42 protein-coding genes (2 of these 42 cut by a window edge) are annotated in these 57,671 nt (G+C 36.3%); 30 read left to right on the forward strand and 12 right to left on the reverse strand.

The window, feature by feature from the left end; all coding sequences use genetic code 11:
• From rplA to GV828_RS04345, 10 genes are all read left to right on the forward strand, one after another.
• A protein-coding gene (gene rplA / locus GV828_RS04300) for a 50S ribosomal protein L1 (RefSeq protein WP_166536247.1) crosses the window boundary here: on the forward strand, positions 1–165 show its 3' portion. It extends 525 nt beyond the left edge of the window; the window shows 165 of its 690 coding nt (coding positions 526–690); its start codon lies off the left edge, out of view; its stop codon occupies positions 163–165.
• 22 nt (positions 166–187) lie between these two features.
• On the forward strand, positions 188–688 hold the full coding sequence (rplJ, locus tag GV828_RS04305; RefSeq protein WP_166536248.1) for a 50S ribosomal protein L10: 501 nt from the start codon (positions 188–190) through the stop codon (positions 686–688).
• A 56-nt stretch (positions 689–744) separates the two neighbouring features.
• Positions 745–1,116 carry a 50S ribosomal protein L7/L12 gene (rplL, locus tag GV828_RS04310; protein ID WP_166536249.1) on the forward strand — a complete coding sequence of 124 codons (372 nt, stop codon included), beginning with the start codon at positions 745–747 and terminating at the stop codon, positions 1,114–1,116.
• 258 nt (positions 1,117–1,374) lie between these two features.
• A complete protein-coding gene (gene rpoB / locus GV828_RS04315; protein ID WP_166536250.1) occupies positions 1,375–5,187 on the forward strand; it encodes a DNA-directed RNA polymerase subunit beta in 3,813 nt (1,270 codons plus the stop codon).
• Positions 5,188–5,287: 100 nt separating this feature from the next.
• Positions 5,288–9,589: a DNA-directed RNA polymerase subunit beta' gene (gene rpoC / locus GV828_RS04320; protein WP_166536251.1), complete on the forward strand. Its 4,302-nt coding sequence runs from the start codon at positions 5,288–5,290 to the stop codon at positions 9,587–9,589.
• Positions 9,590–9,592: 3 nt separating this feature from the next.
• Positions 9,593–9,904: a DUF3467 domain-containing protein gene (locus tag GV828_RS04325; protein WP_166536252.1), complete on the forward strand. Its 312-nt coding sequence runs from the start codon at positions 9,593–9,595 to the stop codon at positions 9,902–9,904.
• Positions 9,905–10,095: 191 nt separating this feature from the next.
• Entirely contained in the window at positions 10,096–13,320 is a 3,225-nt protein-coding gene (locus GV828_RS04330) for a lamin tail domain-containing protein (protein ID WP_166536253.1), read from the forward strand.
• Between the two features lie 11 nt (positions 13,321–13,331).
• Positions 13,332–13,547, forward strand: coding sequence for a hypothetical protein (locus GV828_RS04335; RefSeq protein WP_166536254.1), 216 nt, complete (start codon positions 13,332–13,334; stop codon positions 13,545–13,547).
• Between the two features lie 292 nt (positions 13,548–13,839).
• Positions 13,840–17,643 (forward strand): T9SS sorting signal type C domain-containing protein, encoded by a 3,804-nt coding sequence (locus tag GV828_RS04340; RefSeq protein ID WP_166536255.1) that lies wholly within the window; start codon positions 13,840–13,842, stop codon positions 17,641–17,643.
• Between the two features lie 10 nt (positions 17,644–17,653).
• Entirely contained in the window at positions 17,654–17,863 is a 210-nt protein-coding gene (locus GV828_RS04345) for a hypothetical protein (RefSeq protein ID WP_166536256.1), read from the forward strand.
• Between the two features lie 99 nt (positions 17,864–17,962).
• Here GV828_RS04345 and GV828_RS04350 read toward each other — a convergent pair whose 3' ends face one another.
• The gene (locus tag GV828_RS04350; RefSeq protein WP_166536257.1) at positions 17,963–19,552 is read right to left on the reverse strand and encodes a peptide chain release factor 3; all 1,590 of its coding nucleotides are present in this window, start codon (positions 19,550–19,552) and stop codon (positions 17,963–17,965) included.
• A gap of 249 nt (positions 19,553–19,801) precedes the next feature.
• On the opposite strand from GV828_RS04350, the gene GV828_RS04355 reads away from it, so the two are divergent.
• The 12 genes from GV828_RS04355 to GV828_RS04410 all read left to right on the forward strand — a co-directional run bounded on the left by GV828_RS04355 (position 19,802) and on the right by GV828_RS04410 (position 34,502).
• Positions 19,802–21,769 (forward strand): peptidylprolyl isomerase, encoded by a 1,968-nt coding sequence (locus tag GV828_RS04355; RefSeq protein ID WP_166536258.1) that lies wholly within the window; start codon positions 19,802–19,804, stop codon positions 21,767–21,769.
• 49 nt (positions 21,770–21,818) lie between these two features.
• Positions 21,819–23,231, forward strand: a complete 1,413-nt coding sequence (locus tag GV828_RS04360; RefSeq protein WP_235935412.1) for a peptidylprolyl isomerase — start codon at positions 21,819–21,821, stop codon at positions 23,229–23,231.
• 197 nt (positions 23,232–23,428) lie between these two features.
• Complete coding sequence (locus tag GV828_RS04365; RefSeq protein ID WP_166536260.1) at positions 23,429–24,382, forward strand: AAA family ATPase; 954 nt, start codon at positions 23,429–23,431, stop codon at positions 24,380–24,382.
• 337 nt (positions 24,383–24,719) lie between these two features.
• Complete coding sequence (locus GV828_RS04370) at positions 24,720–26,987, forward strand: aconitate hydratase (protein WP_166536261.1); 2,268 nt, start codon at positions 24,720–24,722, stop codon at positions 26,985–26,987.
• A 166-nt stretch (positions 26,988–27,153) separates the two neighbouring features.
• Complete coding sequence (locus tag GV828_RS04375) at positions 27,154–27,813, forward strand: TetR family transcriptional regulator C-terminal domain-containing protein (RefSeq protein ID WP_166536262.1); 660 nt, start codon at positions 27,154–27,156, stop codon at positions 27,811–27,813.
• 1 nt (position 27,814) lies between these two features.
• Entirely contained in the window at positions 27,815–29,131 is a 1,317-nt protein-coding gene (locus GV828_RS04380) for an ABC1 kinase family protein (protein WP_166536263.1), read from the forward strand.
• Between the two features lie 365 nt (positions 29,132–29,496).
• Positions 29,497–29,652, forward strand: a complete 156-nt coding sequence (locus GV828_RS04385; protein ID WP_166536264.1) for a DUF2256 domain-containing protein — start codon at positions 29,497–29,499, stop codon at positions 29,650–29,652.
• Positions 29,604–30,902: a DASH family cryptochrome gene (locus GV828_RS04390; protein WP_166536265.1), complete on the forward strand. Its 1,299-nt coding sequence runs from the start codon at positions 29,604–29,606 to the stop codon at positions 30,900–30,902. Before GV828_RS04385 ends, GV828_RS04390 begins: the two co-directional genes overlap by 49 nt.
• Positions 30,887–32,365 (forward strand): cryptochrome/photolyase family protein, encoded by a 1,479-nt coding sequence (locus GV828_RS04395; RefSeq protein WP_166536266.1) that lies wholly within the window; start codon positions 30,887–30,889, stop codon positions 32,363–32,365. Before GV828_RS04390 ends, GV828_RS04395 begins: the two co-directional genes overlap by 16 nt.
• Before the next feature lie 185 nt (positions 32,366–32,550).
• The gene (locus tag GV828_RS04400; RefSeq protein ID WP_166536267.1) at positions 32,551–32,832 is read left to right on the forward strand and encodes a TIGR03643 family protein; all 282 of its coding nucleotides are present in this window, start codon (positions 32,551–32,553) and stop codon (positions 32,830–32,832) included.
• Positions 32,833–33,033: 201 nt separating this feature from the next.
• Complete coding sequence (locus GV828_RS04405; protein ID WP_166536268.1) at positions 33,034–33,732, forward strand: SDR family NAD(P)-dependent oxidoreductase; 699 nt, start codon at positions 33,034–33,036, stop codon at positions 33,730–33,732.
• A gap of 125 nt (positions 33,733–33,857) precedes the next feature.
• Positions 33,858–34,502 carry a MarR family winged helix-turn-helix transcriptional regulator gene (locus GV828_RS04410; RefSeq protein ID WP_166536269.1) on the forward strand — a complete coding sequence of 215 codons (645 nt, stop codon included), beginning with the start codon at positions 33,858–33,860 and terminating at the stop codon, positions 34,500–34,502.
• Positions 34,503–34,671: 169 nt separating this feature from the next.
• Here the strand turns inward: GV828_RS04410 and GV828_RS04415 are convergent, their stop codons facing one another.
• The gene (locus tag GV828_RS04415) at positions 34,672–36,120 is read right to left on the reverse strand and encodes a glyceraldehyde-3-phosphate dehydrogenase (protein WP_166536270.1); all 1,449 of its coding nucleotides are present in this window, start codon (positions 36,118–36,120) and stop codon (positions 34,672–34,674) included.
• Positions 36,121–36,274: 154 nt separating this feature from the next.
• Positions 36,275–37,669 carry a S1C family serine protease gene (locus GV828_RS04420; RefSeq protein ID WP_166536271.1) on the reverse strand — a complete coding sequence of 465 codons (1,395 nt, stop codon included), beginning with the start codon at positions 37,667–37,669 and terminating at the stop codon, positions 36,275–36,277.
• 306 nt (positions 37,670–37,975) lie between these two features.
• Between GV828_RS04420 and dapF the strand changes: the two genes are divergently transcribed.
• From dapF to GV828_RS04445, 5 genes are all read left to right on the forward strand, one after another.
• Positions 37,976–38,758, forward strand: coding sequence for a diaminopimelate epimerase (dapF, locus tag GV828_RS04425; RefSeq protein ID WP_166536272.1), 783 nt, complete (start codon positions 37,976–37,978; stop codon positions 38,756–38,758).
• Positions 38,759–38,977: 219 nt separating this feature from the next.
• On the forward strand, positions 38,978–39,514 hold the full coding sequence (locus GV828_RS04430) for a GNAT family N-acetyltransferase (protein WP_166536273.1): 537 nt from the start codon (positions 38,978–38,980) through the stop codon (positions 39,512–39,514).
• Positions 39,511–40,551 carry an endolytic transglycosylase MltG gene (gene mltG / locus GV828_RS04435; protein ID WP_166536274.1) on the forward strand — a complete coding sequence of 347 codons (1,041 nt, stop codon included), beginning with the start codon at positions 39,511–39,513 and terminating at the stop codon, positions 40,549–40,551. The genes GV828_RS04430 and mltG overlap by 4 nt, the downstream gene beginning before the upstream one ends.
• A gap of 37 nt (positions 40,552–40,588) precedes the next feature.
• Positions 40,589–41,464: a DUF2279 domain-containing protein gene (locus tag GV828_RS04440; RefSeq protein WP_166536275.1), complete on the forward strand. Its 876-nt coding sequence runs from the start codon at positions 40,589–40,591 to the stop codon at positions 41,462–41,464.
• A gap of 98 nt (positions 41,465–41,562) precedes the next feature.
• Positions 41,563–42,204 (forward strand): peptidoglycan-binding protein LysM, encoded by a 642-nt coding sequence (locus GV828_RS04445; RefSeq protein ID WP_166536276.1) that lies wholly within the window; start codon positions 41,563–41,565, stop codon positions 42,202–42,204.
• Positions 42,205–42,272: 68 nt separating this feature from the next.
• On the opposite strand, the gene GV828_RS04450 is transcribed toward GV828_RS04445, so the two are convergent.
• The 4 genes from GV828_RS04450 to dnaA all read right to left on the reverse strand — a co-directional run bounded on the left by GV828_RS04450 (position 42,273) and on the right by dnaA (position 46,051).
• Positions 42,273–43,223 (reverse strand): mechanosensitive ion channel family protein, encoded by a 951-nt coding sequence (locus GV828_RS04450; protein ID WP_235935413.1) that lies wholly within the window; start codon positions 43,221–43,223, stop codon positions 42,273–42,275.
• 59 nt (positions 43,224–43,282) lie between these two features.
• Positions 43,283–44,026 carry an SAM-dependent methyltransferase gene (locus GV828_RS04455; RefSeq protein ID WP_166536277.1) on the reverse strand — a complete coding sequence of 248 codons (744 nt, stop codon included), beginning with the start codon at positions 44,024–44,026 and terminating at the stop codon, positions 43,283–43,285.
• Positions 44,027–44,101: 75 nt separating this feature from the next.
• Positions 44,102–44,572 (reverse strand): low molecular weight protein-tyrosine-phosphatase, encoded by a 471-nt coding sequence (locus GV828_RS04460; protein WP_166536278.1) that lies wholly within the window; start codon positions 44,570–44,572, stop codon positions 44,102–44,104.
• A gap of 51 nt (positions 44,573–44,623) precedes the next feature.
• Positions 44,624–46,051, reverse strand: coding sequence for a chromosomal replication initiator protein DnaA (gene dnaA / locus GV828_RS04465; RefSeq protein WP_166536279.1), 1,428 nt, complete (start codon positions 46,049–46,051; stop codon positions 44,624–44,626).
• Between the two features lie 190 nt (positions 46,052–46,241).
• Between dnaA and GV828_RS04470 the strand changes: the two genes are divergently transcribed.
• Entirely contained in the window at positions 46,242–46,652 is a 411-nt protein-coding gene (locus tag GV828_RS04470; protein ID WP_166536280.1) for an acyl-CoA thioesterase, read from the forward strand.
• 16 nt (positions 46,653–46,668) lie between these two features.
• Here the strand turns inward: GV828_RS04470 and GV828_RS04475 are convergent, their stop codons facing one another.
• Genes GV828_RS04475 through ribD form a run of 3 tightly spaced genes read right to left on the reverse strand, consistent with a single transcriptional unit; the run spans position 46,669 to position 48,924 of the window.
• A complete protein-coding gene (locus GV828_RS04475) occupies positions 46,669–47,277 on the reverse strand; it encodes an IMPACT family protein (RefSeq protein ID WP_166536281.1) in 609 nt (202 codons plus the stop codon).
• A 2-nt stretch (positions 47,278–47,279) separates the two neighbouring features.
• Positions 47,280–47,888, reverse strand: a complete 609-nt coding sequence (locus GV828_RS04480; RefSeq protein WP_166536282.1) for an HAD family hydrolase — start codon at positions 47,886–47,888, stop codon at positions 47,280–47,282.
• Complete coding sequence (ribD, locus tag GV828_RS04485) at positions 47,866–48,924, reverse strand: bifunctional diaminohydroxyphosphoribosylaminopyrimidine deaminase/5-amino-6-(5-phosphoribosylamino)uracil reductase RibD (RefSeq protein ID WP_166536283.1); 1,059 nt, start codon at positions 48,922–48,924, stop codon at positions 47,866–47,868. The genes GV828_RS04480 and ribD overlap by 23 nt, the downstream gene beginning before the upstream one ends.
• A gap of 80 nt (positions 48,925–49,004) precedes the next feature.
• Between ribD and prmC the strand changes: the two genes are divergently transcribed.
• The gene (prmC, locus tag GV828_RS04490) at positions 49,005–49,856 is read left to right on the forward strand and encodes a peptide chain release factor N(5)-glutamine methyltransferase (RefSeq protein ID WP_166536284.1); all 852 of its coding nucleotides are present in this window, start codon (positions 49,005–49,007) and stop codon (positions 49,854–49,856) included.
• Positions 49,857–49,926: 70 nt separating this feature from the next.
• Here the strand turns inward: prmC and GV828_RS04495 are convergent, their stop codons facing one another.
• Entirely contained in the window at positions 49,927–51,168 is a 1,242-nt protein-coding gene (locus tag GV828_RS04495; protein WP_166536285.1) for an ABC transporter permease, read from the reverse strand.
• 479 nt (positions 51,169–51,647) lie between these two features.
• Here GV828_RS04495 and hisS point away from each other — a divergent pair, with 479 nt between their 5' ends.
• Entirely contained in the window at positions 51,648–53,021 is a 1,374-nt protein-coding gene (hisS, locus tag GV828_RS04500) for a histidine--tRNA ligase (protein WP_166536286.1), read from the forward strand.
• 88 nt (positions 53,022–53,109) lie between these two features.
• Here hisS and GV828_RS04505 read toward each other — a convergent pair whose 3' ends face one another.
• Positions 53,110–57,671, reverse strand: partial view of a LamG-like jellyroll fold domain-containing protein gene (locus tag GV828_RS04505; protein WP_166536287.1) — the 3' portion only. 463 nt of this gene lie beyond the right edge of the window; only the last 4,562 of its 5,025 coding nucleotides appear in the window; the start codon falls outside the window, past its right edge; the stop codon is at positions 53,110–53,112.

The raw sequence follows: 57,671 nt of genomic DNA on the forward strand, positions 1-57,671 counted from the left end.
GGAAGAGTTTCTTTTGAAGCAAACAAAATTTCAGAAAATGCACACGAAATTATTCAAACATTAATCAAAATGAAACCAACTGCAGCGAAAGGTACTTACATCAAAAGTATCCACATCTCATCAACAATGAGTCCTGCTATCGCCTTAGATCCTAAAGCGGTATAATTGGTAGTTAAAAATTTTTAGTATGACTAGAGAAGAAAAATCAATCGCGATTGAAGATTTAACTGCACAGTTAGCTGGTACTAATATTGTTTATGTAGCAGATATTTCTGGCTTAAATGCAGAAACTACTTCAAACCTTCGTAGAGCTTGTTTCAAAGCCGGAATTAAATTAGAAGTTGTAAAAAATACTTTGCTTGGAAAAGCAATGGAAGCCTCAAGCAATAACTATGGCGAATTGCCAGAAGTGTTGAAAGGAAACACCTCTATTTTAATTGCTGACGTTGCGAACGCGCCTGCAAAAATTATCAAAGAATTCCGTAAAAAATCTGATAAACCAGTTTTTAAAGGAGCTTATATCAATGAAGAAATTTACATCGGTGATAACCTTCTTGATTCATTAGCTTCTCTTAAATCTAAAGAAGAGGTTATCGGAGAAATTATCGGATTACTTCAGTCTCCTGCACAAAGAGTTATATCAGCTCTTAAAAACCAATTCAAAGACGAAGAAGGAGCAGAGGCTTAATTAAGTACGCACAAATTACAATTATATTTAAAAAAAATCTTTAAACGATAGAAAAAATGGCAGATTTGAAACAATTCGCAGAACAATTAGTTAACTTAACAGTAAAAGAAGTTAACGATTTAGCAACAATTTTAAAAGACGAGTACGGTATCGAACCAGCTGCAGCTGCAGTTGTAGTTTCTGGTGGTGGTGATGCTGGTGCTGCTGCTGAAGAGCAATCAGAATTTACAGTAGTATTGAAAGATGCTGGTGCTTCTAAATTAGCAGTAGTAAAAGCTGTTAAAGAATTAACAGGACTTGGTCTAAAAGAAGCTAAAGACATCGTTGACGGTGCTCCATCTAACATCAAAGAAGGTGTTTCTAAAGATGAGGCTGAAGGTCTTAAGAAAGCTTTGGAAGAAGCTGGAGCTGTTGTTGAGCTTAAATAAGTTTACCAGTTTACAAGAACTAGGTTTAGGCCTTGGATATTCCATCCAAAGGCCTAAACCATTTTTCGTATAATAAAATTATAGATGATTTTATTATAAAATAAGTTTAAAATACGAAAAAGTTTTTAATCAATACGAAGACAAAAAGTGATCCTATAGGCCATTTTTCAAGATGTATCGATTATAAAAAGGAAGTATTCATTAAACAGTGCTTGACACAAAATAACTACTTTTTTTTAATCAAAATTTTGTCCATTGATGATAACAAATCAGACTGAAAGATTGAATTTCGCCTCGACAAAAAATATCCCTCAATATCCAGATTTTCTTGATATTCAGGTGAAATCGTTCAAAGATTTTTTCCAATTGGAAACCAAATCAGACGAAAGAGGCAATGAAGGATTGTATAACACCTTCATGGAAAATTTTCCAATTACAGATACCAGAAATCAATTTGTATTGGAGTTCCTGGATTACTTCGTTGATCCGCCACGTTATACCATCCAAGAATGTATTGAGAGAGGACTAACTTACAGCGTGCCACTTAAAGCACGTTTAAAATTATATTGTACCGATCCTGAACACGAAGATTTCGAAACTATCGTTCAGGACGTATATTTGGGAACAATTCCTTACATGACGCCAAGCGGAACATTTGTAATCAATGGAGCAGAACGCGTTGTCGTTTCTCAACTTCACAGATCACCAGGTGTTTTCTTCGGACAATCTTTCCATGCTAATGGAACTAAACTTTATTCTGCACGTGTAATTCCTTTTAAAGGTTCGTGGATCGAATTCGCTACAGACATCAACAATGTCATGTATGCTTATATCGATAGAAAGAAAAAATTACCAGTAACCACACTTTTCCGTGCTATTGGTTTTGAAAGAGATAAAGACATCCTTGAGATTTTTGACCTTGCTGAAGAAATTAAAGTGTCAAAAACAGGATTGAAAAAATACATCGGAAGAAAACTTGCAGCTCGTGTATTGAACACTTGGCACGAAGATTTCGTAGATGAGGATACTGGAGAAGTAGTATCAATCGAGCGTAACGAAATTATTCTCGATCGTGATACCATTATCGATAAAGATAATGTAGAAGAAATAATTGAGGCGAATGTAAAAACAATTCTTTTACATAAAGAGGATAACAATCAAGCGGATTACGCCATTATCCACAACACGCTTCAAAAAGATCCAACCAACTCTGAAAAAGAAGCCGTTGAGCACATCTACCGTCAGTTGCGTAATGCAGAACCGCCTGATGAAGAAACCGCTCGTGGCATTATCGATAAATTATTCTTCTCAGACCAACGTTACAATTTAGGTGAAGTAGGTCGTTACAGAATGAACAAAAAATTAAGTCTTGATATTCCTATGGACAAACAAGTTTTGACCAAAGAAGATATCATCACTATCGTAAAATACCTAATCGAATTGATCAACTCTAAAGCAGAGATTGATGATATCGATCACTTGTCAAATCGTCGTGTAAGAACAGTTGGAGAACAACTTTCGGCACAATTTGGAGTTGGTTTGGCTCGTATGGCAAGAACCATCCGTGAGAGAATGAATGTTAGAGATAACGAGGTTTTTACACCAATTGATTTGATTAATGCCAAAACATTATCATCTGTAATCAATTCATTCTTCGGAACAAACCAGCTTTCTCAATTTATGGATCAAACCAATCCATTGGCAGAAATTACGCATAAACGTAGATTATCTGCTCTTGGACCAGGTGGTCTTTCTCGTGAAAGAGCAGGTTTCGAGGTTCGTGACGTTCACTATACACATTACGGTCGTTTATGTCCAATTGAAACTCCCGAAGGTCCAAACATTGGTTTGATTTCATCACTTGGAGTTTATGCCAAGGTAAACGGAATGGGATTCATCGAAACACCTTATAGAAAAGTGGTGGATGGTAAAGTTGATTTAACATCAGAACCAATTTATTTAAGTGCTGAAGAAGAAGAAGGCAAAATGATTGCTCAGGCAAATATTGAAATGTCTGATGAAGGACAAATTACCGCAGAAAGAGTTATTGCTCGTGAAGAAGGTGATTTCCCGGTTGTAGAACCAAACGTAGTTCATTACACAGACGTTGCACCAAACCAAATTGCCTCCATTTCAGCTTCATTAATTCCATTCTTGGAGCATGATGATGCGAACCGTGCTTTGATGGGATCAAACATGATGCGTCAGGCGGTACCTTTGTTAAGACCAGAAGCACCAATCGTGGGTACTGGTTTAGAAAGACAAGTAGCGTCTGATTCCAGAGTTTTAATCAATGCGGAAGGAAACGGAACTGTAGAATATGTTGATGCCAACATCATCACCATTAAATACGACAGAACTGAAGAAGAAAGAATGGTAAGTTTTGATTCTGATGAAAAAACTTATAATTTAATCAAATTCAGAAAAACCAACCAAAGTACCTCAATCAACCTGAAGCCAATTGTTAGAAAAGGCGACAGAGTGGTAAAAGGTCAAGTTTTATCTGAAGGTTATGCTACGCAAAACGGAGAATTAGCATTAGGAAGAAACCTTAAAGTTGCATTCATGCCATGGAAAGGTTACAACTTCGAGGATGCAATTGTAATTTCTGAAAAAGTAGTTCGCGATGACATCTTTACCTCAATTCACGTAGATGATTATTCTTTAGAAGTAAGAGATACTAAATTAGGTAACGAAGAGTTAACTAACGATATCCCTAACGTTTCTGAAGAAGCTACAAAAGATTTAGATGAAAACGGAATGATCAGAATTGGTGCCGAAGTAAAACCTGGCGACATTTTGATTGGAAAAATTACACCAAAAGGAGAATCAGACCCAACGCCAGAAGAAAAACTTTTAAGAGCAATCTTCGGTGACAAAGCAGGAGATGTAAAAGATGCTTCATTAAAAGCATCACCTTCATTACACGGTGTAGTTTTAGACAAAAAATTATTCGCAAGAGCCGTAAAAGATAAACGCAAGAGAGGCAAAGACAAAGACGATTTGGCTGCACTCGAAATGGAATTTGAAACTAAATTTGTGGAATTAAAAGACAAATTAGTTGACAAACTTTTCAATATCGTAAACGGAAAAACTTCACAAGGAGTAATGAATGATTTGGGTGAAGAGGTATTGCCAAAAGGTAAAAAATACACCCAAAAAATGCTAAACGCTGTTGAAGATTTTGCACATTTAAGCAAAGGCCAATGGGTTGCCGATGATGAAACCAACAAATTAGTTAACGATTTGATTCACAATTATAAAATCAAATTAAACGATTTGCAAGGTGCCTTGAGAAGAGAAAAATTCACCATTACCGTTGGAGACGAACTTCCAGCCGGAATTTTAAAATTGGCTAAAGTTTACATCGCTAAAAAACGTAAACTTAAAGTGGGTGATAAAATGGCGGGACGTCACGGAAACAAAGGTATTGTGGCAAGAATCGTCCGTCACGAAGACATGCCGTTTTTAGAAGACGGAACTCCGGTTGACATCGTCTTGAATCCACTTGGGGTACCTTCTCGTATGAACATCGGTCAGATTTATGAAACCGTTCTTGGATGGGCTGGTCAAAAATTAGGCAAAAAATTCGCAACGCCAATTTTCGACGGTGCTTCATTAGATCAAATCAATGACTTAACGGACGAAGCTGGAATTCCAAGATTTGGACATACATACTTATACGATGGAGGAACTGGAGAAAGATTCCACCAACCTGCAACCGTAGGAGTAATTTACATGCTGAAATTAGGTCACATGGTTGACGATAAAATGCACGCACGTTCAATAGGTCCTTACTCATTGATCACGCAACAACCTCTGGGAGGTAAAGCACAATTTGGAGGTCAGCGTTTTGGAGAGATGGAGGTTTGGGCTCTCGAAGCTTACGGAGCATCAAGTACACTACGCGAAATTTTGACTGTTAAATCCGATGACGTAATTGGTAGAGCCAAAACTTACGAATCAATCGTAAAAGGTGAAACCATGCCAGAACCAGGACTTCCTGAATCATTCAACGTATTGATGCACGAACTCAAAGGTCTTGGATTAGACATCAGATTAGAAGAATAAAATAGTTGATCGGTTTTTGGTTGATTGTTTCATTGAAAATTTTTTTCACAAAAACAATTAACCAATAGCCAACAACCACAGACTTTAAAAGTTTACGACTATGATGAACAGAAATAAAGATAAAAACCAAACTAAAAGGTTTAACAAAATTTCAATTGGTCTTGCTTCGCCAGAATCTATTCTTGCAGAATCAAGAGGTGAGGTGCTAAAGCCCGAAACCATCAATTACAGAACACACAAGCCAGAACGCGACGGTCTTTTCTGCGAAAGAATTTTCGGTCCAGTAAAAGATTTCGAGTGCGCTTGTGGAAAATATAAAAGAATTCGCTACAAAGGAATCGTTTGTGACCGTTGTGGTGTAGAAGTAACCGAAAAGAAAGTACGTCGTGATAGAGTAGGACACATCAACCTTGTTGTGCCAATCGCTCACATCTGGTATTTCCGTTCGTTACCTAACAAAATTGGTTATATCCTTGGACTTCCGTCTAAAAAATTGGATATGATTATTTACTACGAAAGATACGTGGTAATCCAAGCAGGTATTGCAAAAGGACCTGATGGAGATGCACTAAACCGTCTTGACTTTTTAACCGAAGAAGAATATCTAAACATTTTAGATACCCTTCCGATGGAAAATCAATATCTAGATGACACAGATCCAAATAAATTCATCGCCAAAATGGGAGCTGAATGTATAATGGATTTATTAGCAAGAATCGACCTTGACGAACTTTCTTACGAATTAAGACACGCAGCAAACAACGAAACTTCTAAACAACGTAAAACTGAAGCTTTAAAAAGACTTCAAGTTGTAGAATCTTTCCGTGAGTCTAACGAAAATCGTGAAAACCGTCCGGAGTGGATGATTATGAAAGTAGTTCCGGTAATTCCGCCAGAATTGCGTCCGTTGGTACCACTTGATGGAGGTCGTTTTGCAACATCAGATTTGAATGATTTGTACCGAAGAGTAATCATCCGTAACAATCGTTTGAAAAGATTGATGGAAATCAAAGCGCCAGAAGTAATCTTACGTAACGAAAAACGTATGTTGCAAGAATCAGTAGATTCATTGTTTGACAACACTAGAAAAGCTTCGGCAGTAAAAACTGAATCTAATCGTCCGTTAAAATCACTTTCTGATTCATTAAAAGGAAAACAAGGACGTTTCCGTCAAAACCTTTTGGGTAAACGTGTGGATTATTCTGCTCGTTCGGTAATTGTCGTTGGGCCAGAATTGAAATTATTTGAATGTGGTTTGCCAAAAGACATGGCGGCAGAACTTTACAAACCTTTCGTTATCAGAAAATTAATCGAAAGAGGAATTGTGAAAACAGTGAAGTCTGCGAAAAAAATTATTGATAAAAAAGAACCAGTAGTTTGGGATATTCTTGAAAACGTTATTAAAGGACATCCAGTATTGCTAAACCGTGCTCCAACTTTGCACCGTTTGGGAATTCAGGCATTCCAGCCAAAATTAATTGAAGGAAAAGCAATCCAGCTTCACCCATTAGTTTGTACGGCATTTAATGCGGATTTCGATGGTGACCAGATGGCGGTGCATTTACCTCTTGGACCAGAAGCTATTTTGGAAGCACAATTATTGATGTTGGCTTCTCATAATATTTTAAATCCTGCTAATGGAGCTCCAATTACTGTACCTTCTCAGGACATGGTTTTGGGTCTTTATTACATGACAAAAGAGCGTATTTCTACAGAAGATCACAAAATTTTAGGTCAAGATTTGACTTTCTATTCTGCTGAAGAAGTAAACATTGCCCTCAATGAAGGTAGAGTAGAATTGAATGCTCGTGTGAAAATTAGAGCAAAAGATTTCAACGAAAACGGAGAATTGGTTTACAAAATTATCCAAACTACAGCCGGACGTGTACTTTTCAACGAAGTAGTACCTCAAGCTGCTGGATACATTAACCAGGTATTGACTAAAAAATCGTTGAGAGACATTATCGGTCATATTTTAAGTGTTACAGATGTTCCAACAACAGCTGCTTTCCTTGACAATATGAAAGATATGGGATACAAATTTGCCTTCCGTGGTGGATTGTCATTCTCATTAGGAGATATTAGAATTCCAGAACAAAAAACAACCTTAATTGCAGATGCAAGAGAGCAAGTGGAAGGAATTACCATGAACTATAACATGGGACTTATTACTAACAACGAACGTTACAACCAGGTAATTGACATCTGGACTTCTGCTAATGCACAATTAACAGAGTTAGCAATGAAAAATATTAGAGAAGACCAACAAGGTTTCAACTCTGTATATATGATGCTTGATTCTGGAGCCCGTGGATCGAAAGAGCAGATTCGTCAGTTAACCGGAATGCGTGGTTTGATGGCGAAGCCGAAAAAATCAACCGCAGGTGGTGGTGAAATTATCGAAAACCCAATTTTATCTAACTTCAAAGAAGGACTTTCAATCTTAGAATATTTCATCTCAACTCACGGTGCTCGTAAAGGTCTTGCGGATACGGCTTTGAAAACTGCCGATGCAGGATATTTAACAAGAAGACTACACGACGTTTCTCAAGACGTTATCGTAAATACCGTAGATTGCGGAACTTTACGTGGTGTTGAAGTAACAGCTTTGAAGAAAAACGAAGAAGTTGTGGAAACTTTAGGAGAAAGAATTTTAGGTCGTGTGGCGTTGCAAGACGTTATCAATCCGTTAACCAGCGAAGTACTTGTATCAGGTGGTGATCAAATTACCGAAGCTATCGTAAAATTAATCGATGAATCTCCTATCGAAAAAGTAGAAGTTCGTTCGCCATTAACTTGTGAAGCAGAAAAAGGAATTTGTGCTAAATGTTATGGAAGAAACTTGGCAACCGGAAGAATGACTCAAAAAGGGGAAGCAGTTGGAGTAATCGCTGCTCAATCAATTGGAGAGCCAGGAACTCAGTTAACACTTCGTACCTTCCACGTTGGAGGGGTTGCAGGAGGTTTGTCTGAAGAGTCAAGCATCACTACAAAATTCAGCGGTCGTTTAGAAATTGAAGATTTAAAAACTGTTAAAGGTGAAGACCTTGACGGAAATACTACTGATATTGTAATTTCTCGTTCAACAGAATTGAAATTAGTTGATGTTAAAACCGGAATTGTGTTAAATACACATAATATTCCTTACGGTTCAAGCATTTTCGTAAAAGATGGCGATGTAGTTGAAAGAGGAACCACTATCTGTAAATGGGATCCATATAATGGAGTAATTATTTCAGAATTTACAGGAAAAGTTGCTTATGAAGATTTAGAACAAGGACAAACTTTCCAAGTTGAAATCGATGAGCAAACAGGTTTCCAAGAAAAAGTAATTTCTGAAGGAAGAAATAAAAAATTAATCCCTACATTATTGATCTACGGAAAAGATGATGAGTTGATTAGATCATATAACTTACCGGTAGGAGCTCACTTGATGGTAGAAAACGGAGAAAAAATTAAAGCGGGTAAAGTTTTAGTAAAAATTCCGCGTCGTTCATCTAAAGCTGGAGATATTACCGGAGGTCTTCCAAGAATTACTGAGCTTCTCGAAGCACGTAATCCTTCAAATCCGGCAGTTGTTTCGGAAATTGACGGAGTGGTGTCTTTTGGAAAAATTAAACGTGGTAACCGTGAAATCATCATTGAGTCTAAATTTGGCGAAATCAAGAAATATCTTGTAAAATTATCAAGCCAAATCTTAGTTCAAGAAAATGACTTCGTGAAAGCAGGTATGCCATTGTCTGACGGAGCAATCACGCCAGATGATATCTTGAGAATCCAAGGACCATCAGCTGTTCAACAGTATTTGGTTAACGAAATTCAAGAAGTTTACCGTTTGCAAGGTGTAAAAATCAACGACAAGCATTTTGAAGTTGTAATTCGCCAAATGATGCGTAAAGTTCAAGTTCAAGATCCGGGAGATACTTTGTTCTTAGAAGATCAATTGATTCACACAAAAGATTTCATTTACGAAAACGATAAGTTATACGGAATGAAAGTGGTAGAAGATGCTGGAGATTCAGATAATTTGAAACCAGGTCAAATCATCACGCCACGTCAGTTGAGAGATGAAAATTCATTGTTGAAACGAAGTGACAAAAACCAAGTAGTAGCAAGAGATGTAGTTACCGCAACTGCTACTCCAATCTTACAAGGTATTACAAGAGCCTCGTTACAAACTAAATCGTTTATTTCTGCAGCATCGTTCCAGGAAACAACGAAAGTATTAAACGAAGCTGCTGTTGCAGGAAAAGTGGATGCACTTGAAGGATTGAAAGAAAACGTAATCGTAGGACATAGAATTCCGGCAGGAACTGGTATGAGAGAATACGACAACGTAATTGTAGGTTCAAAAGATGAATACCACGAATTATTATCAACAAAAGAAGAATATAATTTTTAAACCATGAGCGATCAAAAACAACAACAAGGGCAAATCAATATAGAATTAGATGAAAAAACAGCCGAAGGAATTTATTCTAATTTGGCAATCATCAATCATTCTGCGTCAGAATTTGTAGTAGATTTTGTAACGATAATGCCAGGAATTCCAAAGGCAAAAGTAAAATCTCGAATTGTGCTAACCCCACAACATGCCAAACGTTTGTTGAAAGCCATGGCCGATAATATTCACAGATTTGAAGCTTCCCACGGCGAAATTAAAGAAACGGAGCAACCGCCACTTCCTCTTAATTTTGGTCCCGCTGGACAAGCTTAATTTACCAAAAACCTCTCGAGCAATTGAGAGGTTTTTTTTTGAGAAAAATTTAAGAAAAATCAATTTTTGTTAAATATTATGTCAGTTAAATGCAATTAAAATTCTTTTTCTTAACTTATTCATAATGTATAGATTGGTGATTTAGTAAAAGTTGCCTTATCTTTGCGATAACAACATTTTAAAAAATTAATATGAAACAAAAATTACAAATTAACGTAGGTCAAATGTTACTCACGTTAGCATTTGGACTTTTTTTTAACTTGTCTTGGGGGCAAGTTAATATTATTCCTGTGAGAACTGAAGTCTCTAATTTTGGAGATTGGACAGATTCTAACGTTGGAGGAACATCTTATTTACAATTGTTAAGATCAGATTCATTTACAATTACTCCTGCAATGAATTTTGATAATTATACGGATGAAACATTAACTTTTACCGCAAGAACATTTGGTGGATCAACTGCTGCGGAAATTATTTTAACGGTTTCTATTTCTACGGATAATGGTGGAAATTGGACAGTTTTAGGTACAAGAACTCCTAGTAGTTCTTCACTTAATGCAGTAACACCATTCGATCTAAGTTCTTATAATGGTACTCAGGTTAAAGTAAGGTTTTCGGTTGGAGGAACTAATAATGGTATTGGAGTAGGAATCGATGACATCACATTCAGAGGTGTTGAAGCGGTGACTACAGATCCCAACATCACCACAAATCCATCATCGCTTACATTTACTTCAACTAATATTTCTTCGGTTTCAGTTGCACAAACCATTACTGTGAATGGAGCAAATCTTACAGGAAACATTACAGTAAATGCACCGGCAAATTTCCAAGTAAGTTTGAATGGAACAGATTGGTCTAACGAAGTTATCTTAACAAATTCGGGTGAAATCACGGATCAAACCGTATCAGTGCGTTTTGCGCCGGTTGTAGCTGGAAATTTATCTGGAGATATTTCTTTTTCTGGCGGAGGATTGACTAGTCCGGTAACCGTTGCCGTTGAAGGTGTTGTTGTAATTCCGGCACCAGTAGCTCAAAATGCGACCAATATCACTACAAATTCTTTCACCGCAAATTGGAACGCTGTTCCAGGAGCAGAATCTTATATTATCGATGTGTATTCTCGTGAAGATGGGGCTTCGGCTACAGATTTATTTATTTCAGAATATATTGAAGGAACTTCAAATAATAAATACATTGAAATTTATAACGGAACTGGTCAGCCAGTTGATTTGTCTGACTATGAAATTCGTTTGTTTGCAAATGGTGCTGCATCACCTGGAAATGTTGAAGCGTTAACTGGTACGATAGATAATGGAGAAGTAATTGTTTTTAGAAACAGTAGCGCAAACCTTTCTGGGACAACATCATTTCCGGTAAGTACTACTACAAACTTTAATGGTGACGACGCCATTGCACTTTACAAAAATTCAACTTCGAGTTATGTAGATATTTTTGGAGTAATTGGAAACGACCCGGGATCAAGATGGACAGCGGGTTCGATTTCAACTGTTGATCAAACATTGGTAAGAAAATCTTCTGTGTTAGCTGGTATTACAACAAATCCGTCAGGAACAGGAGAAAGTGCATTTACCACACTTGGAACAGAATGGGATAGTTATGCAACTGATGTTGTAAGTGATTTAGGCTCTCACACCTTCGACGGTGGTTCTGCTACAGTTTATTATATCCAAAATCAAAATGTTGGAAATGTATTAACGTATGAAGTAACTGGAATTCAACCAAACACTAATTATTTTTACGTAGTAAGAGCGGTTGTGGGAGGAGAAACTTCTGCAATCTCTAATGAAGTTGAAGTAGAAGGAATTATCGTATCTACCACTTGGGACGGAAATGAATGGTCTCATAATGTACCAACAGAAAGTGTGGATGCCATCATCGAAGGAGATTATAACACAGCCGGAAACGGTTCTTTCGCAGCAAAATCGTTAACAGTGGAATCAGGAATTTTTACAATTTCTGCAGCGACAACTATTGCTGTTGAAAACGCAGTAATCAATAATGCGGGGGCGGCAAACTTCTTGGTTGAAAGTGGTGCTAATTTGATTCAAAATAATGATAATGCCAATATCGGAGCCATTACAGTTCTTAGAAATTCCGCGCCAATTGTGCGTTTGGATCACACTTTATGGTCTTCCCCTGTAGCAAACCAAAATCTTTTCAGTTTTTCACCAAATACTTTAATAAATCGTTTTTATACTTATGATGTTGCAAATGATGTTTATGTAAACACAGGTTTAAATGCAACTTCAGTTTTCGAAGGTGGAGCAGGTTACGGAGTTCGTGCACCAAATAATTACCAAACATCTCCAGCTGCTTCATGGGAAGGAAAGTTTATTGGAATTCCTAACAATGGAAACGTGCCTGTCACAATGTCAACTGCTGGAAACGGATTTAATTTAGTAGGAAATCCATATCCCTCGCCAATTAACGCCCAAGCTTTAATTGCTGCTAACGACCATATTGATGGTGTAATTTATTTCTATGCTCACAGTTTGGCCATGAACGCTGAAGGACAATTTCCTTCCGGAACGAACTATACAACTTGGAACGGATCAGGTTATACTTTAGCAACAAACTCTTCCGTAATTCCAAATGGAACCATTCAGGTAGGTCAAGGATTTTTTGTAAAAGCCAATACTGCTGATGATTTGGTTTTTAACAATATAATGAGAAGCACAAATACTGACAATCAATTTTTCAGAGCTTCTTCAGAGGTTGCCGAGAAACATAGATTTTGGATTGATTTAACCAATAATAACGGAGCTTTTAATCAAATTTTAGTAGCTTACATTGAGGGTGCTACGAATGATTTCGACAGAAATTTCGATGGAGAATCATTTGGAAACACAGGAAGTTACATTGCTTCTAGATTAAATGACAAAAATTATACGATTCAAGGACGTGCATTACCATTTAATACAGAAGATATGGTGGCGTTAAATTTTAAAGCTGTTACTGCTGGAAATTACACTTTGACTTTATCTCAGGTTGAAGGTGTTTTTGCAGGAGATCAAAATGTTTATTTAAAAGATAATCAAACTGGAAATATCCACAATTTAACAGCTTCACCATATAATTTTATAACACAAGTGGGTCAGTTTAACGATCGTTTCCAAGTAATTTATCGTTCGGCATTATCAACTCCTGAAAATAATTTTAATTCCGAATCAATAGTAACTTTTGTTCAAAATGATGCATTAAATATTTCAGCGAAAAACACAGCAATTAAGGGAATCGCAATTTACGATTTGAGAGGCAGAACTTTGTTCAATAATCAAGAAATCAATGCGCCAAATTTTGTCGTGCCAAATTTATCCAAGCAAAATCAAGTATTATTAGTTCGAGTGACTAATGAAAATAACCAAGTAGTTTCAGTAAAAGCAATTTTTTAAAACACATGACAATGAAAAAAATTAAAATAACGACAATAGTATTAATAGTATTTTTAATGGGAAATTTTTCGGGAGTAGCCCAAGAACCAGGAGATTTTCCAACTGGCGATGGAGGGTTAGATCCTGCAGCAGCTCCAATCTCAGATTATCTTTGGATTTTGATGATACTAGCAATATATGTAGGGTATAATAAATTATTTAACGCTAAACAGCTAATTAACGAATAATTGTAACAAAAACTAATACGAAAAAAGCTACAAATATCTATTTGTAGCTTTTTTTTGTTATATATTTTTGCTAATAAATTGCATTCGTAATTTATTAAAATTAGTATTTTGGCGATTAATTTGTGTAATTCATCGAAATAAGATTAAAATAATATAATTTATAGGTCTATTTTATATTTTGGTTGGCAATATATAAACCAAAATTTTTATGACTAATTTTTACACAAATCCTAACATTTTTCTAAGAAAAATGTTTAGTTCAAAAATTCAACCAAAGAATTTTCGAACGAAGATGTTGAAAGTTTTTCTTGGGTTGACATTTTTGGGTGGCACAGCGCTACACGCTCAAATTTCAATGCCATATTTTGAAAACTTTTCTTCTATTACTACGGCAAATGGATTTCCAACCGTATCTGGAGGTGCCTGGACACGTAGTGGTACCACATCTAACCAGCCAACCTACATTACCAACCAAGCTTCTTATAATAGGTCAGGTAATGGAGATACTAAATTTATCACATTTAGATATGATTCAGGAACTCGTTATTATTTTGTAGGCCCATTCAATCTTAATGCTGGTACCAGTTATTCCCCTTCGTTTTTGTACAAAGCAGATGGTTCAACAGGATTTGGACCCTTAGAACTTACGTATGGAGCAACTGCTACTGCTGCAGATCATACAAATGTAATTACTAGTGTTCCGGCTGATATCGTAAATACTACATTTGCAACGTTTTCGGGTTCGTTTTCTCCTGCATCCTCTGGTAGTTACTTTATTGGAATAAAGATAACAGCAAATGGAAATCCTTGGTATATTACAATTGACGATTTCAAAATGGAGGTTACACCAACTTGCTTTGCACCTAGTTCGATTGTAGGTGTAGGAACTTCAACTACATCCGCAAATCTTTCATGGACTGCTCCATCTGTTTTACCAGCAGATGGTTATGAGTGGGAAGTGCGAACCAGTGGTGCCGGCGGAAGTGGTGCGACAGGACTAGCAGATAGTGGTTTTACAGCAGCAGGAGTGACATCTTCAGCAAGTTCTACGTTGACAGCAAGCACGTCCTACACATTATATGTTCGTTCTAATTGTGGAGGAGGTGATTATAGTTCATGGGTATCTTCATCACAGTTTACAACGCCTTGTACTTCAGTTACCTTACCAACAACGGTTGAGGGATTTAATACCGTTGGTTTGCCGGCTTGTTGGTCTGCTACAGTAGGTTCTTCAACTTGGGCTGGAATTTTAGGTGGTTCGGGAGATATTTCGGCACCATATAGCGGAGCTGGTTTCATGGAAAAAAACTACAATAGCTCTACCGCTGTGTTGACATCTTTACCATTGGATTTTTCTACCGTCACTGCTCCAACTAGAATTAGTATGTATATGCACAGACACGCATCAGCCAATGTAAATGATCAATATATTGTATATGTAAATACATCACCTACATTAACAGGTGCAACGCAAGTTTTATCTTTGTACTCTAAAACAGATATAGCTCCGACTGTTCCAGCTACGGGTTGGTATCAGAATCTAATTTCAATTCCTTCTTCTTTCAATGGTAGTCCAATTGTTTATGTTCTAGTAGAGGGTAAAACTTCTGCCGGTTTTAGTTCTTATGATTTAGGGATCGATGATTTTAGAGTAGAATACGCTCCAACTGACACGCCTGATTACGTAAATTTGCAATTTCCTGCAAGTGCTTCGATTGCTCCAGGAACAACTACCACAGTATTTGGTCAAGTTTATGAAGGTGGCTTGACTGATGTTGAACCAGGATTGTCTGGTCAAGCGGCAGGTATTGAAGCTTGGGTTGGTGTTAGTGCTACAAATACAGATCCGAGTGCTTGGACAAATTGGATTGTTGCTTCTCACAACGCTGCAAGCGTGAGCAATAATGATGAATACCAAGCAAATATAGGAACAGGTTTATTACCAGGTACTTATTATTATGCTACGCGATTCAGATTGAATGGTGGACCTTACAGATACGGAGGTATCGATGCTTCAAACAATGGTAATTTTTGGGATGGAGTAACTTATAACAGCGGTGTTTTAACCGTGAACCCAGTTGCAAACGATGATTGTGCAACTGCAACAGCTTTACCAATCGGAACCGAAATTGTAACATCTAATGTTGGAGCTACTTTGTCTGCTGACGCTATTCCTTCATGTGGAACAGCTGGTACACCATCATTTGCTACTGGCGGAAAAGATGTTTGGTACAGCTTGGTTGTACCTGCGAATGTTTCGCGTCTAGATATTGAAACATTAAATAATTCAGATGCAACATTTACCGATTCGGCAATGTCAGTTTACAGAGGGGCTTGTGGAAGTTTAGTTGAAATCGAATGTGATGACGATGATTCTACAGACGGTAATTTCTCTCTACTTAACTTAACGAACTTAATTCCAGGTGAAACTTTATATTTGAGAGTTTGGGGTTATGCTGGAACTTCAGGAAGTTTTAAATTAAAAACTTCTGTTCCTGCTTGTGGTGTGCAAACTGCTTGGGACGGAGATGCTTGGTCTAACGGTACACCAGTTGCGGGTATTAGAGCTGTTTTCAATGGAGATTATAACGGTCCAGGATTTGAGGCTTGTGCAGTTGACGTAAATGGAACTTCTCAAGTAGTAATTACTTCAGGTTCTGACCTAAACCTTGCTGGAATCGTAACGGTTGCTGCAACGGCTTCATTGACATTATCTAATGATGTAAACCTTGTTCAATCTGTAACAACGGCTAATGTTGGTAATGTTACAATTCAACGTGAATCTGCTCCAATGATCAGATTAGATTACACTTTATGGTCTTCTCCGGTATCTGGACAAAATTTGTATGCGTTTTCACCTAACACTTTGACAAACAGATTTTATGTGTACGATACTGCTACAGATAACTATGTAACAACAGGTCTTTCTGCAACAACCACTTTCGCAGCCGGTAGAGGTTACGGAATTCGTGCGGCAAACGATCATCCAACGACAGCAACTGCTTGGTTAGGTGCGTTTACAGGTGTTCCAAGAAATGGTAATCAAACCTTTACAATGACTAACGCTGGTAATGGTTTTAACTTAGTAGGAAATCCTTATCCTTCTGTAATGGATGCAAATGCTTTTGTAACTGCAAACAGCACAAGAATCACAGGAACTTTATATTTCTATGCTCACACTTTAGGAATGCTTCCTGATGGGACATATCCTGCTGGTAGTAATTACGCTCTGTGGAATGGAACTGGTTCAACAGCTGCAACGGCTGGGACAGCAGGAATTCCGGCAAATGTTCCAAATGGAAAAATTAATATTGGACAAGGATTTATCGTTAAAAGATCAGGAACTGGTGCATTAGCTTTCAATAACGGAATGCGTGAAGCAAGTCATGGAACTCCATTCTTTAGAGCTTCGGAGACCGAAGAGAAACATAGAATTTGGTTAAATCTAACTAATTCAGATAATTCTGCTTTTAGTCAAATGTTAGTAGGTTATGTTGATGGTGCTACACAAGCTGTTGACAATTATTTTGACGGCGAATCTTTCGGTCAAGTAGGAAGTTTTATTGCTTCTAAATTGGATAACAAAAACTTTACAATCCAAGGACGTGCTTTGCCGTTCTCTGACGAAGATATTGTAGATGTTAATTTCCACGCGGAAACTGCTGGTAATTTTACAATTTCGCTTTCGCAAATGGATGGTGTTTTTGCCGCAGACCAATCGGTTTATATCAAAGATATTCAAACTGGAACGACTCATGATCTTAAAGCAGCTCCTTATTCATTTGTTTCTAATGCAGGAACTTTTGATAATCGTTTCCAAATTGTTTACCGTTCAACACTTTCAACTCCGGATCAAACATTTACACCAGAGGCTGTAATCGCTTTCGTGAAAAACAATGCTCTGAATGTGATGACCAAAAATCATGAAATGAAAGGAATTACTATCTATGACTTAAGAGGAAGACTTTTATTTGAAAATAACAAAATCAACGCTGAAAATTTCATCGTTCCTAATTTTGCTCCGCAAAACCAAGTATTGTTAGTTCAGGTAACTTCTCAAAATAACGAGGTAGCAACCGTAAAAGTAATCTTCTAAATCAATTTATATGAAAAGTTTAAAATATCTCTCAATTTTAGTTGTAATGTTTTTAATGAGCACTGTAAATGTATTTGCTCAAAACCCTGGTGATTTCGATGATCCTGCCGATCCGAATCCAACTGATGCGCCAATCTCAGGCTACATTTGGGTAGTAGCGTTAGTAGGGTTAGTTTATGTTTTTTATAAATTAAAATCCAAGCAACTAAAATCTGCATAGTAGATTTTATAAATGTAAGAAGCCGCATATTAATATGCGGCTTCTTTTGTTTTATCGGTATTGCAAAAGACCTTTAATACGGTTTTTTGAAAAAAAAAATTAGTTCATCTCTGAAGTAAAAAATAATTTTACCGTAGGATATTTACTTTGCGTCATTTGAATCGTAAAATCAGAATCGGCTAAAAATACCAACTGACCGTATTTGTCTTTTGCTAAAAATTTCTGTTTGATCCTTTTAAACTCTTTAAATTCTTCATTTTTAGGGTCTTCAGGTTGAACCCAACAAGCCTTGTGAACCGGGAAATTTTCATAAGAACATTTGGCGCCATATTCGTGTTCTAAGCGGTATTGGATAACTTCATATTGTAAAGCTCCAACAGTTCCAATCACTTTCCGGTTATTCATTTCCAAAGTAAATAGTTGGGCAACACCTTCGTCCATTAACTGGTCAATTCCTTTTTCAAGCTGTTTGGCTTTCATTGGATCAGCATTATTAATGTACCGAAAATGTTCCGGAGAAAAACTTGGTATTCCTTTAAAATTTATTTGTTCACCTTCGGTTAATGTATCACCAATTTTAAAATTTCCAGTATCATGAAGTCCCACAATATCACCGGGATATGAAATATCTACAATTTCTTTTTTCTCCGCAAAAAAAGCATTCGGACTCGAAAATTTTAAATTTTTATTTTGACGAACGTGTAAATAAGGCTTGTTTCTTTCAAAAGTTCCCGATACAATTTTTACAAACGCTAATCTGTCGCGGTGTTTGGGATCCATATTCGCATGAATTTTAAATACAAACCCCGTCATTTTATTTTCGTAAGGATCAATTTCTCGGGTTTCAGACTCTTTCGGTCGAGGAGAAGGAGCGATTTCAATAAAACAATCCAACAATTCCCTAACTCCAAAATTGTTCAAAGCCGAACCAAAAAATACAGGTTGAAGACTTCCTTTTAAATAATCTTCCTGATTAAACTCCGGATACACTTCTGAAATCAACTCTAATTCCTCACGAAGTTTATCAGCAGGTTTTTGACCGATTATTTTCTCCAATTCCGGATTTTGCACATCCGAAAAAGCAATCGTCTCTTCAATGTTTTTTCGGCTATCACCACTAAAAAGGTTGATGTTTTTCTCCCAAAGATTATAAATTCCCTGAAAATCATAACCCATACCAATTGGAAAACTCAAAGGTGTTACGGTTAAACCTAATTTTTGCTCTACTTCATCCATTAAATCGAAAGCATCTTTACCTTCACGATCTAATTTATTGATGAAAACTATCATCGGAATATTTCGCATCCGGCAAACACTTACCAATTTTTCCGTTTGTTCCTCAACTCCTTTTGCCACGTCAATCACAACAATAACGCTATCGACAGCCGTCAAAGTTCTGTAAGTATCTTCAGCAAAATCCTTATGACCTGGAGTATCTAGAATATTGATTTTTTTGTCTTTATATAAAAACGCCAACACCGAAGTGGAAACCGAAATTCCTCTCTGGCGTTCTATTTCCATAAAATCCGAAGTTGCTCCTTTTTTTATTTTATTGTTTTTTACCGCTCCAGCTTCCTGAATTGCACCTCCAAACAATAATAATTTTTCGGTAAGGGTGGTTTTTCCGGCATCGGGGTGAGAGATAATCCCGAAGGTTCTTCTTTTTTCTATTTCTTTCTGAAAACTCATAATCTTTATAATAGTTTGCAAAAATAGTGTTTCTAAAACAATTAATACAACATACTAAAATTTAGATTTTGCAGTTATTCCATTGTCGATAAAATAGTAATTATTTTGGAAAAAATCGGCTAAATTTTTGTTAATAAATTTATGTTAATAGTAAAAGGCAAACTTGTTTAATACAATTGATTTGTTACTTTTGTTCGTTGCAAGAATTTTGCACCTTTTAATATCAAATTTTATTCTGTTTTTTTGATAATGAATATAAAACACTTGTTCTTAGGCTTGGCATTAACCGCAGGTTTGTATGCAAATGCCCAATCATCTGCTAAAGAAATATTATTTACAATTGATGGTAAACCGTATTATACGGACGAATTTTTACGCGTTTACAACAAAAATATTGACTTAGTAAAAGACGAATCTCAAAAGGATCCGGATCAATACCTTGATCTTTTTGTGGGCTATAAATTAAAAATTAGTAAAGCCCACAAATTAGGGCTACAAAACGGAGAATCTTATCAGGCCGAATTAAGATCCCATCGAAATCAGCTTTCTAAAAATTATTTAACCGATTCTAAAGTAACGGATCATTTAATTCAAGAAGCTTATTCACGTAGCAAAAAAGAAGTAAGAGCTTCGCATATTTTAGTTTTAGTGAACGAAAATGCCTCGCCAGCAGACACTTTAACCGCTTTTAAAAAAATAACTGATATTAGAGAAAAAGCCTTAAAAGGAGAGGATTTTGGTGAATTGGCTGTTGCTTATTCAGAAGATCCTTCGGCAAAAGAAAACAAGGGAGATTTAGGTTATTTTTCTGCTTTTAGAATGGTTTATCCCTTTGAAAATGCAGCATTTAATACGCCAAAAGGTCAAATTTCTAAAATTGCAAAAACCCGATTTGGTTACCATATTATTAAAGTCGCTGATGTTCGTGAAAATCGTGGTCAACTCACGGCAGCTCATATTATGATTTTAAAACCGCAAGACAAAAATCAAGCGGAAACGGAAAAAGCGAAAACAACTATTAACGAAATTTACACTAAATTACAGCAAGGTGAAAACTTCGAAAGTTTGGCAAAACAGTTTTCCCAAGACCAATCTTCAGCTCCAAAAGGCGGAGTTTTAAATCGTTTTGGTTCAGGCGAATTGAGCTCTGAAGAATTTGAAGAAGCTGCATTTGCTTTAGCAAAACCTGGAGATTACAGTAAGCCGGTTGAAAGTGCTTTCGGGTGGCACATCATTAAATTAATCGAAAAACATCCAGTTGCTTCTTTCGAAGATGTAAAAACAGATCTTGAAAATAAAATCAAAAGAGACGAACGTTCACGGTTGATCACCGCGTCAATGAACGAAAAATTACGCAATAAATATCCAATCAAAAGAAACGAAAAATTATACAATCAAATCGTTCAGGTTGTGAACGATGAATATTATAAAGGCGAATGGAAAGCTCCGGAAAATACCAATATTGAAGGAAATCTTTTCAATATCGAAAACCAACCTGTTAAAGCAACAGAATTTATATCATTTTTAGAAAGCGAAGCAAAAGCACCAAATGCTCCAAAACCAGTTTCAAAATTGGTGTTAACCAAATATCAATCTTTTGTTGACAAAAAATTAAACGAGCATTACAACCAAAATCTGGAAAAAGAATTTCCGGAATTTGCTGCCGTGATGGACGAATACCGTGATGGTCTGTTGCTTTTTGATTTAATGGAAAAAGAAATTTGGGAGAAAGCCAAAACAGATTCAATTGGCTTGCAAAAATTTTACGAAAGTAGAAAAAACCAATACCAATGGAATAATAGAGTGGAAGCTACTGTACTTTCTTCAACCAAAGCAGATTTTATGAAAAACGTTCAAAAAATGTTGAAACAAGGGAAATCTGCCGATCAAATCAAAGAAAACTTCAATAAAGGTGGAAAAGTTAACGTTATGTCTAACGAAGGTATTTTTGACCAAACCAGTAATTCTTTGCCGAAAGGCTTAAATATAAAAACTGGCGTTTCAGATGTTATCCATGATGGCGAATATTATTACGTTGTAAAAATCACCAAACAACTTCCTGCCGGAAACAAAACTTTTGAAGAAGCAAAAGGAAAAGTAGTCAATGATTACCAGCAATACCTCGAAGAAAAATGGGTAAGCGACCTTAAAAAAGAATTTAACGTTGAGGTAAATCAAGCCGTTTTTAACACTGTCAAAGGCAAAATGAAATCCTAAAAGTTCTCAAATCAAGTAAATAAAAATGAAGTTTTTAACGACAAATAACATGAATTCTAACATAAAAAAAATTGGCTACTTCTTTAGTTTTTTGGCAATTTTTTCCACCTCAAACGCACAGGAAATTATTCCACAAGACTCGGTAAAGACTAAAACCGTGGCACAACCCACCAGTCAACGACAAAAAATTGATGGCGTTGCGGCGGTTGTGGGAGATTTCGTGGTACTCGATTCGGATATTGATATTGCTTTGCTCGAAATTGCACAAAATAATGATGTCCAAAAATTCACACGATGTCAGGTTTTAGGAAGTTTGTTAGAGGATAAATTATATTCGCATCAAGCTATTCAAGACAGTATCATAGTTACCGATGCCGAAGTGAACAGTATGATGCAAGAACGTATCGATTATTACGTACAAAACGTAGGTTCTATGGATAAAGTTTTGAAAATTTTTAAAAAACCAAACGAAGAAGAATTCAGAACATCGCTTTTTGACATCTTAAAAAATGCCAAACTTGCAATGGAAATGCGAAACAAAGTCATCGATCAAGTAGAAATCACTCCAGAAGAAGTACGTACATTTTTCCGTAAATTCCCTGACGAAGAATTACCAACATTTGGAGCCGAAGTTGAGGTCGCTCAAATTGTTATCAATCCAACTGTAACCGCAATCGAAAAGCAAAAAGTAATCGACAAACTCAAAGAATTTAAAACCGATGTTTTGGCTGGAAACGGAAGTTTTTTCAGTAAAGCAGTTTTATATTCAAAGGATGACGGAACAAAGTCAAATGGCGGATTTATGCGAGTTAATAGAAAGTCTCCGCTCGTAAAAGAGTTTAAAGAAACCGCATTTAGCCTTGATGAAGGGCAAATTTCCGAACCTTTTGAAACCGAATATGGCTGGCATATTATTCAAGTAGAAAAAATCCGTGGGCAAGACGTAGAATTGCGCCACATCTTACTCATCCCAAAAATTACTGATGACGCTTTATCCGAAGCCAAAGACGAAATCACCGGAATCAGAAATAAAATTATTAACGGAGATTTGACCTTTGCTGATGCTGCAAGAAGCTCATCTGATGAAAAAGAAACCCGTGCTAACGGGGGTGCTTTAACCAATCCTCAATCACTTGACCCGCGATTTGAATTGACCAAAATGGATCCTACACTTTACTCTCAAATAGAAAGTTTGCAAGAAGGTCAAATCTCACAACCCATCGTAGATGAAGACCGTTTGGGTCGAAAAACCTATAAAATAATCACTGTAACCAAACGCTACAACGAGCACAAAGCTGATTACGCATTAGATTATTTGAAGATTAAAGAATTAGCGCTTCGCGAAAAACAAATGAAAGAAATTGCTCGATGGACCAAAGAAAAAATTAACGAAACCTACATTAAAGTAAATAGCGAATACAAAGCTTGCGATTTCGCACACAATTGGTTGAAAAAAAATTAATTATTAGGTAAGGAGCAAATGGTTCGGGCTTTTTCAGTTCCCGAAGCTTCGGGAAATTTTTCGGACTTCCTTCCATAGATTCCAGAAAAAGCGGGATGCTCTTCCCTCTAGTCAGGGCTATCAAAAAGAAACATAAAACGTTAGTAAACTTTTTTCAAAAAATTCAACCTAAAAAACCAACTCTAAAAAACCATTCAATGTCAGACGTAACAGCAATACAAAACTTGGTTCAAAAAAGGCTTGAGCTAAAAAAAGAAATCTCCAAAATAATCGTCGGTCAGGAAACCGTCATCGACCAAATATTGTTAAGCATCTTTTCCGGCGGACACGCACTTTTAGTAGGTGTTCCCGGATTAGCAAAAACTTTAATGGTCAACACCATTTCACAAGCACTCGGACTCGATTTTAAAAGAATCCAGTTTACGCCAGATTTAATGCCGTCAGATATTTTAGGAAGCGAAATTTTAGACGAAAACCGTAATTTTAAATTCATCAAAGGACCAATTTTTTCAAATATTATCCTTGCCGATGAAATCAATAGAACGCCTCCTAAGACGCAAGCCGCACTTTTAGAAGCCATGCAAGAAAGAGCCGTGACCATTGCCGGACAACATTATAAATTATCCTTGCCGTATTTTGTTTTAGCTACGCAAAATCCAATTGAGCAAGAAGGAACGTATCCACTTCCTGAAGCACAATTGGACCGTTTTATGTTTGCCATTAAACTCAATTATCCAACATTCGACGAAGAAGTACAAGTAGTAAAAAGCACCACAACTGATTTCTCCGAAAAAGTAAATCCTTTATTCACAGCAGAAGAAATTATCAACTTCCAGCAATTAATCCGCCGTATTCCCGTAGTCGACAATGTGATTGAATATGCGGTGACTTTGGTCGGAAAAACCCGGCCGGGTGGTTTACTTTCGTCAGAATTTGTGAATAATTATTTAGATTGGGGAGCTGGACCTCGCGCTTCGCAAAATTTAATTTTGGCAGCGAAAGCTCACGCAGCATTTAACGGAAAATTTTCTCCAGATATTGAAGATGTCAAAGCTGTTGCAACGGGAATTCTTCGCCATCGAATCATCAAAAACTATAAAGCCGATGCCGAAGGAATTTCCGAGGAAAAAATTATTGAAAACATCTTATAACTTAAAGCGGATTTTTTTCCGCTTTTTTTTCGAAGATTTGATATAGCACACTTAATTTCAATGTAATTTATATTCATTCTACATTTATAATACTATTTTTAACAGTCAGCTAATTTTCGGAATTGATAAAAAAACTTACTTATATTAACAATTCGGTAATAATTCGCTTTAAATTTAAGTATTGTTTAATAATAATCATTAAAAACGCTGTTTTGGAAATAATAATTTCCTCAAAACCCTATTTTGTTGTAAATAGTGCAAAACTCGCTGTAATTTTGTAAATTTGCATTGCAAAAAAGAAAACGAACTATAATATAAAACAAAATTAAAATTCATTATGGCTTTCGATATTGAAATGATTAAAAAAGCGTATTCTACAATGGCCGAAAGAGTTGATAAAGCTCGTGAAATTGTAGGAAAACCATTAACGCTTTCAGAAAAAATATTGTATTCTCACCTTTGGGACGGTAATCCAACTATCGCTTTTACAAGAGGAAAAGACTATGTAGATTTTGCTCCAGATAGAGTAGCTTGTCAAGATGCAACGGCTCAAATGGCACTTTTACAGTTTATGCATGCCGGAAAACCAAAAGTGGCAGTTCCTACAACGGTTCATTGTGACCACTTAATTCAGGCAAAAGTAGATGCTAAAACTGATTTGGCGAGAGCCAAACAACAAAGTAACGAAGTTTTTGATTTTTTATCATCGGTTTCAGATAAATACGGAATTGGTTTTTGGAAACCAGGTGCCGGAATTATTCACCAAGTAGTTTTAGAAAATTATGCATTTCCTGGCGGAATGATGATTGGTACGGATTCTCACACGGTAAATGCCGGTGGTTTGGGAATGTTGGCGATTGGTGTTGGAGGAGCTGATGCCGTTGACGTTATGTCGGGAATGGCGTGGGAATTAAAATTTCCTAAATTAATCGGAATTAAATTAACTGGAAAACTTTCGGGTTGGACCGCTCCAAAAGACGTTATCCTAAAGGTTGCCGGAATTCTTACTGTTAAAGGTGGTACTGGAGCAATTGTAGAATATTTCGGAGAAGGAGCAACTGCGATGTCATGTACCGGAAAAGGAACCATTTGTAATATGGGTGCCGAAATTGGAGCTACCACTTCTACTTTTGGTTATGACGATTCTATGAAGCGTTATTTAATTTCTACAGGAAGACAAGATGTTGCTGATGCCGCCGATGCTATTGCTCCATATTTAACGGGTGATGCTGAGGTCTATGCTAATCCAGAACAATATTTTGATCAAGTAATAGAAATTAATCTTTCAGAATTAGAACCACATTTGAACGGACCTTTTACTCCAGATTTGGCTACTCCAATTTCTAAAATGAAAGAAGAGGCAGTGAAAAATAATTGGCCTCTGAAAATTGAAGTGGGTTTGATTGGTTCTTGTACAAATTCATCTTACGAAGATATTTCCAGAGCTGCTTCTTTGGCAAAACAAGTAGCCGATAAAAATTTAAAAACAAAATCGCAGTTTACCATTACCCCTGGTTCCGAAGTAGTTCGATATACAATTGAAAGAGATGGTTATATAGAAACTTTTAATAAAATTGGCGCTACGGTTTTCGCTAATGCTTGCGGACCTTGCATTGGAATGTGGGATAGAGAAGGAGCTGAAAAAGAGGAAAGAAACACAATTGTGCATTCATTCAATAGAAATTTTTCAAAACGTGCCGATGGAAATCCAAATACTTTAGCATTTGTGGGTTCACCAGAATTGGTAACAGCTTTGGCAATTGCAGGTGATTTAGGTTTTAATCCAATTACCGATAAATTATTAAACGAAGACGGGCAAGAAGTAATGCTAGACGAACCAACTGGAAATGAACTACCTCCAAAAGGTTTTGACGCTGAAGATCCGGGTTATCAAGCGCCTTCAAAAGATGGTTCAGGCGTGGAAGTAATTGTAAAATCAGATTCTGAGCGTTTGCAATTATTAGAACCATTTACTCCATGGGACGGAGAGAATATTTTTGGCGCCAAGTTGTTAATCAAAGCTTTCGGAAAATGTACAACTGACCATATTTCAATGGCAGGACCTTGGTTGCGTTTCCGTGGGCATCTTGATAATATTTCTAACAATATGTTGATTGGAGCGATTAATGCTTTCAACCAAAAAGCAAATTCCGTTAAAAATCAATTGACTGGAAAATATGATGCGGTTCCCGCAGTTCAACGTGAATACAAAGCTAAAAATATTCCTTCAATCGTAGTAGGAGATCACAACTACGGCGAAGGTTCATCGCGTGAACATGCCGCAATGGAACCACGTCATTTAGGTGTGAAAGCAGTTTTAGTGAAATCGTTTGCACGTATCCACGAAACGAATCTTAAAAAGCAAGGAATGTTGGCGCTAACGTTTGCTAACGAAACGGATTACGATAAAATTTTAGAAAATGATACGTTTAATTTTGTCGACTTAAAGGAATTTGCTCCTGGTAAACCATTAACCATTGAAATTGTTCACGAAAATGGTGATAAAGAAACCATAATGGCAAATCATACATATAACGAAGGACAGATTGGTTGGTTTAAAGCGGGTTCAGCACTAAACTTAATAGCAGCTGCTGGAAAGGCTTAAGTTTTCAACTAAATAATGATTTGACTCCCAATGAAAATTGGGAGTTTTTTTTTGTGTAATTCTAAAATAGAGACAATAATAAAAATTATTAATAAATGGTTAAACATTATACCAAAAAACAAAAACAAGTAAAATATTTTATAAATTTGAACAAATAATAAGTATCATGAAAAAAGAAATTGCCATTACAGAAGACAAAATTTTCGAGTTATATTCGGATTATATTCTTACCCATGGTGAACAGCCTAAAAGTGTATATCAATTCGCTAAAGAAAATAAGTTTGAAGAGCAAAAATTCTATACTTTTTTTACAAGTTTTGATCAAGTTGAAAAACATATTTTGGTCAAACTTTTTAGTAGATCTATAGAATTAGCAGAAGATGTAAACAATGCAGAGGGTATGACTTCAAAAGAAAAACTCCTGAATGTTTACTATATCTTTTTTGAAAACCTTACCATGAATCGTTCGCTGGTTTTGATGATTTTAGGTAAGCACAAATTGCCTCTTTCTAAAAATTTGCTTTCGCTGAAAAAAATCCATCAGGAATATATCAAAACATTGGATTTTAGTTCTTGGGAAATCTTAGAGAAAGCCAAAGAGGACATTAAAAATACCCATGAGCAAATACGTGAAAATGTGTTGTGGTTGCATCTCGTTTCCGCCATTGATTTCTGGAAAAATGACTCTTCTCCGGACTTTGAAAAGACTGATATTTTCATCGAAAAAACCATTGACACAGGTTTTGAACTGATGGACAATGAACCTTTGAGAAAAGTTCTTGACCTTGGAAAATTTCTATGGAAGGAAAAATTTAATAGGAGTTAAAATGAAAACATTAGATAAAATTCCAACAGGAAAATTGGAACGGACAAGCAGCCTTTTAAAAGCAGGAGCGAAAGTCGGCGTCAATTACCTGAAATATTACGGAAACAAAATTACCAAAGATGAAGACGAAGCCCGCAAAATCCTGAATGAGGACAATGCAACAGATATCTACGATTCATTAAAAGAATTAAAAGGTTCTGCGCTGAAAGTTGCTCAAATGCTGAGTATGGAAAAAAACATTCTTCCGGTGGAATATGTAGAGAAATTCTCGCTTTCGCAGTTTTCCGTTCCGCCTTTGTCGGGTGCTTTGGTGAAGAAAACATTCAGAAAATATTTCGGGAAAAATCCAGAAGATATTTTTGATGAATTTTCCACCGAATCGGTTAATGCCGCGAGTATCGGACAGGTTCATACCGCAAAAAAAGACGGCAAAAAACTGGCGGTTAAAATCCAGTATCCCGGCGTAAGAGAAAGCATTTCGAGTGACCTTAAAATGGTAAAACCGATTGCAATGAAGATGTTCAACATCAAAAAAGAAGGTTCCGAATCTTATTTTCAGGAAGTGGAAGACAAACTGTTTGAGGAAACAGATTATAACTTGGAACTAAAACGCAGTCAACACTTTGCAGAAGAATGCAGTCATCTTCCGAATGTAAAATTTCCGCATTATTATCCTGAATTTTCCTGCGAAAAAATCATTACAATGGACTGGATGTCGGGAATTCATTTTTCGGAGTTTACAAAAAAGCAGAATTCTCAGGAAGATTTGAACAAAATCGGACAGACACTTTGGGATTTTTATATGTATCAGATGCATATTCTGAAAAAAGTTCACGCCGATCCGCATCCGGGGAATTTTCTGATTTCTGAAGACAAGGAATTGCTGGTTATCGATTTTGGCTGTATTAAAGAGATTCCGGAAGATTTTTACATTCCGTATTTTGAGCTGGCAAAAGAAGAAAATCTGAAAAATCCTGAAATTTTCCGTGAGAAATTGTTCACGCTGGAAATTTTGCGTGTAGATGATTCAGAAAAAGAAAAAGAATTTTTTGCCAAATTATTCTACGAGTTGTTGGAATTGTTTACAAGACCTTTCAATCAAGAAATGTTTGATTTTTCGGATGAATCTTTCTTTCAGGAAATTGCTGATTTGGGACAAAAATACGCCAAAGCCAGTGATATGAAGGGAATGAATACCAACCGAGGTTCGAAACATTTCATTTACCTGAACCGAACGTTTTTCGGATTGTACAATATGATGCACGATCTGAAAGCGAAAAATGTGGCAATTAATAATTTTAAAAATTATTGTAAGTGATATTTAATCACAGAAAGATCATTAAAAGTCACAGCAGATTTTTGATGAATTTTAAATATTCAAAGAGCAAAAAAGGTTTGAAATAATTTTTTTGGAATAAATAAATCATTAACAGGTCGCTCCTACGGAGCTCCTGCTTACACAAAATGGTTTTCTACTAACAGTTAGCTCCTACCGGAGCATCACAAAATTCCGTAGGAATTTGCTGTTAATAGAAAAAATAAAGACCCGTAAAAGAGAGCTCTGTAGGAGCGACCTGATAATTAAAGATATTTAATGACAATCAAAATTAAAACTTTAACCAAATAGAAATTGAGCTACTACACATTACAATTGTTTTTGAAATTAAAATTTAATATAGAAATATGCCTTCAGGATTAGCCTCCAAAATCTGTGAAGTCTGCGGACTGCCCTTCAGCTGGCGCAAAAAGTGGAAGAAAAACTGGGACGAATTAAAATATTGCAGCGAAAGATGCCGGAAAAACAAAAAATCAACATCCTCTGGTTCACCAAAGATTTGAGAACGAGAGATTCAGAATCCTTATACAAAGCGATGCAGGAAGATTTACCTTTTCTTGCGGTGTATGTTTTTGACGCTGATTTTTTTGTTCAAAAACAGTTTGATTTCAGAAAAATCGGAAAATACCGTGCTAAATTTTTGCTGGAAAGTGTAGAAAATTTAAAGCAAAATTTAGCGAAACAGAAGATTCCTTTTTTAGTTAAATACAGTAAAACAGAAGATGTTTTCAAAGATATTTCCGAGGAATTTGAAATTGTGAAGATTTTCTGTCAGGAAGAATGGACGAAGGAAGAAGTTGAATTACATGCTAAAATTGAAAAAGCAATCCCAAGTGCCGTTTGGGAAAAATCGTATTCGCAATTTTTGGTGCATCCGCTTTTTGTATTTAAAACTTTGGATAAAATTCCGATGCTTTTTACCGCTTTCAGACAAAAAATTGAAAAAAATCTGCTGATTCGCCCTGAATTTGAATCGGAAGACTTGGTGTACAATAAATCGGAAATTCATTATAAAAGCGATACCATTTCGTTAAAATCGCTCGGTTTTGAAGATTTTGAAACGGACGAAAGAACAGCTTTTCCTTTTTCGGGCGGAGAAAATGAAGCATTGAAAAGATTGCATCATTATTTCTCGGAAACGCAGAATCTGAGTCAATACAAGCAAACCCGAAACGGTTTGGTGGGAAATGATTACAGTTCGAAATTTTCGGCTTGGCTGTCGGATGGAAGTCTTTCTGCGGTCACGATTTACCACGAAATAAAAAAATATGAGGAAGAATTCGGAGCCAATGAATCCACATATTGGTTTATTTTTGAATTGCTCTGGAGGGATTTTTTCAGATATGTTTCTTTACAGTATAAAGATTTGATTTTCTGGAAAAGCGGAATTAATCATCAAAAATATTTCGCGGAAAACAATAAACCATTGATTCAAAAATGGAAGGATGGAGAAACGGATTCCGATTTCGTGAATGCGAATATGCTTGAACTGAAAAATACAGGCTGGATGAGCAATCGCGGTCGTCAAAATGTGGCTTCCTACTTCTGCAAAATTCTGAAACAGGATTGGAGAATTGGAGCGGCGTATTTTGAGGAAATGCTGATTGATTATGATGTTCACTGCAATTACGGCAACTGGATGTATCTCGCCGGAGTCGGAAATGACAATCGTGACCGGACTTTTAACCCTGAAAAACAGGCAGAAATGTATGATTCCAATCAAAAATTCAGACGTTTATGGCTAAAGCAGTAAAACATACCGCCCAATTGATTTTTCCGCATCAGCTTTTTGAAGATACGGATTATCTGGATAAAAGTCAGCCTGTGTTTTTGATTGAGGAATTTCTGTTTTTCAGACAATATTCATTTCATCAACAGAAGATTGCGTTTCACCGTGCAACAATGAAATTTTATGAAAATGAATTAAAAAAGGCAGGTTTTGAAGTTGAATATATTGAAAGTTCATCGAAATTAAGCGACATCCGAAATTTAATTCCGAAGCTTGAAAAAGAAAATTTTACAACGATAAAAACAACGGATGTTTGCGACAACTGGCTGGAAAAAAGATTAAAGGAGGCAAAACTGGAACTCGAAATTTTGGATAGTCCGCTTTTCATCAACAGCAAAGAAGACCTGAAAGATTATTTTGAGGGTAAAAAAGTCTATCATCAGACTGATTTTTATAAGCAGCAGAGAATTACCCGAAATATCCTGATGAAAGCAGGAAAACCTTTGGGCGGAAAATGGACGTACGACACCGAAAACCGGAAAAAATATCCGAAAAATAAAAAAGCGCCCGCGATTCATTTTACGAAAAACAATGAATTTTACGAGGAAGCAAAACAATATACCGAAAAGCATTTTGCGGGGAATTACGGAATTCTTACGGATGAACAGCTCTACCCGACTACTTTTAAAGAAGCTGAACAATGGCTCGAACAGTTTCTTGAAAACCGCTTTCTGGAATTTGGCGTTTACGAGGATAGCATCGTGGAAAAGGAACATTTTCTTCATCACAGTGTGCTTTCTCCGTTAATGAACGTCGGGCTGTTAACGCCTGAAAATGTGCTGGAAAAAGCGATTTCATTTGCAAAAGACAACGATATTCCGGTGAATTCTCTGGAAGGTTTTGTGCGGCAGATTCTGGGTTGGAGAGAATTTGTGCGTGGTGTTTATATCTATCAGGGAACATATCAGCGGAATAAAAATTACTGGAAACACAAGCAAAAACTTCCGAAATCATTTTACACCGCCAAAACAGGAATCCGCCCGATTGACAGTTCGCTCCGGAAAATCCTGAAAACCGGCTATGCCCATCACATCGAACGACTGATGATCTTTGCCAATTTTATGAATCTTGCTCAGTTCAATCCGGATGAAGTCTATCAATGGTTTATGGAAATGTTCATTGATTCTTACGATTGGGTGATGGTTCCGAATGTGTATGGGATGAGCAGTTTTTCAGACGGCGGAAAGATGAGTACGAAACCGTATATCAGCGGAAGCAATTATATTAAAAAAATGAGCGATTATCCGGACGGAGAATGGAATGAAAAATGGGATGCTCTGTTTTGGAACTTTATTAATGACCATCAAGATTTTTTTGCCAAAAATCCAAGATTGGGAATGATGCTGAGAACACTGGAGAAAATGCCGGAAGAAAAACGAAAACAGCATTTTAAGACGGCGAAGGAATTTATTGGAAATCTGAAATGATTTTTTAAAAATAAAAGAATTTAATATCAATAGGAACGGGTTTTAACCCGTTTGCAAAAAGAAATAAAATGGTTGGCTTTAGCCAAAACTTAAAATATATTTCGGCTAAAGCCTTTTGTAAATTAAACTTCAACATCGGGCTAAAGCCCGATGCAATTGATAGAATATTTATCAAAATCAAAAAAATGAATAAAAACCTCAACATAAAAGAAATCGACAGAATCATAGAAATGGCGTGGGAAGACCGAACGCCGTTTGAAGCGATACAATTCCAGTTTGGAATCAGCGAATCGGAAGTAATTGAACTGATGCGTTCGGAACTGAAAGAATCGAGTTTTAAGCTTTGGCGAAAAAGAGTGAATTCCGGAGTAAGCCAGAAACACCTGAAAAAAAGAAGCGAAGAGATTGATCGCTTTAAATGCAGCAGACAGAGAATTATCAGCAATAATAAAATCTCGAAAAGGTAGTTGATTTAACCGCAAAAGGCACAAAAGAATTGTTTGGAAATAAAGTTTTGCAAAAGAGCAAAAAAGCATTGTAAATAAAACCTTAACAAGATTAGTCTCACAATGCAGATTATTAAATGAGCAGTATTAGAGATGTCACACTGAACCTGTCGAAGTGTCTCGAAATAAAACCTTCATGTTCAAAACATTAAAATAAAAATTATGAAAAATATCGTCATTATCGGTTGCGGAAAAGGAATCGGATTAGCAACGGCAAAAATTCTTGCAGAACAACACAAAATCATTGGAATTTCCAGAACGGAAAATCCTGAACTGAGTCATCCGAATATTGAATTTCACGCAATGGATATTCTTTCGGGAAATTTAGATGAAATTACTTTCCCTGAAGTGGTGGATGGATTGGTTTATGCACCGGGAAGCATTAATTTAAAACCTTTTAACCGACTTTCTGTGGATGATTTTAAGAATGATTTTGAAATCAATGTTCTGGGAGCGGTTAAAATTATTCAGAAACTGTTGCCGAATCTTAAAAAGTCGGAAAGTGCCTCTGTTGTGCTTTTCAGTTCCGTTGCGGCAAAGTTGGGGATGCCTTTTCACGCTTCAATTGCGGCGAGTAAAAATGCAGTGGAAGGTCTTACGAAAAGTCTGGCGGCGGAATTTTCGGCTCAGAAAATACGGGTAAATGCAATTGCTCCTTCTTTAACGGACACGAATTTAGCATCACAGCTTTTAGCAACGCCTGAGAAAAGAGAAGCTTCCGCGAAAAGACATCCGTTGCAAAGAGTGGGAACGGCTGAAGAAATTGCGGAAATGACGGCTTTCCTTGTTTCGGATAAATCGTCGTGGATCACAGGACAGGTTTTCGGAATCGATGGCGGAATGGGAAGTGTTAAGCTTTAACTTTATTGAGAGAGAGTTTGAGGGGTTTGAGCGTTGGAGGGTTTGAGAGTTGGAGGATTTAGATTCTTAAACCTCTTTATTAGATTATAAAAAAATATTTAAAATACTTAGATTAAATTTGCACTATGAATACTGATTTTTTCATTGATTTGCTGCATCAGGTTAAAGAATTTGAAAATTCCGAAGCTTATAAGCCTCACTCTACGGTCGAGGATTTCCGTCTTTGGCTGAATGATAAAAAATACAGAAAAGAGAGTCCGACCAAGCTTTTTAAAAATGAACATCATCAGGTTTCATTCACAGAAAATGAAATCTGTAAACAGGTTTTGCTTTTGGGAAGATATTCTAAACAGCTTATTAGAAAGGGTCTGAATGATTTCCCTGAATTGGCTAACGAAGAATTTACCTATCTCTACCGACTGAAAGACGAACCGAATCTGACTAAAATTCAGCTGATTGAAAGAAACGGACACGAAAAACAGACCGGAACTCAGATCATCAAACGTCTTCTGGAATATGGATTAATTGAAGAAAAGAACGACAGCGAAGACAAAAGAAGCAAGCGTCTCAACATCACCGAAAAAGGTGAAGATTATTTCCACCGCTCCGTTGAAAAGGTAAATTTGACCTCCAGAATTCTAGCCGGAAAATTGGAGAATAAAGAAAAAACCGAACTTCTGGAATTACTCAGAAAACTGAATGATTTTCATTCGCATATTTATTTGGAGTATAAGAATGAGGATATAAATGCAGTGATGGATTTAGTTTAATTGGGTTACATTTACCTAAGAGCATTTTCGATTTTTTAGCAAAAAATTAATCTTCTGAACTTATGGCAAAACATTTTCCCAAAAATTATACAATTTGTAAACAAAAAAAATCCGCTTCTAATTAAAGAAACGGATTTTCTACCAAAACTGAAATTCAAAAATAACCCTCTTAGTAGTAAGAGTATCTTCTAACTTTTGAAATATATTTAGCCAAACGTATTACTTGATGGCTGTAGCCAAATTCGTTATCGTACCAAATATATAATACTATATTTTTTCCATCGGCAGAAACAATAGTTGCGTTACTGTCATAAATTGACGGTGCGCTTGTTCCTACAATATCCGAAGAAACGAGTTCGTTATTAAGTGAATATTTAATTTGTTCTACCAATTCGCCCTCCAAGGCATAATGCTTCATAATATTGTTAATTTCTTCAACCGAAGTTTCTTTAGTTACTTCTAAATTTAAAACTACCAATGAACCATTTGGAACCGGAACTCTAATCGCATTAGAAGTTAATTTTCCGGCTAAACTGGGCAACGCTTTGGCAACAGCACTTCCAGCTCCTGTTTCGGTGATTACCATATTTAATCCTGCCGCACGACCACGACGGTATTTTTTGTGCATGTTATCCACCAAATTTTGGTCGTTTGTATAGGCATGAATAGTTTCTAAATGTCCTTTTACAACGCCTAAAGTATCTTCAATTGCCTTTAAAACAGGTGTAATTGCATTTGTGGTACAAGAGGCTGCAGAAAAAATATTCACATTATCCGGGTTGTATTCTAGATGATTTACACCGTGAACTATATTTGGAATTCCTTTTCCGGGAGCGGTTAACAGTACTTTGTCAACACCTTTGCTAGCAAGATGTCTTTCCAACGCTTCTTTTGTCGTAAAAGCACCTGTGTTGTCAATTACTAAAGCATCATTTATTCCATATATATTATAATCTATTTCTTCTGGTGAACCCGCGGAAATTACATGAACTGTAGTTCCGTTGATAATCAGAGCATTATTTTCAGCGTCTGCAGCAACCGATCCCTGAAAATCTCCGTGAATAGAATCATAACGTAAAAGTGAGGCTCTTTTTTCTAAGCTGATTGGATCATTTTTCTCTCTTACCACAATAGCTCGTAAACGCAATTGCGTTCCTTTGCCAGTTTTCGACATTAATTCTCTTGCTAAAAGGCGGCCAATTCTTCCAAAACCATACAGAACCACATCTTTTGGTTTGTTATTTTTAAAATCCTTAGCATTTTTTAATTTGTCAATTACAAAAGCAGTAGCGTTGTTATACTTGTCATCTTCTAAATGATATTCGTACGTCAATTTACCAATGTCTAATTTTGCCGGCGGAAGATCTAAAGATAAAATTGCTTGAGCAATTTCAACAGAATCAAAAACATTGATAGGCTTGCCCACAAATTCACCTGCATATTCGTGCAAGTTGATGATGTCCGAAACATTTGTATTGATTAATTGATTTTTGAAAAGCACCAGTTCAATCGATTTGTCATACCATAAATCGCTGATGATTTTGATAAATTCTACACCAGCTCTTCTGCGATCGGCCTGAAACGAAAGTTCTTTTTCGTATAACGCGGTCTTAGTCATAACGCTTTTAATTTTTAAGTAGTGTTGTTTTTTTATTTGTTGTTTGTTGGCGCAAAAGTATAGATTTCAAACGTTTTCGTAAAGCTTTTTGCAAAAAAAATTTCATAAAAAAAACCGGCTCTGAAAACCGGTTTCTACATCTCTGGATTAATTTTTATCTTGGGGCCAAAATATAACGTTCTACCTCACCATTTCTGGATAAAATTTCTAATTTGGTCATTTGGTTGGGCGATTTTTTTCGCAATACTTCAGATACCGTTTCAACATCCTTTGCTTTAACATTATCGATTGACAATATAATGCCTCCAGCAAGGTCGCCAAATTCTTTATCATGAGTTTCTTTAATTTTTACACCATAACCTAAATTGAATTGTCTCTTTTCAGAGTCCCTCAAATCCTCCAGTTCCATTCCCATAAAATCGTAACTCATAATGTCATTTTTAATCAAGGTCACTTGGGTTTCATAGGTTTTGTTACCTCGTTTAAAAGTTACTTTTACCACATCATTTGGCCGTTTAGTGTTTAAAATTGTATTCAAATCCGCGAAACCCGAAATGGTTCTGTTGTCAATTTTAGTGATGATGTCGCCTTTTTTCAATCCCGCTTTAAAAGCGCCTGAGTTTTGATTTACGCGTCCCACATAAAAACCATTTTCTACATCAAGTCCCATTTCTTTTGACGCAGCCGCATTTAGCTCTCTACCTTCAACACCCAAAATTCCGCGTTGTACATTGCCATATTCCATCAAATCTTCAATAATTTTTCTTGTAATATTACTCGGAACCGCAAAAGAATAACCTACATAAGAACCCGTCATCGAGCTAATCATGGTATTTATCCCAATTAATTCTCCACGAGTATTCACCAAAGCCCCACCACTATTTCCGGGATTTACTGCAGCATCTGTTTGAATAAACGATTGAATGCCTCTTTGGTCTAAATTTCTGGCTTTCGCCGAAACAATTCCAGCCGTAACCGTCGAAGTTAAATTATATGGATTCCCAACAGCCAAAACCCATTCGCCCACTTTCACATTGTCCGAATCACCAAAAACTGCATAAGGCAATTTTGTTCCCGTATCAATTTTCAGTAGCGCAATGTCCATTTTGCTATCCGTTCCAACCAGTTTCGCTTTGTACGTTTTTTTATCATTCATCGTCACTTCTAATTCCGAAGCATCCTGAATCACGTGATTATTCGTCACAATATAACCGTCTTCCGAAATAATTACACCAGAACCAGTACCCACTTGAGCTTGTTGTTGTCCACCTTTATAACCGTAATAATATTCTAAAATTGGATTACTTACCGTTCTATAACTCACATTTTTCACGTGCACCACCGTATGAACTGCATTGTCTGCAGCGGCCGTAAAATCCACCGTCTCCGCACCAAGTCCCACATTTTTCGTGTAACTTAGAGGAGCCGTAGTTACCACATTTTTTTTATCAAAAAATAAACTTTCTTTCTCAAAAAAAAGTTTGTAAGCGCCCAAAGTGGTCGCGCCACTCAACAAGGACACTAAAAATAAACCCGAAAAATTTTTCATAGTCATCTTGTTATCAATTAAGTTTCGGTAAATATATAAGGAAAATTGTGCCAAAATTTATAGTTTAACCACTGCTTAACAATGATTAACTTTTCATTAATATCCGTACCTTTGTTTGTAATAATAAATTTTTTTAGGAGCCATCCCGAAGCTTCGGGACAGGCATTTTTTTAAACCGTTTTCCCGCTTTCCGCTTTAATCTTTTAATAATTGCTATTGGGAAAACCCAAAACAATCACTAAAAAGATTTCCGCTACAATCGCGGCTAGATACAATCAATTGGCACCATTTAAACTTCCAAACGTCATGACAATACATTTCAGCAAATACCAAGGAACCGGCAATGATTTCATCATTATCGACAACAGAAACAACCAATTTCCTTCCGAAAATGTCGCCTTAATCGAGCAACTTTGCCACCGAAGATTTGGCATTGGAGCCGACGGATTAATTTTGTTAGAAAATGACAAAGTGTCAGATTTTAAAATGGTTTATTTCAATTCAGATGGCAACCAAAGTTCCATGTGTGGCAACGGCGGACGATGTATTGTAGCTTTCGCCAAAAAACTTGGAATTATTAAAAATCAAACTACGTTTCTCGCCACAGACGGTTTGCACTTTGCCAGTTTTTCTCCTGAAGGGATTGTGGCGTTACAAATGAAAGAAGTTGATGAGGTACAAATTTTTGACCACCATATTTTTCTCAACACTGGTTCGCCTCATCATGTTCAATTGGTAGAAAACCTGCAAAATTTCGACGTAAAAAACCAAGGGAGAGAAATTAGAAACAGCTCACTTTACGGAAAAGCCGGAAGTAATATTAACTTTGTTTCCCAAGAAAATCCCGAAACTTTTTCGCTTCGTACATACGAACGAGGGGTTGAAGACGAAACGCTTTCCTGCGGGACTGGAGCAACTGCTGTAGCAATTGCCATGCATGCTTCCGGTAAAACCACTTCAGAAAATATTAAACTCAATGTTCAAGGTGGTCAATTGGAAGTTTCTTTTCTAAAAATTGGGGAAAATTATACAACAGTTTATCTAAAAGGTCCCGCTACTTTCGTGTTCGAAGGAAAAATTGAAGTTTAGGTGGAAGTCGAAAGTTTAAAGTTTAAAATCGGAAGTTTAAAGTTTAAAATCGAAGGTCGAAAGCCAAAAAATCCAAACTTTCTAAATAGGTCTAAAAAAAATCCAAAAAGTCCAATTATCTAAGAAATCTAAAAATCCAACAAGTCTGAAAATCCAACAAGTCAAAAATCCAACAAGTCTGAAAATCCAACAAGTCTGAAAATCCAAGAAGTCTGAAATATGATCGGCAAAAATATTTATCTCCGTGCGTTAGAACCTGAAGATTTAGGTTTCATTTATGAAATTGAAAATGACCAAGAACTATGGGAATTCAGTAATACTCAAACGCCATATAGTCGCTTTCTCATCCGTCAATATCTTGAAAATGCACACCAAGATATTTATGAAGCCAAACAACTTAGGCTGGTAATCTGTAAAAAAAATACTACAGAAGCCATTGGTTTAATCGATCTTTTTGAATTTGACCCGGCAAACAATCGGGCAGGAGTTGGCATCTTAATCAAGGAAAATAATAACCGAAATGAAGGTTTTGGTTCCGAAGCTTTACAGTTAGTCATTGATTACAGTTTTTCAAAACTACATCTCAAACAATTGTTTGCAAATATCAATCCCTCAAATGAATTAAGTGTCGCACTTTTTACTAATTTTGGATTTGAAAAAATAGGAACAAAAAAACAATGGAACTTAATCGACGGCGTTTACCACGACGAAGATTTATTTCAACTCATCAACTACCAAAAAAAAATAAAGTTTTGAAACCTAAAAAAATTATTGCGCTAATTTCTGTAATTCTCGTTGCCGGACTTTCGGTTTACGGTTACATGATGTATCGAAAAATATTTTCGGCGAATACCAACTTCAATAAATCTGAGGTTTTTGTTTACATCCCAACAGATGCAACTTACCAAGAAGCTGAGAAAATTGTAGCTCCTTATGTAGAAAATTTGGAAAACCTAAGAATGGTTGCCGAAAAAAAATCATACGTCACCAATGTAAAAGCCGGGAAATTTTTGCTTAAGAAAGGCATGAACAATAATGATATTATCAACTCGTTGCGTCAACCGCTTGAAACAAAAATTGCTTTCAACAATCAAGAACGTTTAGAAGATTTTGCTGGAAGAATTGCCCAACAAATCGAAGCAGATAGTATTTCTTTAATGCAAGCCTTTACCGATCCGATTTTTTTAGAAGAAAACGGATTTAACGAAGAAAATGTTTTGGCAATGTTTATCCCAAATTCGTATTCTTTTTTTTGGAATACTTCTGCAATAAAATTTCGCGATAGAATGCTCAAAGAATATAACAATTTCTGGACAGACGAACGCAAAGCCAAAGCTGAAGCGCAAAATTTGACACCACTTGAAGTATCGGCATTGGCTTCAATTGTACATAAAGAAACCGTAAAAACTGACGAACGCCCCAGAGTTGCAGGTGTTTACCTTAACCGTTTGCGAACCGGAATGAAACTCGAGGCAGATCCAACTGTTATTTATGCAGTCAAGAAAAATTCGGGCGATTTTAACCAAGTGATCAAACGGGTGCTTTACAAAGATCTCGAAACGGTTTCTCCTTATAATATGTATAAAAATTTCGGACTTCCACCAGGACCAATCGCAATGCCGGATGTGACGGCAATTGATGCGGTTTTGAATCCGGAAAAACACAACTATATTTATTTTTGCGCAAGCGTTACCAACTTTGGTTACCACGAATTTGCCGTAACTGCTGCTCAACACGAGGTAAACCGCCAAAAATATGTGGCTTGGGTAAATAATCAGGGAATTAAACGATAATTTGCAACGATTTATTCTGAAATATTTTTTGGGGTTGATGTGCTTTTGGCAAATAAAAGCGCAAGATAATTTTCAAGATTTTTTTAAACCTTCTGATACCTTAAACATTTCCCGAAGAAACACAGTTTTCATTGGGCAAAGTGTGGCAATGGGGACTGCTTTGGTAGGCTTGCACCAGCTTTGGTATCAAGATTACGAAAAAAGTAATTTTCATTTCAAAAATGATAATGCTTCATGGCTGCAAATGGACAAAGCCGGACACGTTTTTTCCAGTTATCATTTAGGAAGATATAGTGCAGAATTGCTTAACTGGAGTGGTGTTTCTAAAAAAGACCAACTGATTTATGGCGCTACTTCTGGCTTTGCATTTCTCACAGCCGTAGAAATCATGGACGGTCATTCGGCGGAATGGGGATTTTCTTGGGGTGATGCTGTCGCAAATGCCGCCGGAACCGGATTATACGTTTCGCAAGAATTGCTTTGGCAAGAGCAAAGAATCGTTCCGAAGTTTTCCTTTCACAGAACCGTTTATGCACCAAATCGCCCGAATGTTTTGGGTTCGGGATTAAGCGAAGAGATTTTAAAAGATTATAACGGACAAACGTATTGGCTTTCGGTCAATCTGCATTCTTTTGCAAAAAAGACAAAAATCCCCAAATGGCTGAATGTGGCCGTTGGTTACGGAGCAGAAGGTATGGTTACCGCTAATGATGATTTGGTGAACGACCTTTTTTTTCCTGAGAAAAGAAGCCGTCAATTTTACCTAAGCCTTGACGTTGATTTGACCAAAATTGAAACTAAAAATCATTTTTTAAAAACTGTTTTCTCTGTTTTTAATAGTATAAAAATTCCGGCTCCAACTCTGGAGATCAATCAATTTGGCAATACAAAGTTACACTTTATCTATTTTTAGAAAAGATTAACAAGCTGATTATCAGTATTAAAATAAATTTTGTATATTTGTCGGCTAGAAATTTCAAGATGGTGACAGCGCTTGAGAAATCAAAATTAATGATAAAACAATGTTATTATTTTGCAGGATTACTGCTCACAATTGCGTTCATTACTGTAGGTTTTACAGCTAAAGAATCAGAAAAGGACAGATGGTTTTACGTTGGTGACGATGAAGAAATTATTTACACCGTTCCCACAGAAACCGAATGTCAATCGGTAAATTTTCAATTGCCTTACACCGGAAAATCTTATGTGGCGTTTAAGCAAGCCATGGCAATTAGAGAATCACAAGGACAATATAAATTGATCAATCCTTTTGGATATATGGGCAAATACCAATTTGGGATGTCGGCTCTTCGATCAATAGGAGTTTCGAGTAAAAAAGATTTTTTAAACAATCCGCGACTTCAAGAAAATGCTTTTAAAGCATTGCTTTCAATCAACAAAGCCCAATTGGCGTATGAAATTGAAAAGTATGATGGTAAAATCATCAACGGCGTAAAAATTACCGAATCAGGAATTTTAGCAGCGGCACATTTAGGAGGAGCGGGTTCGGTAAAAAGTTATTTACGAAGTAACGGAAGAAAAAAATTTAGAGATGGTTTTGGAACTTCAATGTCAAGCTATCTGAAAAAATTTGAAGGTTATGATACTTCTCACATTATTGCAAATGCTAACGCAAAAGTGAGAAAGCATTAATCAAAAAAAATTCTTTTAATCTAAAATGCCCCGAAAGTTGATTTTTTCGGGGCATTTTTTTTGTTATTTTATTTTTCTTTTGGAACCTCATTAACGATTCGCATTTCCCTTTGCGGAAACGGAATGCTGATTCCGGCTTTGTCTAACGCAATTTTTATTTCTTCTTGAAGATTGTTTCGGGCAGACCAATAATTTTCTTTTGTAGCCCAAGCTCTAATCGTTAGATTTACAGCACTATCTGCCAATAAACTTACGAAAACATCTGGAGCCGGTTCTTGATTTACCCGTGAATCATTTTTTAAAATATCCAGAATTATATTTTGAGCAGTTTTGATATTGGCATCATAACTAATTCCTACAACGTACTCAAACCTTCTTGAAGTTAATTGAGTGAAATTTCTTATTACGGAATTTGCTAAAGCACCATTCGGACTATAAACTTTGATTCCTTGAGCACTTGTAAGCGTGGTATATAACAAATCAATTTTCTCAACTGTACCGTCAGTTCCTGAATTATTTTCAATGTAATCACCAACCTCAAAAGGACGAAATAATAAAATTAATACGCCTCCAGCAAAATTGGCGAGTGATCCTTGAAGTGCCAAACCTACTGCTAAAACCATTCCTGATAATGCTCCTAAAATAGCGGTAGTTTGAAAGCCAAGATTTTGAATTACAACCAAAATCAAAATGGCGTATAACACAAATTTTATGATTGAAATTAAGAAATTTCTCAGCGATATATCTACATTTTGTTTCTCAAATCTTTTACGGATAATTTTTAAAATGGTTCTAATTAGAAATAAACCTACAAAAAGCCCCAATAATGCCGCAATGATTGATGGAATTGCATCGACAAATTTTACTAAAAGAATTTCAAGATATTCCGAAAGTTTATCAACTTTTCCTACAATTCCTTCTTTTACCGTTTCGACTGAACTGGCGGGAATAGCTTTATCATTGGGTGTTGTAACGTTGAGAGAATCTTGCACTTGGGCTGCTTGGATGTTTGTCATCATAATATTTTTTTACTTTTATACAAAAATAAAAAATTACCGCTTTAGCCCCAAAATAAGACCTAATTAGTTCTATGGATAATAAAAATGCAAGGACGATTGTGTAAATCTACTTTAGTTTTTTTCCAATTTGCAACAGTACTGGTTTTGATGTATTCCGTGGGTAGTGTGATGTCGCAAGCCACGCAAAGCAAGGTATTGGGTTGTAAAGTTTGCAACATATCTTCTAAAAATTTATTGTTCCGATAAGGGGTTTCCATAAAAATTTGCGACTGATTTTTATCGGCAGATAATTTTTCCAAATTTTTCAAGGCTTGTTTTTTTTCGCTTTTTTCAATGGGCAAATAGCCGTTGAAAGCAAAACTTTGTCCATTCATCCCCGAAGCCATCAAAGCCAATAAAATGGAGGAAGGTCCAACCAAAGGAACCACTTGTATGCCTTTTTCGTGGGCAATTTTTACAATTGCAGCACCAGGATCCGCAACTCCAGGACAACCGGCTTCAGACAGAAGTCCAACCGGAAAACCTTCTAAACATGGCGCTAACATTTGTTGATGATCGGCAACATCAGTGTGTTTGTTCAACAAACTAATTTTTAAATCGGGTTGTTTTTTTTCAGGAAAAACCGCTCTGATTGATTTTCGGGCTGTTTTTTCATTTTCCACAATATAATGGTCAATGAGTTCGATGGCGCGTTTTACGGTTTGTGGCAAAACTTCCATTGCTGAAAATTCTTTCAACGAATCCGGATTGCTTAAATCGGTAAGAGTGGTTGGGATGAGGTACAGTTTTCCTATATTTTTCATTTAAAAAAGGCGCTTTTTTTGTGAATGTAAAAATAAGAAAATATAAAAGAAATCAGTGGCTAAAACGCCTTTGGTTTAGTTAAGATGTTTTGCTTTTAAACGATTTGCGATAACTTCACAAGCTTCGTCGAGCATTTCATACACTTGTTTAAAACCGTCTTCTAAGCCATAATACGGATCTGGAACATCAACATTTTCGCCCGGAAAAATTTCGTTCAAAATCAATTGAACTTTGTTTTTCGATTGTTGGTTTGGAGCAAGTGCCAACACATTTTGAAGGTTAGAATTATCCATCACAAAAATATAATCGTTGGTACGAAAATCTTCAACCGAAAAATGACGGCCACGTTGATAAGAAATATCTAAACCATAGGTTTTGGCGATGGCTATCGAACGGCGATCGGGTTGTTGACCCACGTGCCAATCTCCAGTTCCGGCAGAATCTACCACAAAATGTTCTTTGGGAAGTTTAGACTGCAAGATTCCTTCTGCCAAAGGTGAACGGCAAATATTTCCGAGGCAAACCATCAGGATTTTTACTGGCATTTCTGGCGGATTTATGATTGAAGTTTTATGATTTTGGAAGCCCAATCAAAATTACAACGATAACTTTTTATTGATGTCGTCCACAAATTTTTTGAAATGCTTATCGGTAGAAACTAAGTTGTCAACCGTTTTGCAAGCGTGTAAAACTGTGGCGTGATCTCTGTCGCCAATTTGTGAACCGATGTTGGCGAGCGACGCTTTGGTATATTTTTTTGCAAAAAACATTGCTAATTGTCTTGCTTGAACCACGTGTCTTTTTCGGGTTTTTGACTGTAACATGTCTAAATCCAACTGAAAATAATCAGAAACTACTTTTTGGATATAATCAATTGAAATTTCGCGTTTTACGTTTTTCACGAATTTCTCCACGATTTGTTTTGCTAAATCAAGTGTCACTTCTTTTTTATTGAAAGAAGATTGAGCAATTAATGAAATTATCGCACCTTCAAGTTCACGAACATTGGTTTTGATATTTCGGGCAACATATTCAATAATTTCCTCCGGAACATCAACGCCATCACGATACAAAATATTTTTTAATATCGAAATTCTGGTTTCATAATCTGGTTGGTGTAATTCTGCCGAAAGTCCCCATTTAAAACGTGACAACAACCGTTGTTCAATGTCTTGCATGTCAACTGGAGCTTTATCGGAGGTAAGAATTACTTGTTTCCCGTTTTGGTGCAAATAATTGAAAATGTGGAAGAAAACATCTTGAGTTCCTGCTTTTCCTGATAAAAATTGCACATCGTCAATGATTAAAACATCAATCAATTGGTAGAAATGAATAAAATCGTTACGGGTATTTTTCTTTACCGATTCAATGTATTGTTGGGTAAAAACTTCAGCAGAAATATACAAAACGGTTTTTTCAGGATATTTGTCTTTAATTTCTACCCCAATAGCGTGAGCCAAATGTGTTTTTCCTAAACCAACACCACCAAAAATTAATAACGGATTGAACGAAGTTCCTCCGGGTTTATTGGCAACTGCCATACCTGCAGATCTTGCCAAACGGTTAGAATCTCCTTCTAAAAAATTATCAAAACTATAATTGGCATTTAACTGAGATTCGATCTTTACATTGCGAATACCAGGAATTACAAACGGATTTTTAAGTTCTGGATTTTTATTTTGAACGGCTACATCAACTTCCTGTGGTTTCACCGGACTTCTGTGAGCACTTGGCAATTGTTCGGTAAAAGGTTGTTTATTGCCATAAGTGTTCTCCATCTTAATTTTATAGAGTAACTTTGCACTTTTTCCAAGTTCTTTGGTAAGGGCCACTTTTAAAAGTTTTACATAATGTTCTTCAAGCCATTCGTAAAAAAATTTACTCGGTACCTGAATGTACAATGCGTTATCTGTAAGCTCAACCGGCTTGATCGGTTCAAACCATGTTTTGTAGGCTTGATCCTGAATATTATCCTTTATAAAAGACAGACAATTTTCCCATACCGATTGCGCAGTTTTGTTCATATAGACAGATAAATTTTTATGTTTGTTAATGTAAATCCTACAAAAGAAAAAGTGTCTCTTTCGTAAACTCTTTGGAGGAACAAATATGTGAACAAAAAATTGTAAAAAAAAATTTATTAGTGGTTGATTTTATAAAAATTTTGTTGTAAGAAGATTTTAAATAATTGAAAAAATATAAGAAAAATATTACATGAAAGAGTTTGAATATTCAGTGAGGGTTCGTTATGCCGAAACCGATCAAATGGGCGTAGTTTACCATGGAAATTATGCACAATATTTTGAAATGGGTCGCGTGGAATGGTTGAGAAATCTAGGGGTTTCCTACAAATGGATGGAAGAAAATGGTGTGATGCTTCCGGTAGTTTCGTTAACTATGAATTATAAAAAACCAGCAAGGTATGATGATTTAATTACCGTAAAAACCATCTTCAAAAAATTATCTTCTGTTAAGATTGAATTTGACTACGAAATAAGAAATGAAAAAAACGAGTTATTAACAACTGGTAATTCAATTCTGGTTTTTGTAGATATGAAATCCGGAAGACCAACAATTCCGCCAAACTATATTTTTGAGAAAATTTCGATTTTAGAAACGAATTAAAACCTCAATTACGGAATTATATTTTTTCGATATTAATTTCGAATAAATCATTAAAAATACCCATTACTGATTCGGTATTTTTTTTGCGTGTTTTAATCTCGATTTCGCAACTTAAGTCCATTTTTTGATTGACGATATCGAGATTTTTTTCCTTAATAACCCGCATCACTTTATTCATATTTTTATAATCAAAAGATATTAAAAAATGAACATCAATGGTTTTTTCGATGATTTCCGCAGCTTCTAAAGCCATTTGAGCTCCGGTTCGGTAAGCAGAAATCAATCCGCCAACGCCAAGTTTGATGCCACCAAAATACCGAACAACGATAATCAAAACATTAGTAAGGTCAAACGATTGGATTTGTCCGTAAATAGGCATTCCTGCTGAGTTTGACGGTTCGCCATCATCATTAGCACGGTATTGAATTTTTTCGGTTCCGAGTTGAAACGCATAACACCAATGTCTGGCAGAAGAGTGCTTCCTTTTTATTTCTTCCAAAAAAAATTTCACTTCATCTTCCGTTGTAACTGGAAATGCGTAACTGAAAAATTTACTGCTTTTTTCTTTAAATAGTGTTTCTTCGCCCGGATGTGCAAGCGTTCGATAAGTATCTTTTAATTCCAAAGTTATACAGGAATAATTTTTTTCTCAAATAAATCCACAACATCTTCTTCGCCAGGAATTAAATTCCAAACCTTCATGCCTAAACTTTCAGCAATATCGGTGTTGGTCTTTCGATCATCTACAAAAAGCGTGCGTTTTACCGAAAGTTCGTGTTTGTTAATAATGTAGTTAAAGGCTTCAGGATCAGGTTTTCTGGCTCCAATTTCAAATGAAAAATAAACTTTTTCAAAACATTGGTAAAAATCCCTGCTGAAAGATTCGCCTACCATTTTCTCAAATTGCTCCACGTGAATCGAATCAGTATTGCTGAGCAGAAAAAGTTGGTAGTTATGAGAAAGATTTTGTAAAAATTCTAAACGATATAACGGAAAATCGACTAAAACTTTGCTCCAAGCTTTTTTGATTTCTGGCAAAGAAGCGTTTGGAACATATTTTTGAATTCCGGTTAAAAATTCTTCTTGCGAAATTTTTCCTTTTTCGAATTTAAAATTCAATTTGTCTAATTCTTCATTCCATTCTTGCAAACCCAAATCTTTGAGCGCGTTTTGCATCGCCTGAAAATCGATATCAATGAAAATATCTCCGAAATCAAATATTATCGTGTTTATCATGGTTGTCAAATATTAAAAGTTGGTCATCCAGAATTTTTTGTGTTTGAATGGCTTTGGCTTTTAAGTTAGGCGAAGCAGTCCCAGAATAGAAAAAATTCGTCCCTCGAAAAACCCTTGCTTCGTCCCATAAATAGGTGTCAATAAAGCTTTGTAGCGTTTTTTGACCGCCTTCCACAATCAGCGATTGTATGTTTAATTCGTATAAAATTGATGTAATTTGATCAATTAGCGAACTATCAAAGATAACATTTTTAAAAGTAATTCCCGAAGTAGTAGGATAATTTTGAGATTCTGTTAAGACAATTGTTGGTGCTTTTCCATCAGAAATAATGCTTTGCTGCAAGGTTTTTAAACTTTTGTCCAAAACAATTCTCACCGGATTTTTTCCAAGCCAATCTCTTGCTGTAAGCGATGGATTATCGTCTAAAACCGTTGTAGTTCCTAGCAAAATCGCTTGTTCTTCGGTTCTCCATTTATGAACCAATTGACGAGAATATTGATTGGTAATCCAAACAGGTTTTTGTTGGTCTTTAGATTCCGGACTTAAAAAAAAATCTGCACTTTCAGCCCATTTTAAAATAATGTATGGTCGTTTTTTTTCGTGAAATGTAAAAAAGCGTTTATTGAGCTCGCGGCATTCGTTTTCCAAAACACCAACAATTACATTTTTTCCGGCTTCGCGTAATTTTTTTATTCCGTTGCCGTCCACTTTTGCAAACGGATCTTGAATGCCAATCACAATATTCGGGATATCGTGTGCCAAAATCAAATCGCAACATGGGGGCGTTTTGCCGAAATGACTGCAAGGCTCCAAACTCACGTAAATCGTAGCATTTTTGAGTAAATTTTTATCCTTTACCGAATTGATCGCGTGGACTTCCGCATGTGCTTCACCAGATTTTTGGTGCCAACCTTCGCCAATAATTTTTCCGTCGTGCACAATGACGCTTCCTACCAAAGGGTTAGGGTAGGTGGTTCCCAAACCATTTTTGGCGAGTTCAATGCAGCGTTTAATATATTTTTCGTGTATCTTCACCGTGCAAAAATAGGCTTTTAAGTTTAAGGTTTAAAGTTTCAAGTTAAAAGTCACAACGTCCAAAAAAACTATCTTTTAAAATGCTTGTTAAAGAATACAGAACCATTTTTTTTGAAAAACTAACGCCACTTTACGATGTTTTAGAGGTTGAAAGTTTTTTTTATTTGATTTTGGAAGAATATCATCAAATGAAAAGAGTGGATTTGGCGCTAAATCCCGGTTTTGTTTTTTCTGAAGAAGTGGTTGAGAAGTGGAATTTAGTTTTGCAAAAATTATCAGAACAAATTCCCATTCAATATATTTTAGGCAAAGCGCATTTTTTTGGTTTGGATTTTGGAGTGAATCAAAACACCTTGATTCCAAGACCTGAAACCGAAGAACTGGTCGATTGGATTTTGAAAACTAATCAAAACGACTTTAAAGAGTTGAAAATTCTGGACATTGGGACGGGTTCGGGTTGTATTGCAATTTCATTAGCTAAAAATCTTCCAAATGCCAAAGTTTTTGCTATGGATGTTTCGGAAAAGGCTTTGGCAACAGCCCAAAAAAACGCAAAGAATAATAACGTTTCGGTTCAATTTCTTTTGAAAAATATTTTAGAAACAGATGATTTATTGGAACAATTTGACATTATCGTTTCAAATCCACCGTATGTGCGAAATCTCGAAAAAATGGAAATAAAGCCAAACGTTTTAGAAAATGAACCGCATTTGGCGCTTTTTGTAGAAGACGAAGATCCGCTGATTTTTTACCGTAAAATTTCGGAATTGGCAGAAAAAAATCTCACTGAAAACGGACAACTTTTTTTTGAAATTAATCAATATTTAGGCGAACAAATGGTAACCCTTCTCGAACAGAAAAATTTTAAAAATATCGAACTTCGCAAAGATATTTACGGGAATGATCGGATGGTTTTTGGGAGAAAATTTTAAGGTTTCAGGTTTTACGTTTCAAGTTCGTAGCGAACCGTCGACTCCAAACTGTGAACTAAAAACTCCCAAACTACTCATACCTCAAAGCTTCAATCGGATCAAGGTTTGCGGCTTTGATTGAAGGATATAATCCAGACAATAACGCCACCAAAAAACTAATTCCCACGGCTGCCAAAATCGCGTCCCAGGGAGCTACAAATTGAAAATCTAATGCAGCAGAAATTCCCCAGCCGATTAAAATTCCCAGGATAATTCCTACAAAACCACCAATTTGACCAATTACCAAACTTTCGGTAAAAAATTGAAAAGCAATCGTTGATTTTTTAGCACCAAGTGCTTTTCTCACACCAATTTCGCGGGTTCTTTCGGTTACAGAAACAATCATAATATTCATCAATGCAATTGATGAACCAAAAATCGTAATAATACCAATTGCCCAAGCCGAAATGCCCAAAGCCGCCATTTGCGACATTACCATTTGTAGCAATTCATCACTTCGGGTAATCCCAAAATTATTTTCTTCCACGGGATTTAATCGCCTTACTTTTCGCATCGTGATAATCGCATCGTCCACGGCAGCATCAAGCATTTCTTTTTTGGCAATCATTACTTTCATGTCATAATTAATATTTGGTGCCGAAAAAATCGACCTCGCGCCTTGAATAGGAATCATCACTCGCAAATCCTGATTGTTGCCAAAAGTGGCACCTTTTTCTTTTAAAACACCCACCACTTTAAACTTCGCACCACGAATAGAAATCGTTTGATCAATAGGATTCACGTCTTTCAGTAAACCTTTGATAATGTCAGATCCCACCAAGCAAACAGCGTTATTGTTTTCCACATCAAAACCCGTAAAATTTCTCCCATTGTCAACTTCCAAACCAGCATTTGCAAGAAAATTCTGGTCAATTCCCAGTACTGTTACTTCCGGATCCGTCTTTTTATTTTCAAATTTTATTTCTGCCGAACTCGTAGCTGTAAACGAAAGCGATGTGGCTGTAAACGGATATCGGTATTTTTCCTGAAACTCCCGTGCTTCTTGATATCCAATAATGGGATTCACTTTTTGAGTAGTATTTCCCCTACCAATTTGTGCAGCGGCATCGTATTGTCCAATCGAAAAAGTATTCGATCCCATCGAAGAAAAATTTCCACTAATATTGTTTTCCAATGCCGTCACCAGTGTTAAAATTCCCACTAAAGCCGTAATCCCAATCGCAATAATAATCACGGTTAACACTGTACGTAACAACTGACTCCTGATAGAAGTTAGTGCAATATTCACATTTTCGCGAAGAATTTTTAGCATGGAAAAAAGGTTTAAGGTTTCAAGTTTCAAGTTTTCACTCCCTACTTCTAAGTCCTGACTCAAAATTCAAAAGTAACAATTCTAAAACCGAAATTCTAAAAAAATAAAGTAAGATATTTGAATAACTTTTTTTGGAGCGATTCCGAAGTGTCGGGACAAGCATATAAAGTTCCCGAAGCATCAGCACATTTTCCCGCTTTCCGCTTCAATCTTTTAACAATTTTCGATGAAATTGATAGGAGGATTTCCGCTACTCCCGAAACTTCGCGACGGGGCAAAAGAAAAAACTTTTGGCTTTTTTGGAAAGGACAGTTCCTACGTTTAGCGATAAAAATAACATTTCATCATTTCGCCGGAAAAATTTGGAAATTATTTAGAAATTATCTCAGCTATAAAAAGTAATTTAGCCAATTAATTTTTCGGTTAAAAAAGCCGCTGGAATTATTACATATTTAAAATCCTAAATTAAAAAAATCGAAATGGCAAAACCAGGCATCCCAAAGGGAACCCGCGATTTTTCGCCCGCAGAAGTTTACAAACGTCAATACATCTTTTCTACCATCCGGAAAAATTTCGAAAAATTTGGCTATCAACCCATCGAAACTCCATCTTTTGAAAATTCAGAAACATTGATGGGAAAATATGGAGAAGAAGGTGATCGCTTGATTTTTAAGATATTAAATTCTGGGGATAAAGTAAAAAAAGCCGATTTGAAGTCGTTAGAAGAAGGCAACCTCGCAAAATTTTCTAACTCACTTTCTGAAAAAGCTTTACGATATGATTTGACCGTTCCGTTTGCAAGGTTTGTGGTTCAACATCAAAATAATTTAGAATTTCCTTTCAAACGTTACCAAATTCAACCCGTTTGGCGAGCTGATAATCCGCAAAAAGGGCGTTTCCGAGAATTTTACCAATGTGATGCAGATGTTGTAGGCTCGAAATCTTTGTGGCAAGAAATTGAATTGGTACAATTATATGATTCCGTTTTCGCTGATTTAAAATTAGAAGGCGTCACTATCAAAATCAACAATCGAAAAATTCTTTCCGGAATTGCGGAAGTCATTGGCGCTTCGGATAAATTGATTGACTTTACGGTAGCTTTAGACAAACTGGATAAAATGGGCGAAGATGGCGTAAAAAGCGAAATGTTAGCCAAAGGAATTTCCGCGGAAGCGATACAAAAAGTACAGCCATTGTTTAGCTTTTCGGGAAATTTAAATGAAAAAATTGAGCAGCTTTCAATTTTACTTTCTGCTTCAGAAGAAGGCAAAAAAGGAGTAGAGGAGTTGCAATTTATTTGTGAAAACGTAGAAAAATTAGGTTTAAAATCTGCCACAATTGACCTTGATGTGACTTTGGCTCGTGGTTTAAATTACTATACTGGAGCAATTTTTGAAGTTTCTGCACCTAAAAATATTGCCATGGGATCAATTGGTGGAGGTGGAAGATATGATGATCTTACGGGAATTTTCGGGTTGAAAAATATGAGTGGAGTAGGGATTTCATTTGGCTTAGACCGAATTTATTTAGTGCTTGAAGAACTTAGTTTATTTCCCGAAACCGTAACCGTAGGTACAAAAGCATTGTTTTTTAATTTTGGTGATGCCGAAGCTTTTTATGCTATGAAAACCATATCTATGTTAAGAGATTTAGATATTCCGGTAGAAATGTTTCCGGATAAGGCTAAGATGGATAAACAATTTAAACATGCCGAGAAAAAAAATATTCCGTTTGCCATTATGGCGGGAAATAGTGAGATTGCTGAAGGAAAATTTACTGTAAAAAATTTGCTTTCCGGCGAAAAAGAAACTGTTGATTTTAATGGTTTAGAACAATTATTGAAAAATATATAAAAATTGAAGAGTTCTGCCAACCCGCAGAACTCTTCGTTAAATGTTGGAAACTTGCCAACTCCTAAACCGCAATCCCCATAATTGCGGTTTATTTTTTTATGATTTTATAGCTAAAATCGCCAATGTCGGTATTAATTTTGAAAATGTAAGTACCCGCTGCATAGCCATTAAAGGGTATTGTGATTTCTGCTTGGTTTTCATTTCTAACATCATTAGATTTAATCTCTTGACCTAATATATTAAATGCTGTAACGGAATAGATAATTGCTTCTTGATTTAGGTTTTTAATGTGTAAAACATCCGTGTTATATGCATATGAAATGCGAATATTATTATGGTTAGTAAAACCCGTCGTTAAATTTTCTTCATTTGTAAAGCGAATAGAAAATCTATTTTCGTGTGTGCCACTATTCAAAGTTATGAAAAAATCTTCGTTTCGAATATCATAAAATGTTTCAGTTTGTGCATCATATACGTAAATTTCTTGTGAGGGGTTGAAATTGTTACTTTCTGTTAAATTAATTTTTACTTCTCCAGCTTGCGAAGTTTTTAACGTTATCGGGAAGCGTTTGTAAATATCAAATGCACCAACTCCTTGAATTACAAGGTTTCCAGCTTCGTGAGGAAAGAAAATGTCATTGTTTTGAGTATCCCATTGTATGCCATCATAGCCAGGGTCATAATTTTCGGTAGCGTTTTCGTTCATAAAACCTAATAGAATATCTCTTTTGGCTCCATTGGCAAGATAGTTTAAACGGATTTTTTTAAACTCATCAGCTTCGGCAACGCTGTCATTTTGATTATTTGAAAAATGTTCCGCTTCAGTCAATGGGTTATTTTGCCTAAACATTGTAAAAGAATTAGGTTCATCTTCCTTAATAAAAGCACGTTGATTATTGTTGAAAATTAAATTCCCACCTGTACCGTTAGCCTCTATCCAAAACCCTTGACCTACTGGTATGAAACGTTGCGGAATTTTTGTTCCAGAACCTGGCATCACGCCAGGATTAGCAACAGCCACGACACCTCCAGTAAGATTTCTAGCTGCGTAACCACCTTGGTATTCTCTTAAAATGTGGCTGTTTCCACCGTATTGATCCCAGAAATAAATAGTTCCAGTCATGACACCAAGATTGTCAGTAATAAATTGTGTAGCGTCTAATGCGGATAAGTAAGGATTTCCTAATAAATTAGACATATTAGCGCTAATGTTTACTGAAATTCTACCGTTGTTTGGTTTTCCCACAAAGGTATAATTTTGGGTTGGCGTTACCGCACCACTTCCTTTCATTGTGAAGCCTTGCCCAGCAAATAGGGGTGAATTTTCGTTAATTGCTGCCCAATTAGCATAGACACCTATAGTATTTTGAAATTTGTATAACCAATATCTTGCGATAGAAATAGGACTCGTACCTGAACCATTATAACCCCCGATGAAATTTATATTTTGAGGAGTTAATGTAGTGCCGTCTTTAAATACGCTCGAAACGGTATAGGTTCCATTGTTAGAAGTGGCATTGATGGTGCTAACTGGTGAAGACCAATAATTATAATTGTATAAATTACTTGTTCCTTGCTGGTCTCGTTCTGCATTACCAGCACTTGTTGCGTCAAAATCACTGTTTAAGGTTTGGATTAGTTGAGATTTTCCTACTAAATCAAGTTTTCCGTTGATTTTTAGGTAATGAGATATTTCAACTTTGGAATCATTTGTGGCCAAAAATGTATCCGAATTTATAGAAAGAGCCAAGAGATTTTTGTTTCCGTTGGAAGTTATAGTATGATTTGTTTCGACGATATTCCAATCGATAGGAATTGTAGGATTAGAAATGGATAATCCATATGGCAATTCCTGAACGTTTCCATTTAACCAAGTAGCGGTACTCGACCAATTTCCGTTTGAAACCGTTTGGTACGGAAGCGGGGCGGTTTGTAAATTTGCCACAATTTTATCGTTGTTGAGATACTTCAACCTTGCCCAAAAATTATTGTTGGATTTGTCTTTTACAGCTGTACCATAAAACGAGTTCATATCGTAGTAAATCAAAAGGTTATTCCATAAAGTACTGGATATGTCATTTTTGGTAATGGTGTTTGGAATTGATTTTCCAAAAACAGCTGTTCCATTTTTCTCAATTTCCTGATTCATGATGTATCGCAGCTGGGTTTCGCTTAAAGCTGAATTCCAAATTCTAATCTCATCAATATCCCCGATAAAAGTTTTAGAAATGACATTTTTATTACTCCAAACAGCTCCAATGGTAAAATGATTACTATTTGCAGATGGATTAGGTAGGGCAGTTGCCAATACGTTTTCTACACCATCAATAAACAATCTTGCAGTTCCAGCAGAAAATGTTACCGCTACATAATGCCATTTTCCATCATTTACACTCACGGTTGAAATGACTCTATCAACGTTATTCCAGTTTCCTACAAATTGTCCCGCAGCATTTATATAAAAATCATAAGCACCGTTTTTTGCAATAATCGAACCATTGTTACCCGAAGTTCTGCACCAGCCCGAAACCGTAAAATTAGCATTTAGATTTATGTTTTTTTCGCCAATAATAAAATCAGTTGTATCATGATCTAATCTGTAGCTGCCTACATTCTCGGTTGCGACACCGAATGAGAAAAATTTTGTTCCGTCGAAATCATACCAAGTTTCTAGTGTTGTGCCATTATCTTTTAAAGGAATAATATCTACAATATTTGTTGAAGCAAAACTTGCAGAAGTAGATACGATAAGTACATAGTCTTGATTGGGAGATTTAGGAAAAGCAGTTGCCAATATATTTGTAGGTAAAGAAATAGTCGTTTGCGGAATATCACCTCCGGTTTCTACGATTTTATAAATACGATTTCCTCGTGTAAAAGTTGTTGAAATAGTACCCAAAGAAACATTTGAGTTCACACCTGATGAGGCCAAAGTACCATTATTGTGTCCCCACAATAGGAAATTTTTATTATTCGCAAAATTATTCGTGTTTGCCGTATTGGTTGTAGCTACAACATCTCCTAGAGCAATCACCACATCGTTGACGTCATTAGAGCTTCGTGATTGTTTTTGTGTCAAGCGAGAAATATCATCTCTGCCAATTCCAGCAATGTTAAAATTGTATCCATCGTTTGCCGCAATATTCCATATAACTGAATTATCTGAATCGACATAGTTTTGAGAAGTTCCGTTAACACCAAGTGTAATACCATATTTTATTCCAAGATATGACTCTATACGTATTCTTTCGGTAGCATCATTTTTTCGGGCATCAAAGGTGATAATTTCTGCCACACGAGCATCTAAACTAGAACGATATGCTTGACTTCTTCCTATCCAAAAACGACTATTACTAATATTTGAATATTGAGGTAATCCCACAACGGTATTTCCTATGTTATTTGCATTGTAATATAGTTCTTGATTGTTGCCTAGGGTGTTAGTTCGCGTGTTAATCAATCCTACCGCTCCAGCTTGATAGTTTGAAGTTGTGCTGGTTTGTGCAATTCCGTAACCACGACTGTTGACTGGAGCAGAACTGCTACTACTTGTCGTTCCCACAGCATAAGCAATAACTTCGTTGTCAAATCTTACCGAATATGTGCCGTATCCAATACCACTTCCATCACGATCGTTGTCTACCGTTGGTGAATTATCACCACAAAATATGTCCATGCTTGCTGTAGCAGCAGAAATATTTTGATCGGGGATGGATACGACGAACATATCTTGCGTATAGTATCCGCTAGTTCCTTGAAGATATTGCTGCCCTAATCTCGCGTAATTGTAGTCCTCAGGTGCATTATTATTGTCATTTGTAAAATCAACAACGGCGTTGAAGTTAACGTTTGATGCAACTGAATTACGATAAACCGGTTCTTGAGTTGATGTATTCACAACAGCATTACTACCTAAACCTTGTGTAATCCATGAAGAAACCAACGTATTGTTAGGTGTTCCGGTGGTACCATCCAATAAATCCGCTCTTAACCATAATTGTAAATTGTGACGAACCCCTCCAGGTCCGTTTGAAGGACAATTAGTTATATTTAAAATTGACGACCGAAATACAGTATTTTCTGGACCGCAAGTTCCTGCATTATTAGCAAACCAGCAATTACCTTCACTTACAATATCAAATTGTAGGTTATTAGTTCCTGCTGTAGGAGCTGTGACGCTTAAAAAATAAGTTTGAGTGGCTAAAGGTGCCAAATTGTTTGCATCCGTGCGAACCAAATAATCTGGATCACCATTCCATTTAATACCAATATTTATATCGGGCGACGTATTAGTCCAAGTGTTTGTTCCAATATTTTTTACTGTTACCGACACGGTTCGTGTTTCTCCAGCACACCAAGATGGGATGCCTAAATCCATCGAAATAAATTCTGAGCGATAAGCAGGAGCAGCAACAATTCTTATCAATCCATTGCCACCGGTTCCGCCATAACGTGTCCCGGAGGTTCTTCGAGATCCGCCTCCACCACCACCGGGATTTGCAGCGTTGAATCCGCTTCCATCGCTACTTGTTCTACCATTACCGCCATTTCCTCCAAAAAATGGTGCAGTGGCGCCACTCGAATTGGTTGCGTTATTGCCATTTTCCGCATTTCCTGCCGAAGATCCACCGCCACCGCCATTACCTCCTG

The organism is Flavobacterium ichthyis (assembly GCF_009915155.1).
Lineage (GTDB): Bacteria > Bacteroidota > Bacteroidia > Flavobacteriales > Flavobacteriaceae > Flavobacterium > Flavobacterium ichthyis.

What these genes read in the sequence shown, in the direction of transcription:
- GV828_RS04330 (WP_166536253.1), top strand. Translation starts at nt 10,096, where the DNA reads ATGAAACAAAAATTACAAATTAACGTAGGTCAAATGTTACTCACGTTA.
- GV828_RS04335 (WP_166536254.1), top strand. Translation starts at nt 13,332, where the DNA reads ATGAAAAAAATTAAAATAACGACAATAGTATTAATAGTATTTTTAATG.
- GV828_RS04340 (WP_166536255.1), top strand. Translation starts at nt 13,840, where the DNA reads ATGTTGAAAGTTTTTCTTGGGTTGACATTTTTGGGTGGCACAGCGCTA.
- GV828_RS04360 (WP_235935412.1), top strand. Translation starts at nt 21,819, where the DNA reads ATGAATTCTAACATAAAAAAAATTGGCTACTTCTTTAGTTTTTTGGCA.
- GV828_RS04325 (WP_166536252.1), top strand. Translation starts at nt 9,593, where the DNA reads ATGAGCGATCAAAAACAACAACAAGGGCAAATCAATATAGAATTAGAT.
- rpoB (WP_166536250.1), top strand. Translation starts at nt 1,375, where the DNA reads ATGATAACAAATCAGACTGAAAGATTGAATTTCGCCTCGACAAAAAAT.
- GV828_RS04400 (WP_166536267.1), top strand. Translation starts at nt 32,551, where the DNA reads ATGAATAAAAACCTCAACATAAAAGAAATCGACAGAATCATAGAAATG.
- GV828_RS04440 (WP_166536275.1), top strand. Translation starts at nt 40,589, where the DNA reads ATGTGCTTTTGGCAAATAAAAGCGCAAGATAATTTTCAAGATTTTTTT.
- rplL (WP_166536249.1), top strand. Translation starts at nt 745, where the DNA reads ATGGCAGATTTGAAACAATTCGCAGAACAATTAGTTAACTTAACAGTA.
- GV828_RS04480 (WP_166536282.1), bottom strand. Translation starts at nt 47,888, where the DNA reads ATGATAAACACGATAATATTTGATTTCGGAGATATTTTCATTGATATC.
- prmC (WP_166536284.1), top strand. Translation starts at nt 49,005, where the DNA reads ATGCTTGTTAAAGAATACAGAACCATTTTTTTTGAAAAACTAACGCCA.
- GV828_RS04380 (WP_166536263.1), top strand. Translation starts at nt 27,815, where the DNA reads ATGAAAACATTAGATAAAATTCCAACAGGAAAATTGGAACGGACAAGC.
- GV828_RS04350 (WP_166536257.1), bottom strand. Translation starts at nt 19,552, where the DNA reads ATGAGTTTTCAGAAAGAAATAGAAAAAAGAAGAACCTTCGGGATTATC.
- GV828_RS04445 (WP_166536276.1), top strand. Translation starts at nt 41,563, where the DNA reads ATGATAAAACAATGTTATTATTTTGCAGGATTACTGCTCACAATTGCG.
- hisS (WP_166536286.1), top strand. Translation starts at nt 51,648, where the DNA reads ATGGCAAAACCAGGCATCCCAAAGGGAACCCGCGATTTTTCGCCCGCA.
- GV828_RS04495 (WP_166536285.1), bottom strand. Translation starts at nt 51,168, where the DNA reads ATGCTAAAAATTCTTCGCGAAAATGTGAATATTGCACTAACTTCTATC.
- GV828_RS04375 (WP_166536262.1), top strand. Translation starts at nt 27,154, where the DNA reads ATGAAAAAAGAAATTGCCATTACAGAAGACAAAATTTTCGAGTTATAT.
- GV828_RS04420 (WP_166536271.1), bottom strand. Translation starts at nt 37,669, where the DNA reads ATGAAAAATTTTTCGGGTTTATTTTTAGTGTCCTTGTTGAGTGGCGCG.
- GV828_RS04370 (WP_166536261.1), top strand. Translation starts at nt 24,720, where the DNA reads ATGGCTTTCGATATTGAAATGATTAAAAAAGCGTATTCTACAATGGCC.
- GV828_RS04410 (WP_166536269.1), top strand. Translation starts at nt 33,858, where the DNA reads ATGAATACTGATTTTTTCATTGATTTGCTGCATCAGGTTAAAGAATTT.
- rpoC (WP_166536251.1), top strand. Translation starts at nt 5,288, where the DNA reads ATGATGAACAGAAATAAAGATAAAAACCAAACTAAAAGGTTTAACAAA.
- GV828_RS04355 (WP_166536258.1), top strand. Translation starts at nt 19,802, where the DNA reads ATGAATATAAAACACTTGTTCTTAGGCTTGGCATTAACCGCAGGTTTG.
- GV828_RS04405 (WP_166536268.1), top strand. Translation starts at nt 33,034, where the DNA reads ATGAAAAATATCGTCATTATCGGTTGCGGAAAAGGAATCGGATTAGCA.
- GV828_RS04345 (WP_166536256.1), top strand. Translation starts at nt 17,654, where the DNA reads ATGAAAAGTTTAAAATATCTCTCAATTTTAGTTGTAATGTTTTTAATG.
- dapF (WP_166536272.1), top strand. Translation starts at nt 37,976, where the DNA reads ATGACAATACATTTCAGCAAATACCAAGGAACCGGCAATGATTTCATC.
- GV828_RS04430 (WP_166536273.1), top strand. Translation starts at nt 38,978, where the DNA reads ATGATCGGCAAAAATATTTATCTCCGTGCGTTAGAACCTGAAGATTTA.
- GV828_RS04365 (WP_166536260.1), top strand. Translation starts at nt 23,429, where the DNA reads ATGTCAGACGTAACAGCAATACAAAACTTGGTTCAAAAAAGGCTTGAG.
- GV828_RS04395 (WP_166536266.1), top strand. Translation starts at nt 30,887, where the DNA reads ATGGCTAAAGCAGTAAAACATACCGCCCAATTGATTTTTCCGCATCAG.
- GV828_RS04455 (WP_166536277.1), bottom strand. Translation starts at nt 44,026, where the DNA reads ATGAAAAATATAGGAAAACTGTACCTCATCCCAACCACTCTTACCGAT.
- GV828_RS04450 (WP_235935413.1), bottom strand. Translation starts at nt 43,223, where the DNA reads ATGATGACAAACATCCAAGCAGCCCAAGTGCAAGATTCTCTCAACGTT.
- dnaA (WP_166536279.1), bottom strand. Translation starts at nt 46,051, where the DNA reads ATGAACAAAACTGCGCAATCGGTATGGGAAAATTGTCTGTCTTTTATA.
- GV828_RS04415 (WP_166536270.1), bottom strand. Translation starts at nt 36,120, where the DNA reads ATGACTAAGACCGCGTTATACGAAAAAGAACTTTCGTTTCAGGCCGAT.
- GV828_RS04390 (WP_166536265.1), top strand. Translation starts at nt 29,604, where the DNA reads ATGCCGGAAAAACAAAAAATCAACATCCTCTGGTTCACCAAAGATTTG.
- GV828_RS04385 (WP_166536264.1), top strand. Translation starts at nt 29,497, where the DNA reads ATGCCTTCAGGATTAGCCTCCAAAATCTGTGAAGTCTGCGGACTGCCC.
- GV828_RS04460 (WP_166536278.1), bottom strand. Translation starts at nt 44,572, where the DNA reads ATGCCAGTAAAAATCCTGATGGTTTGCCTCGGAAATATTTGCCGTTCA.
- rplJ (WP_166536248.1), top strand. Translation starts at nt 188, where the DNA reads ATGACTAGAGAAGAAAAATCAATCGCGATTGAAGATTTAACTGCACAG.
- GV828_RS04470 (WP_166536280.1), top strand. Translation starts at nt 46,242, where the DNA reads ATGAAAGAGTTTGAATATTCAGTGAGGGTTCGTTATGCCGAAACCGAT.